Raw genomic sequence first — 54,896 nt, 5'->3', positions numbered from 1 at the left:
AACCTGTGGAGGTCAAATCCGCGGGAGCGAAGCGGCGCGCGGCCGCGCCGGCCATTTCGCTGCCCGCCATCGGCGAGCGCGAGCTCCGGCTCGACCTATTCCGCGGCCTTGCGCTGTGGCTGATCTTCATCGACCATTTGCCGCCGAGCCTTCTGACCTGGTTCACGATCCGCAATTACGGCTTCAGCGACGCCACCGAGATCTTCATCTTCATCTCCGGCTATACCGCCGCCTTCGTCTACGGTCGGGCGATGCTGGAGTCCGGCATCGTCGTCGCCACCGCGCGCATCCTGCGGCGCGTCTGGCAGATCTATGTCGCCCACGTCTTCCTGTTCACGATCTTCCTTGCCGAAATCTCCTACGTCGCGACCAGGTTCGAGAACCCGCTCTACACCGAAGAGATGGGCATCATGGATTTCCTCAAGCAGCCCGACGTCACGATCGTGCAGGCGCTGCTGCTGCGCTTCCGTCCGGTCAACATGGACGTGCTGCCGCTCTACATCGTGCTGATGCTGGCGCTGCCCTTGATCCTGTGGCTGATGAAGTGGCGCCCTGACGTGACGCTCGGCCTCTCGGTCGCGCTCTACGCGGTGACCTGGGAATACGACCTCTATCTGTCGGCCTATCCGAACGGCTTCTGGGCCTTCAATCCCTTCGCCTGGCAATTGCTGTTCGTGTTCGGGGCATGGTGCGCGCTCGGGGGTGCCCGACGCATGTCGCACATTCTGGCTTCGCGGGTGACGATGTGGATCGCGATCGCCTATCTGGTTGCGGCATTCTACGTGACGCTGACCTGGTATGTGCCGCAGCTCTCCCACTTCATGCCGAAGCGGCTCGAGCAGTGGATGTATCCGATCGACAAGGCCGACCTTGACGTGCTGCGCTTCACGCATTTCCTGGCGCTGGCCGCGCTCACCGTGCGCGTCCTGCCCCGGGACTGGCCGGGCCTGAAATCGCCCTGGCTGCGGCCGCTGATCCTGTGCGGCTCGCATTCCCTGGAGATATTCTGTCTCGGCGTCTTCCTCGCCTTTGCCGGCCATTTCATCCTGGCCGAAGTCTCGGGCGGCCCGGTCATGCATGCGCTAATAAGTCTCTCCGGAATCCTGATCATGTGGGCCATGGCCTGGCTGATTTCGTGGTACAAGCGGGTGGCTGACAAGAGCGGTTCGAAAACCAAAAGCGCCGTCGGCAGCGCCGATATGGCGGGAGGGGGCTGATGAAGGCGAAGGTTTTCCTGAGCCTGATCCTGCTGTGCGGTGGTCTCGCCGCGCCTCCGGCGCGCGCGGACGATGCTGCGCCGGCTGCTTCAGCCGCGCCCGCAGCCTGTGAAGTGCCGTCCTATCTGCTCACCAGCGAAAGCCAGCTTCCCAAGGTCGCCGATGCCGTGAAGGCCGGCAAGCCGCTCGAAATCCTGGTCATCGGCAGTCGCTCGACCACGATTCCGGCTTCCGAGGACGCCTCTTATCCGGCGCGGATGCAGGCCATCCTGAAGGACAAGCTGCCGCCGTCCGAGATTGTGCACGTCTCCGTAGAAATACAGAGCAAGAAAACGGCCGAGGAGGCGGCTGCCAGCTTCGTTAAGCTGATGGAAGCAAAAACGCCTACTTTGGTCATCTGGCAGACCGGGACTGTCGATGCTATCCGAGCCATCGATCCCGATGATTTTCGTGGCGCGGTGACCGAAGGGGTTGTTGCGTTGCAAAAGGCAGGGGCTGACGTCGTCTTGATGAATTTGCAATACAGTCCGCGTACCGAAACCATGATCTCGGTGCCGCCATACCTCGACAATATGCGGGTGGTGGCGCAGGAGCACGATATTCCGCTGTTCGATCGGTTCGCGATCATGCGGCAGTGGAATGATCAGGGCCAGTTCGACCTATTCAGCCCGTCGCGCGGCCCCGAGTTGGCGAAGCAGGTCCATGATTGCCTTGGCCGGGCGTTGGCACAGTTCCTGATCGACGCTGCCCATCTGGAGCCGGCCCAGCAGCAAAATTGAGGTCTAGCGTTAATGAGTTCTCTCCGCCCTTTTTGCCTGACGGCATGGCTGGCTGTGCCCGCAGCAGCGGTGCTGCTGTTGCTGAGTCCGGCCTCGCAGTCCCACGCGCAGACGCAGGCCGCGCAGGCAACACCGGCCCCGCAGCAGTCGGCTGATCCGGCTCCCGCTTCACCGTCCCAGACCACCGTCGCAGCGACGTCCCCCGACCAGCGCGGCATCACGGCGCGCGCCATCGACAAGGTGAAGCAGGTCGCGAAATCCGCCGGCGACATCTTTAGCCGCGTGCCCTGCCTGTCGCCGAAGGGCGGCTCGAAGGCGATGGGCTCGCTGCCGCATGTCGCGGGCAAGCTCGTCGCCGGCCAGCCCGTCGTCATCGTCGCGTTCGGCTCGTCGTCGACCGCGGGATTCGGCGCGAGCTCGCCGGAGTTCAACTATCCCAATCGCCTTGCCGCGCAGCTGCACCGGCACTATCCGACCGCCGACATCACCGTCGTCAATGCCGGCGTCGGCGGCGAGGATGCGCCCGAGATGATGAAGCGTCTCCAGAAAGAGGTGATCGACGTGCATCCGGATCTGGTGATCTGGCAGGTCGGCACCAATGCCGTGCTGCGCAATCTCGATCCTGGCGAGACCGCCAAACTGGTCGAGGACGGCATCGCTCGCATCCAGGCCACCGGCGGCACCGACATCGTGCTGGTCGATCCGCAATATTCGCCCGCGGTCAACCAGCGCGCCGAGAGCGCCGGCAAGATGGTGAAGCTGCTCGGCAAGGTCGCCGAGCTCCGTCACGTCGGTATCTTCCCGCGCTTCGAGGTGATGCGCGACTGGCACGAGAAGCAATCCCTTCCGGTCGAGAGTTTCGTGATCGCGGACGGACTGCACATGAACGATTGGGGCTATGCCTGCTTCGCCCAGCTCCTCGGCGACGACATCATCCGCTCCGTCGGCCAGATCAAGCTCGGCGTGAACGTGCCCGCGGACGTGCGGACCTATCGGCCGATGTAGCTGCTGCAGGGTGGGCAAAGGCGCGCTCTTCGCGCCGTGCCCACCATCCAGCGGCACTGTGATCGTGAATGGTGGCACGCTTGCTTTGCCCACCCTACGATGTCGAATGCGTGGCTACGCCTTCTCCAGCGCCGCGGTCAGATCCTCGATCAGATCGTCCGCGTGCTCGAGGCCTGCCGAGAAGCGGATGAATCCTTCGCTGATGCCGAGCGCGGCGCGGTCCTCCGGCTTCAAACGCTGATGCGTCGTGGTCGCGGGATGGGTGACGAGGCTCTTGGCGTCGCCGAGATTGTTCGAGATCTTGGCGAGCTTGAGCTCGTTGAGCACGCGGAACGCCTCCTGCTTGCCGCCCTTGACCTCGAGGCCGACCAGCGTCGAGCCGCCGCGCATCTGCTTCTTCACCAATGCAGCCTGCGGATGATCGGCGCGGCCGGGAAACACCAGCCGCGAAATCTTCGGATGGCTCGCCAGCACGTCCGCGATGCGCGCCGCCGTCTCGGTCTGCGCGCGCACGCGCACGGCGAGCGTCTCCAGCCCCTTGAGCAGGACCCAGGCGTTGAACGGCGAGATCGACGGGCCGGTCTGGCGCATGAAATTGTGGATGTGCTCGGCGATGAACGCTTCCGAGGACAGGATGATGCCGCCGAGACAGCGGCCCTGGCCGTCGATGTGCTTGGTCGCGGAATAGACCACGACGTCGGCGCCGAGCGCGAGCGGGCTCTGCCAGATCGGGGTGGCGAACACGTTGTCGACGACGAGCCGCGCGCCGCCACTATGCGCGATCTCGGCAATGCCGGGAATGTCGAGCACGTCGAGCGTCGGATTGGTCGGGCTCTCCAGGAAGAACGTCTTGGTGTTCGGCTTCATGGCGCGCTGCCACTGGTCGAGATCGAGGCCGTCGACCAGCGTGGTCTCGATGCCGTAGCGCGGCAGTAAATCCTGCACGACGTAGAGACACGAGCCGAACAGCGCGCGCGAGGCCACGACGTGATCGCCGGCCTTGAGCGGCGCCAGGATCGCGGTCGTCACCGCGGCCATGCCGGTCGCGGCCGAACGTGCCGCTTCGGCGCCTTCGAGCTCGATCATGCGGCGCTCGAACATCGAGATGGTCGGATTGGAGTAGCGTGAATAGATGAAGCCGGGGTCCTCGCCCTTGAACCGCGCCTCGCACTCCTCAGCGCTGTTGTAGACGTAGCCCTGGGTCAGGAACAGCGACTCCGACGTCTCGCCATATTGCGAGCGTAAGGTGCCGGAATGAACCAGGCGAGTTTCGGGACGGTAGTGGGCGGTTGGCGCCGGGGACTTCGACATAGGACCTCCTGAAGTGACCATCGAGAATGGTCACAAAAAAACCGGCCTGGAATATCTCCACGGGCCGGGATCACAGAGGTCCCCGGCCTGTTTAGCGACTTATTTAACGTGGCTGCAAGCCGGCCGGCTCAAATCACCACGGGATAAGTCATGCTCATATTCCGCAATGCCCTTTCCGTCAAGACGTCCATCGGATAGCCGTAAAACGCTCATATTTCCCGCATGTCGGGATGTGTTTGATCCCTGATGAGGACCCCGGGTTGACGTTCACGGTCGCCGCCGACGCCAATGGTATCCTGCCCGACCGCATGATCGCGGCGATGGCGGAGGGCGGTCTCATCCTGCCCGCTTACGACTTCGTCGAAAGCCAGATCCAGCCGGCGAGCCTCGATTTGCGTCTTGGCGATATCGCCTATCGCGTTCGCGCCAGCTTCCTGCCCGGTCCCGGCGCCACGGTCGCCGAGCGCATCGACGAGTTGAAGCTGCACGAGTTCAGCCTCGCCGACGGCGCGGTGCTGGAGACCAACTGCGTCTACATCGTGCCGCTGCTTGAAAGCCTCGCGCTGCCGCCGGAAATCGTCGCGGCCGCCAACCCGAAGAGCTCGACCGGCCGGCTCGACGTCTTCACCCGCGTGATCGCCGACGGCACCCGCCGCTTCGACATGATCGGTGCCGGCTATCACGGCCCGCTCTATGCCGAGATCAGCCCGAAGACGTTTCCGGTGCTGGTCAGCGAGGGCTCGCGCCTGAGCCAGGTGCGCTTCCGCACCGGCGATGCCATCCTCAACATCGACGACCTCGAGGCGCTGCACGCGACCGAGCGTCTCGTCGATATCGACGATGCCGACCTCACCGGCGGCGTCGCCGTCTCTGTTGATCTCTCCGGCGAGAAGAGCGGCGGCTTCGTCGGCTACCGCGCCAAGCGCCACACCGGCGTCATCGACGTCGATCGCCGCGCCGGCTATTCCGTCGAGGACTTCTGGGAGCCGATCTCGGCCCGTCCCGACGGCAGCCTGATCCTCGATCCCGGCGAGTTCTATATCCTCGCGTCGAAAGAGGCGGTGCAGGTGCCGCCCGATTACGCCGCGGAGATGGTGCCATTCGATCCGCTGGTCGGTGAGTTCCGCGTGCACTACGCCGGATTCTTCGATCCCGGCTTTGGCTATGCCGGCGCCGGCGGGTTGGGGTCGCGCGCCGTGCTCGAAGTGCGCTCGCGCGAGGTGCCGTTCATCCTCGAGCACGGCCAGATCGTCGGCCGCCTCGTCTACGAGAAGATGCTGGCCCGCCCCGACGCCATGTACGGCCAGCGCATCGGCTCGAACTACCAGGCGCAGGGCCTGAAGCTGAGCAAGCATTTCCGGGTGTAGGGATAGCCTCACCTTCCGCTGTCATGCCTCGGCTTGACCGGGGCATCCAGTACGCCGTAGCCTATTGGTTCGATCACATCCGCCTCTGGAATACTGGATCGCCCGATCAAGTCGGGCGATGACACCGAATCTGTGTCAAGATGGGAAGTGAATCCGGGCTACGTCCGAGGTGGCGAAATGACAGATCAATCCGAACTCGACGCAAGAATCCTCGACGACGTCGCCGACGCGCTGATCTATTCGGATCGCTCCGGCACGATCATGCGCTGGAACCGCGCATCGTCCGCACTGTTCGGCTTCTCGGCGGACGAAGCGCTGGGCCAGAATCTCGACCTGATCATTCCCGAACATCTGCGCGCCGCGCACTGGAAAGGTTTTGAGGCCGCGCTTGCCAGCGGCGCGATGAAGCTTGCGGGCAAGCCGACACTGACCCGCGCGCTGCACAAGGACGGACGCAAGCTCTACATCGAGATGACCTTTGCGCTGGTGCGGGACGCCGCTGGAGTGGTGCAAGGATCGGTGGCGATGGCACGCGACGTCACCGAGCGCGTCGAGCGCGAGCGTGCCGCCAAAGCCTCGCAAACTAAGCCTGCGCAAAATTCGTGATGCGGAATTGGCGCGCCGGCGTGCAGGGCTCCCTGCGTGCGGCTCAACTTGTCCGTCACCGGATGCAGTGACACACTCGATCAGAACAACGATCGGGAGCGAACATGACCGCACCAGACCCCGCGCAGGAAGCTCAATGGAAACGCTGGCGCGCGGTTGCCGATCTCTATCACGCCTACTTCACCGGTCTGATCCTCACCGTGGTCACGCGTCGCGGCACGGCAGATGCTGCGGAGTTCGTCTTTCGCGTGTTCCGCCGCCAGCAGCAGGAGCGCTTCCTGCCGGGGCTGGAGAAGCTCGGGCTGAGCCATCTGCCGCCCGCCGTGGCAGCCGCGCAATATCACTATCTCTCGAACTGGATCGGCGGCGTGCACGTCGAATACATGTATGAGAGCGACCGCAAAGCCTGGATCCGCTATCCGCCGCCGCGCTGGATCTGGAAAGGCACTGCCATCTGCGGCGTGCCGGGCGAAGTCTCGCGCGCGATGCTGCGCGGCTGGCACGCCAACAACGGCGTGGCGCTCGGCGATACCAGATTGGGGTTCGTCTGCACCAAGCAGAGCGTCGACGGCCAGGACGGGCTCGAAGGCTACTATTATCAACATGACCAGCCCCTCGAGCTCGACCAGCGCCTCGTGTTCGCGCGGCACCTCGAAGCCCCGCTGTTCGATGCAGCCGCGGCTCCGGCGTTGCCGGTCGCAAGCTGGCCAAGGCCGAGACTGGAAAAAGCCTATCGCAACTACGCCATGGAATATGTGCGCACCGCCGCGCCCGTGATGGTGCAGCTGTTCGGTCCGGAGGATGCGGGCTATCTTCTGCACCTCACGGGCAAGCTGATCGGGATGCAATATTTCGATGAGGTCGCTGCGGCGCTGTCGATGGGTCGCGGCGGTGCGAGCGAATTCGCGACGTTCCTCAAAGCGCTGTTTGTCGCGCAGGACGATGCGGCTGAGACGACGCAATCCGAGGGCACGTTCGAAATCCGTCAGCAGAGCTGGAGGTTGATGGAAGACGTCGCCGATAACCACCCCGCTTGCGCCAAGGTGCTGGCGGGGTTGTTCGAGGGGCTTGCGGCCGGGTGCGGCCGGCACATCGGCGTGCACCTGTCCGCGACACCGAGCGGCCGTCCGCCATTGCTCTGGCGCATCTGGTAAACGACGGCGTCACCGCGCTGCCGCAGGGCACGCCTGCACCTAGCGCAGGAGGAATCGCTGCGCGTCGTGCTAACAAGCCTCTTGTTGCGCCCTGGGCGCGAACCAATTCATTGGCACACCCAAGCATTGCTGCGCCGGAAATGGCGCTTTGCCCGGAGAGGACATGTCAGACATCGCCGAAATCCCGGTCGATGAACAAGAGCGTCCGCTGCCGCCGCCTCCGCGCCCCGTGAGGAGCGCGCTGATGGACGGGCCGATCCTGCGCACGCTGCTCGGGCTGGCCTGGCCCAACGTGGTCGCGCTCTCAGCCGGCACTTGCACGGTAATTGCGGAGACCTCCTATATCGGACGGCTCGGCGTGGAAGCGCTGGCCGCGATGGCGCTGGTGTTTCCGACAGTGATCCTGACCATGACCATGTCAGGCGGTGCGATGGGCGGCGCGGTGGCCTCCGCCATCGCGCGCGCGCTCGGCGCGGGCGATCGCGAGCGTGCCGGGACGCTCGCCGCGCACGCGCTGCTGATCGGCATCAGCTTCGGCCTCGTCTTCATGCTGGGCATGCTGATCTTCGGGCCCAAGGTGCTTGAGATGCTCGGCGGCCGCGGCGACGTGCTGACGCATGCGATCGCCTACACCCAGGTGTTTTTCGGCGGCGCCGTGCTGCCCTGGCTGCTCAACACCATGGCCGGCGTCCTGCGCGGCACCGGCAACATGAAGCTGCCGTCGCTGTTGATCCTCAATTCCGCGGCCTGGCAGATCGTGCTCGGTGGCACGCTTGGCCTCGGCCTCGGTCCGGTGCCGCAATTCGGCATGCGCGGCGTCGCCGCCGGCGCGCTGATTGCCTATTGCATGAATATCGGCGTGATGGGCTGGTACCTGTTCTCCGGCCGCGCCCGCGTGACGCCGAAGCTGCGCGGACTTCGCATCCAATGGGCGATGTTTTTCGACATCCTCAAAGTGGGCGCCATCGCCTGCTTCTCGCCGCTGCAATCGGTGCTGACGATCTCGATCTTCACTCACATGCTTGCGAAATTCGGCACCGCGATCCTGGCCGGCTACGGCATCGGTGCGCGGCTGGAATTCCTGCTGACCTCGATCGCGTTCTCGTTCGGCATCGCCTCGGTGCCGATGATCGGCATGGCGGTCGGCGCCGGCCGCATCGCCCGCGCCCGGCGCATCGCCTGGATCGCAGCGGCGAGCGCCTTCGTCGCCGTCGGTGCACCGGCGTGCCTGGTTGCGGCCTTCCCCGATCTCTGGGTCAACATCTTCACCGACAGCGCGATCGTGCGCGCTACCAGCCATGAATATTTGTCGACGGTCGCGCCGTTCTACGCCTTCATCGGCCTCGCCTCGACGATGTATTTCTCGTCGCAGGGCGCTGCGAAGGTGATCGGCCCGGTGCTGGCGCAGACCGCGCGGCTGATCTACATCTCGGCTGTCGGCTGGTGGCTGTCGACGCATGATGCCACCGCGCAAAGCTTCTTCTGGCTGGCGGCGAGCTCGATGGTCCTGCTCGGCCTGCTCTCGTGCTCCAGCGTGGTGCTGACACGCTGGGGACCGCGCCAAACCAAACCTGCGATCAGGCCGGCTCTGTCGGCCGCCGCGGACTAGCGGTGCCTGTGGCGGCGATGGCCGCCACCACCGCCGACATTGGCGAGCCGCATGAGTTGCGGAATCATCGCCATCATGTCGCCGCCACCGGCGCCGCCGAGCATGCCCATGATATCGCCGCCGCCGATGCCGCCCATTCCGGCCGGCATGGTGCCGCCTCCACCCATCGGCGCGTAGCCGCCGTAATTGGGCGCGCCGAAACCGCCGCCGAGGTTGCCAGCGCCGAGGCCGCCAATGCCACCGCCGCCCATCATGCCAAGACCACCACCGCCATTCTCCATCATGCGGCTCATCATCGGGCCCATGGTCTGCATCATCATGCCGAAGCGGCGCTTGCCCATCTTGGCCTTCATCATCTCGAGCATCGGAGCCATCTGGGTCATTATGTCCTCGCCGCCGGCACCGCCGCCGCCGAAGAACTGCGCCTTTGCCGGCGCGCTCGAAATCGAAAACATCAGCAGCACGGCGGCCGCCTGGCAGATCATCTTGTCCGCACCTCTCATGGCCTGCTCCTCGCGTGCGTGGCGCCGCCGGGAGAGCGGAGCCAACCGGACGCACGGCGCCATCGTTATTGCGGACGAGGGCTGGGCTCTGTGAGAAAGATCACGCAGCTGCGGCCGGAAACGCGCGGTGTATGGCGGCGACGGCGTCCTTGGTCTGTCCCTGCACATAGGGCGCGAGCTCGTTCGGCAGCATGTCGATGATCCAGACCAGGCGGCATCTCGCCTCGCCCTCGGCGATCACCTGCACCGAGGCGCTGTAATGCTTCAGCCGCTCGTTGTTGATCGCGTAGACCAGCCGCTGCCGCGCATCGTCGCAATCGACCAGCACCTCGCGCGCCACCGATCCGTTGGCGAAGGTGACGATGCGCGTGTCGCCGTCGAGCGTGCAGACCGTGACGAAGCCCGGCGCCAACCGCCGATGCAGCGCGCCGAAATCGCGCACCGCGTCCCAGACGTCGCGCGCTGGGGCGTTGAGGGGAATGTCGTTGTGGATGGAGGCCATGGTTGAGTCCTTTGATGTAGAGAGGCTAGCGATAGCGCCGTCATCTCAGCTGTCATCGCCCGACTCGATCGGGCGATCCAGTATCCCAGAGGCCGCTGTGATAGAATCGAGAAGCTGCGGCGTACTGGATGCCCCGGTCAAGCCGGGGCATGACAGCGTGTGTGTGTGGTGAGGGCTGCCGCGTTCACACACAGACCGCCTCAACATTGTTGCCATCGGGATCGATCAAAAACGACGCGTAGTAAGTCGGGCTGTAATCCTTGCGCGGGCCGGCGCCGCCATTGTCGCGGCCACCGCTCTTCAAGCCCTCGCTGTGGAATGCCTTGACCGCGTCATGATCCCCCGCGCGAAACGCGATGTGCACGCCATCGGCTTTGCGCCCCTTGTTCAGGTGCAGCCACAGCGCCGGCTCGCCCCTCGGCCCGAAGCCGGCATAACCATCGCCACTCGAGCACAGGACATAACCGAGCGGCGCCAGCACCGCGATGTAGAAGCGCGTGGCGGCGTCGAGGTCGGCAACGTGCAATCCGATATGATCGTACATGGTCGTCTCCATTGCCAAAGCGCGCCGCAATCGGCGCGCGCCGGAGACGAACCTAGTCAGTTGAGGGCAAGCTGCTCTTGGAGAATCTTGCGCTCTCCCTTCGAGGCCTGGCGGAACTTGGTCGGCGAGACGCCGGCGGCGCGGTGAAAGGTGCGGACGAAGTTGGAGAGATCGCCGAAGCCGACGTCATAGGCGATGTCGGTGACTGCGATGTCGTCGTCAGTCAGCAGCCGCGCCGCATGCCGCAGCCGCGAGCGCACCAAATATTGATGCGGAGTGACGCCGAGCACGGCGGAGAACAGCCGCAGGAAGTGGAAGGGGCTGAGGCCTGCTTGCCGCGCCGCCTGTTCGAGGTCGACCTCGGCATGCGAGTTGGCGTCGATCCAGAGCGCGGCTTCCACGGCGCGGCGGCGATCACGCGCCGTCGGTGTCGTCGGCTTGCGCGCCTTGCCCGACACGACATCGACGAAACGACCGGCGAGGATCTGCCCGACCTCGTCGAGACCGAGGTCGCTGTTGCCATCTGCCGCCGTCTGGGCGAGCTCGCCCAGCACCATCAGCTCGGGCAGCGGTGGCGTCGCGCCAACCTGCCAGACGTCGCGCCGGCCGCCGAGCGCGTCGACCAGATCCTCGCTGAGGAAAAAGGACAGGCAGACGTCGCCGGCGACGTGCTCATGTGTGCAGGTGTATTCCTCGCCTGGCGCGCCGACCAGCATCGAGCCCGCCACCAGCTCGAAGAAGCCGGCGCGGCAATGACAGCCAAAGCTGCCGGCGCGGACATAGGCGATGGAATGGCCGGTGCGGCACTCCGCAAACGGGCTGTCGTCCGGTCCCGCGTCGCAGCGAAACTCGGAGACGGTCATCGAGGGGGTGGTCAGCAGCGTTGTTGCATCCATCCCGCCTATCTAGGTGGAGGGTCTCGGTGGGGCAACGGGCAGCAGGACGTCGAACAGCGTCTTGCTGGCGATCGGATGGGTGCCCTCCAGCGACAGCAGCCGCCGCTTGGAGATTACGCCGCCATAGGGCGAGAGCCGGTCGGTGTAATTGCCGGCCTCCAGCACCCGGTGACAGGGCACGATCAGCATGTAGGGATTTTTCGCGATCGCCTGGGCCACCGAATGCGCCGCGCCGGAGGCGCTCAGCGCCTTGGCGATCTCGTGATAGGTGCGCGTCTCCCCGCGCGGGATGGCGCAGGCCGCCTCGTAGACCCGCCGGTTGAAGCCGGGCACCCCGCTCGCGTCCAGGCTGACCTCGGAAAAATCAGCATCGCTGCCCTGCAGCAAGCTCACGATGCCCTCGATCGCGAACTCGGCGTTCGCGGAAGGCCGCTGCTCGCGTGCCTCGGGATGGATCTGGAAAATCCGGCGGCGGGTGTCGATCTCCCGCGCCTCCGGCAACTGCACGGCGACGACCCCGGTGCTGCTCCAGATGATGCCGCAGCGCCCTATGGTCGTGTCGAATATCGCGTAGCCATGCCCCACCATACACACGCCCCCACGCAACGTACGCTCTCCCCAGACCGCGACCATAACACCGCCACAATCCGCCGCACCCAAAATCTTACCGGAAACTTAAGAAGGGGCGGGCGGGCTGCGCCAAAGCGCTTGGCGAGATGCGCCGTCTCGGCTAATCAGAGCGGGCGCAAGCTGCGCATCCGCGGGCGTAGTTCAATGGTAGAACGGCAGCTTCCCAAGCTGCATACGAGGGTTCGATTCCCTTCGCCCGCTCCATCCTTTAGTTCGGCAGGCTCCGCAGAAATTCCACGATCGCCGCGTTCACCTCCGCCGGCCGTTCCTGCTGCGTCCAGTGTCCGCACCCCGGTAGCATCTTGATCTCGCGCAATTGCGGCACCCATTGCTTCATGTTGGCAACGTGCTCGGCGGCGCCAGGGAAGGCCATGACCATGTCGTAGTCGCCGGCGATGAAGAGCGAGGGCACGACCACCTTGACGCCCTCGAAGGCGCCCATCAGCTCCCAGTTGCGATCGATGTTGCGATAGTAGTTGAGCGGTCCGCGAAACCCACTATGGGCAAATTCGGCGCCGTAATAGTCGAGGTCCGCGCTGCTCAGCCACGACGGCAGCGGCACCTGCACCTTCGGCAGCATGCCGTCCTTGCGAGAGACCATGCCGACACCGGCGGTCCGCCCTTGACGCTCGGCATTGGCGCGGATCACCGCCGCGCCTTCGCCGGAACCGCCATAGAACATCGCGCCGAGCGTTGCGCGCGTATCCCTTTCGAATTCTGCTTCGGCGACACCCGGCTCCTGGAAATACAGTTGATAGAACTGCGCATCCGCCGTCTGTGGCATTACGCTCGTCGGCCGCACCGGACTGCGTGGTCGATAGGGCACGCTAAGAATGGCGGCGGCGCGGAAGCGGTCGGGCCGCAGGCGCGCCGTGTGCCAGGCGATCGTCGCGCCCCAGTCGTGCCCGACGATGACGGCGTCCTTCGCCTCGAAAGCGTCGAGCACGCCGACGAGGTCGCCGACCATGTGGAGGATCGTGTACTGGTCGATGGCTTCGGGCCGGTCGCTCTTGCCGTAGCCGCGCATGTCAGGGGCGACCGCGCGGAAACCGGCTGCCCCCAGCGCCTCGAGTTGGTGACGCCAGGAGTACCAACCTTCCGGAAAGCCGTGGCAGAGCAGCACCATCGGCCCCTTGCCCTGCTCGGCGACGTTGAGGCTGATGCCGTTGGCCTTGATCGTCCGCTGCGTCGGTTCGCCCATGTCGCCGCCTCCCGGTCATCGTCGTTGGGTCTATCCTAGTCGGCCCTATAGGCTCCGCAAAGTTTCTAATATATTGGCCCCTCGCTTCCGGCACGCACGCATCGCCCAGCTTAAGCTTCTCGCGGCCATGATGGGTGCGGTCCTCGTGTCGGCAATGTTCGGATCAGAGACCAGGACCTGCAAAGAAAATGGACCAGCAGAAACTCGATCGCGCGATCGGTCGTCGCTTGAAGACGCTTCGGACGCAGGCCGGCATGACGCTGAATGAGCTTGCCGCGCGCTCCGGCGTCAGCCGGGCCATGATCGGGCGGGTGGAGCGGGCGCAGAGCAGTGCGACGGCTGCGCTGCTGGGAAAACTCTGCGCCGCGCTCGACGTGTCGCTCAGCGACGTCGTCGCGCTGGCCGAAAAGCCGCCGGAGCGGCTGGTGCGGCTCGCCGACCAGCCGCACTGGCGCGATCCCGACAGCGGCTATCGCCGCCGTCACGCGTCGCCCACGGACGCGGCGAGCGGCATCGAGATCATCGTCGTCGATTTGCCGGCCGGTGCGCGGGTGCCATACAGCCCTTGGGGCCGCAATGCCTTCACCCAGCAGCTGCTGATGCTGGAGGGCGCGATCGCCGTGCACATCGACGCCAAGGCGGTTCGCCTGCGCGAAGGCGACTGTCTCGACTTCGATGTGATGCGCGCGGTGATCTTCGAGAACGAGACCAGACAGGACGCGCGCTACGTCATCATCACGCGCCGCGGCGCGTCCTACGGCAAGATGTGAGACCGTGACGATGCAAATCCGCACCGGCGACACCTTTGATCCGCGCGTCATCGCGCTGCTCGATCATCACGTCACGGCGGCGCGGGCGCAGACCGCGCCGGGCAGCGCCCATGCGCTCGATCTCTCCGGACTGCGCGCGCCCGACATCGCGTTCTGGACCGGCTGGGACGGCGAGACGCTGGTCGCCGTCGGTGCGCTGAAGACGCTGTCAGCCGAGCACGGCGAGGTGAAATCGATGCACACGCTCCAGACCACGCGGCGGCGCGGCTTTGGCGGTGAGATGCTCCGCCACATCGTCACAGAAGCCCGCGCGCGCGGCATGGCGCGGCTCAGCCTCGAGACCGGCTCGTGGGACTATTTCAAGCCGGCGCTCGCGCTCTACCGGGCGCATGGCTTTGTCCTCTGCGGCCCGTTCGAGGGCTATGTCGAGGATCCCAACAGCCTGTTCCTGACCCTCGACCTGTCGGCCAGCCGATAGCTCAGGAGCGCGTCTCCTCGATCCTGTCGAGCACGCGCTCGGGGGCGATGTCGCGGCTTGCCTCCTCCAGATCCCGTTTCGAGTCGGGCTGGACATCGAGCCGCTCGGCGATCTGCGTAAGGAGGCGGGCAACCTTGGTCAATTCGTGCTCGGCGAGAAGGCTGATCTGGAGATCGAGATCGGCGCGCTTGTCCGCTGCTGCACTCATGCGGTTCTGCGAGATCAGCACGAATGTCGACAGGAAGATCGCCTCGACCGAAGCAATCATCGCCAGCACTACGAAGCTCTCGTCCCAGGCCGGGATTCCCGGCAGCCAATGCAGATTGGCGATGATCCAGAAGCCGAACACAGCGACATGGAGATAGACGAACGCCATGCTGCCGGTGAACGCCGTGATCGCATCGGCAAGCTTTTCCTGACCCTTGGCAGCGCGCTGCTCCCGGCGGCGGCGCTCGACCAGGGCCTGGATGTTGCGCTCGAGCGTCGGGCTCAATCCCTCGCCCGGATCATGGGTGATATCGTTATGCACAGGGCGGCAACGGTGGACGGGAAAGGCTGTTCCTGGGCTGAGCTGCGGGAAAATGGCTGCCGCCTCTCAAAATGAGTTGCGTACCTCAAAACACCTCTGCTAGCCTTCAGCCATGGCCGAGACGCTCACCACGACCGCGCTGACGCTGAAGGACATCGCCCGCCAGGCCGGCGTCAGCCTCGCGACGGTGGACCGCGTCCTGCACAATCGGCCGGGCGTGCGGCCGGATACGGTCCGGCGCGTCAAGGAGGCGATCGAGCGCAATTCGTTCCAGCCGCACGTGGCCGCCGCCGAGCTCGCCCGCGGCCGCGCCCGCCGTTTCGCCTTCGTGATGCCGTCGGGGCCGAACCCGTTCATGCAGCAGATCCAGGATTATCTCGGCGAGATGTCGGGCTGGTTGTCGTCCCGCCGCCTTGGCGTCGAGACCGTCGCGACCGACGTGTTCGATCCGTCCATGCTCGCGGCATCCCTGGAAGGGCTCTCGGATGATTACGACGGTGTCGCTGTGGTGGCGCTGGATCATCCCAGGGTCCGCGCCGCGATCGACGATCTCGTCGATGCCGGCGCCAAGGTCGTGACGCTGGTCTCGGACGTGCCGTCGTCGCGCCGGCACCATTATGTCGGCATCGACAACATTGCTGCGGGGCGGACTGCCGGCGCGCTGGTCGGGCGGCTGGTCGGACAAAAGTCCGGCAAGGTCGCGATCGTCGCGGGCTCGCAGGGCCTGCGCGATCATGCCGAGCGCATTTTTGGCTTCAACCAGGTGATGGCGTCGGAATTCCCCGGCCTCACCGTGCTGCCGGTGCTCGAAGGGCGCGACGAGGACGCGCGTTCGGAGCAGGTGTTGACGCGGCTGTTGAGCCGGCATGCCGACATCGTGGGTCTTTATAATGTCGGCGCCGGTACGCAAGGCGTCGCCAACGCGTTGAATGAAAAGGCGTTGAGCGATGCCAGTCGCGACAAGCAGGCGGTGTTCGTCGGACACGACCTCACCGCGTTGACGCGTCGGCTGCTGCTGCAGGGCGTGATGCATGCCGCGATTTCGCAGAACCCCGGACATGAAGCGCGCGCCGCCGTACGTGTGCTGCTCGCGCTCGCCCGTGGTGAGCCGATCTTGCGCGAACAGGAGAAGATCAGGATCGACATCGTGATGCGGGACAATCTGCCTTAGCGGCAGGTGGAATTCAAAACGACCCGTTGCGGGTAAGGCGACTTTGAGTTCGCGCACCGCAACAGGCGAAAGGGAGGACGGCGTGTATCTCGGAATCGACATCGGCACATCGGGTGTGAAAGCGGTGCTCGTCAGCGAAGCCGGCGCTGTTGTCGCGACGGCGGCGCGCGAGCTTGCGCTGTCGCATCCGGCGCTGCTGTGGTCCGAGCAGGATCCCGATGCCTGGGTCGATGCGGCGGTCGGCGCGGTCGACGATCTTGCCGCCCGCCATCCCCGCGAGGTCGCGCGGGTGCGCGGCATCGGACTATCCGGCCAGATGCATGGCGCGACGCTGCTGGACGAGGACGGAGCGCCGCTGCGTCCCGCGATCCTCTGGAACGACGGTCGCTCGCATGCCGAATGCGTCGCGCTGGAGCGGCGCTGCCCGTCGTTGCATACGATCGCCGGCAATCTGGCCATGCCCGGCTTCACCGCGCCGAAGCTGCTCTGGGTCGCCAGGCACGAGCCGAAAATCTTCGCGCGCGTCGCAAAGGTGCTGCTGCCGAAGGCCTATGTCCGCTATCGCCTGACCGGCGAGATGGTCGAGGACATGTCGGACGCGGCCGGCACGCTATGGCTCGACGTCGGTCTGCGCCGCTGGTCGCCCCTGCTGCTGCATGCCACCGGGCTCGATCTCCATCACATGCCACGCCTGGTCGAGGGCAGCGACGTCAGCGCGACGCTCGCGCCGGACTACGCTCAACGCTGGGGCATGACTAGGGATGTCGTGGTCGCCGGCGGCGCCGGCGATAATGCCGCGAGCGCGATCGGGCTCGGCGCCATCGCGCCGGGCGATGCGTTTCTGTCTCTGGGAACCTCAGGCGTGGTGTTCCGCGTCACCGATCGGTTTGCACCGGCGCCGGCCTCGGCGGTCCATGCGTTCTGTCACGCGCTGCCCGGCCGCTGGCATGAGATGGGCGTGATGTTGTCGGCGGCGGCTTCGCTGGCCTGGCTCGCGGGCGTGATGGAGACGCCGGCGCCAGCGCTGCTGGCGCCGCTCGGCGAGCGCGTCGATGGACCGAGTCCGGTCAAATTCCTGCCTTATCTCGACGGCGAGCGCACGCCGCACAACGATGCCGCCGCCAGCGGTGCCTTCGTCGGCCTGCGCGGTGCGACCGGGCGCTCCCAGATCGTTCAGGCCGTCCTCGAAGGCGTCGCCTTCGCTGCGCGCGACAATCTGGCGGCGCTGAGCGCGGCCGGCGGACCGCTTGCCGAGGTTGATCTCGTCGGCGGCGGCTCGCGCTCGCCGCTGTGGGCGCAGATCTGCGCCGATGTGCTCGGCATTCCCGTCCATCGCGTCGAGGAGGGCGAGGTCGGTGCGGCGCTCGGCGCCGCCAGGCTCGGCCGGCTCGCCGCCACCGGCGAAGACGCGGCTGCGGTTTGCACCCGTCCGCGGCGGCTCGCGAGCTTTACGCCTCGCGCATCGACCAGCGCGGCCTATGACGAGGCCTATCGCCGCTGGCGCGAACTTTATCCCGCGTTGAAGGAGTGTGCCTGAGTGACTGCGTCAGTGAAATTCTTCGATACAAGCGTACCTGTCGCCTTCGCCGGCGGAGATGCGGGCAACACGCCTGCCTTCCGCTGGTACGACAAGGACCGCCTCATCCATGGCCGCAGGATGGAAGACCATCTGCGCTTTGCGGTCTGCTACTGGCACTCCTTGTGCTGGCCCGGCGGCGATCCCTTTGGCGGCGAGACGTTCCTGCGGCCCTGGCACCACGGCACCGATGCAATGGCGCAGGCGCACGCCAAGGCTGACGTCGCCTTCGAGTTGTTTCGCCTGCTCGACGTGCCCTTCTTCACCTTCCACGACGTTGATGCGGCGCCGGAAGGCAACTCGCTTGGCGAATCCGTCGCCAACCTCAATGCCATCGCCGATCTGTTCGAAGCGAAGATGGCCGCAAGCAAGGTGCGCCTGCTCTGGGGCACCGCCAATTTGTTCACGCATCGCCGCTACGTGGCGGGTGCGGCCACCAATCCAGACCCGGAGATATTCACCTATGCCGCCGGCCAGGTCCGCGCCGCGCTGGAGGTGACGCACAGGCTCGGCGGCCAGAACTACGTGCTGTGGGGCGGGCGCGAGGGCTACGAGACGCTGCTCAACACCGATCTCAAGCGCGAGCTCGACCAGCTCGGCCGCTTCGTCTCGCTCGTCGTCGAGCACAAGCACAAGATCGGCTTCAAGGGACCGATCCTGATCGAGCCGAAGCCGAAGGAGCCGACCAAGCATCAATATGATTTCGACGTCGCCACCTGCTACGGCTTCCTCGCGCGTTACGACCTGCTGAAGGACGTCAAGCTCAACATCGAGCAGAACCACGCCATCCTCGCCGGCCACTCCTTCCATCACGAGGTCGCGCTGGCGGAGGCGCTGGGTGTGTTCGGCTCGCTCGACATCAACCGCGGCGACGATCTGCTCGGCTGGGACACTGACCAGTTCGCGATGAACGTGCCCGAGCTTGCCCTGGTGTTCCACGAGCTCCTGAGCCGCGGCGGCTTCAGCTCCGGCGGGCTGAATTTCGACGCCAAGATCCGCCGCCAATCGATCGATCCCGACGATCTGATCCATGCCCACGTCGGCTCGATGGACGCCTGCGCGCGGGCGTTGCTCGCCGCTGCGGACATGCTCGACGCCGGCGTGCTCACTGGGCCGCTCGCGAAACGCTACGAGGGATGGGCCGGACCCGAGGGCCGCGCCATTCTCGGCGGCCAGCGCTCGCTTGCCGAACTTGCCGACCGCGCGCACGGCCCGGGCTTTGACCCGCAGCCGCGCTCGGGCCGGCAGGAATATCTGGAATCCCTCGTCAACCGCTACGTCTGAGGAAGGCCGCTGATGACAAATGCACAAGCGACACCGGTCCTCGAGCTGGCCGGCATCGGCAAGGAGTTCGGCGCGATCCGCGCGCTGCATGATGTCGACATGCAGGTCCTTCCCGGCGAGGTCGTCGGCCTGATGGGCGACAACGGCGCGGGCAAGTCGACGCTGGTCAAGATCATCGCCGGCAATTTCCGCCCCAGCCACGGCGAAATCCGCTTCGCGGGCAGCGCGGTTCATTTCAACCGGCCCATCGATGCCCGCGGCGTCGGCATCGAGGTGGTCTATCAGGACCTTGCTCTCGCCGACAATCTCACCGCAGCGGCCAACGTCTTTCTCGGCCGCGAGCTGAAGCGCAGGATCGGGCCGTTCGCGTTGCTCGACCACAAGGCAATGGCGGCGCGTGCGCTGGAGCTGTTCGGCGAGCTGCGCTCGGAGACGCGCCCCGACGATCTCGTCAAGCAGATGTCGGGCGGCCAGCGCCAGGCGGTTGCGATCGCGCGGACGCGGCTCTCCAACGCGAAGCTGGTGATGATGGACGAGCCGACGGCCGCGATCTCGGTCCGCCAGGTCGAGCAGGTGCTCGGCCTGATTCACCGGCTGAAGGAGCAGGGCGTTGCCGTGATGCTGATCTCGCATCGCATGCCCGACGTGTTCGCGGTGTGCGATCGCGTCATCGTCATGCGCCGCGGCGAAAAGCGGGCCGACAAGCCCATCCACCAGACCTCCCCCGAGGAAGTCACCGCCCTGATCACCGGCGCGAAGGAGGCGGCGTGATGGCCATGCCCATGGAATCCTCGATCACCTTCTCGAATGTCGGCAAGATCAGATGGTGGCAGCGCGGCATCTTCGCGTCCCAGACCGGCTATGTCCTGCTCGCGCTGGCAGTGCTGCTGGTAGTCATGCATTTCGCCAGCCCGTACTTCTTCACCGAAGGCAACATGCAGAACGTGGCGAAGAATTTCTCCTTCATCGCTATCGCCACCCTCGGCGTCACCTTCGTGATCATCACCGGCGGCATCGATCTGTCGGTCGGCTCGATGATGTGCTTCTCCGCCATGGTCACCTCGATGGTGATGACCGAGCTGTCGGCGCCCGGCTCGCCGGCGGGATCCCTGTTCGTGCACATGGCGGCCGACGGCAAGACCGTGCTTGCCAATGTCCCTGGCCTGATCCTGGTGGTCTCGCTCCTCGCCGGCCTCGGCGTCGCGCTGCTCGCCGGCCTCGTCAACGGCTTCTGTATCGCGGTGCTCGGCCTGTCGCCGTTCGTCACCACCCTCGGCATGCTCTCGATCGTGCGCGGGCTCGGCTATGTCGTCTCCAACGGACGGGGCAGCTTTCCCGGTGGGCCGGATGCCGATTATTTCTACGCGCTCACCTCCGGCGACGTGCTCGGCGTGCCCGTGCCATTCATTTATCTGATCGTCCTCGCGCTGGCGATGGCCGTGGTGCTGCACCACAGCTCGTTCGGCCGTCACGTGTTCGCGCTCGGCGGCAACGAGAAGGCGGCCGAACTCACCGGCATCCCGGTCGTGCGGGTGAAGATCGAGGTTTATGTGATCTGCGCGCTCGCCGCAGGCCTCCAGGGCATCATCATCTCGGGCTGGCTCGGATCGGCGCCGGCCAACATGGCGACGTCCTACGAGCTCAACGTGATCGCTGCGGCCGTCATCGGCGGTGCCAATCTCGCCGGCGGCATCGGTGGTCCACTCGGCGCCATCGTCGGCTGCGTGCTGCTCGAGGTGATCCGCAACGGCCTCGTGCTCGCCCAGGTCAGCTCCTACTGGCAGCAGACGCTGGTGGGCGTGATCATCATCCTGGCCGTATTGGTCGACCGCATCCGCTCGCGGATGATCTGAAACGACGTCGTTCCGGGACGGCAACGAAAATGCCGCCTGTCCACTTCCCGGACGATCTTGAGAGGACAGGCGCCAAAGAAGGGTGGAGGAGACGATGAGGAAATTTCTACTTGCCGGCATCGCGGTGGCGATGATGGCTACGCCGGCGTTTGCCGCAAACTACCGGTTCGTGATCGTGCCCAAGGCGATGAACAATCCGTTCTTCGACTTCGCGCGCGACGGCTGCCTGAAGCGTGCCAAGGAGCTCGGCAATATCGAGTGCATCTACAAGGGGCCGGTCGAGCACGAGCCGGCGACGCAGGCCCAGATCATCCAGGACTTCGTCACCCAGAAGGTCGACGGCCTCGCCATCTCGGTTGCCGACGTCGCGGCGATGACCAAGTCGATCGACGCGGCGACCGCGGCCGGCATCCCTGTCATCACCTTCGACGCCGATGCGCCCGGCGCCAAGCGCGTCGCTTATATCGGCACCAACAACAAGGAGTTCGGCGTCGCCCTCGGCAAGGAGCTCCTGAAGCTGCGGCCCGACGGCGGCAAATACGCTATGGTCTCGGGTGGTCCCGGCGCCAAGAACCTCGCCGAACGCGTGGACGGCGTCCGCGCGGCGTTGAAGGGCTCGAAATGGACCGAGGTCGCGGGCTCTCCAACCTTCTGCAACGACGATCCCGCGCTGGCGGTTCAGCAGATGACTGACATGCGCACCGCGACGCCCGACCTCGCCGCGATCGTTCCCATTGGCGGCTGGCCGATGTTCGCCCCCGAAGGCTTCAAGGCCTTCGCGTCCAGGTACAAGAAGGATATCGATTCCGGCAAGTTCACGCTTGTCGTGGCCGATACGCTGAAGATGCAGCTCGAGCTGTTGCGCGATGGCTACGCCAATGCGCTGGTCGGCCAGCGTCCGTTCGAGATGGGCGAGAAGGCGATGGACACGCTGCTCGCCATCAAGAAGGGCGAGAAGGTGCCGGAGATCGTTTATACCGGCCTCGATCTCGTGACCAAGGACAACGTTGCGCAGATGTTGAAGTAGGAGCGTCGCCAGCCCCGCGCTCCTGCCTGCCTCTCCCGCTTGCGCTTTTCGCAAGCGGGAGAGATGATTTTGGCTGTTGGGGAGGACTGTTGAGGCAATGGGAATGAAAAGGTCGCGGCTCGGCTCGCTCGATGTCACCTCATTCGGCCTCGGTTCTGCCCCGCTCGGCGGATTGTTCACCCCCGTCAGCGATGCCGATGCGGAAGCGACCATCGCAAGCGCCTGGTCGCTCGGAATCCGCTTCTTCGACACCGCGCCGCTCTACGGCTTTGGCCTCGCGGAGCGACGCCTTGGCGCATTCCTGCGGCAACAACCCCGTGACTCCTACGCGATCTCGACCAAGGTCGGCCGTCTACTGCGTGCGCCGGATGGCGCTGCCGCCGAGGACGAGCATTACAAGGGCACGTCGCGCGAGCGGCCGGTGTTCGATTTCAGTTATGACGGCGTGATGCGGTCGGTGGAGGAAAGCCTGGCGCGGCTTGGGCTCGACCGCGTCGATGTCCTGCTCGTGCATGATCCCGACGATCACTATGACGACGCCGTCGCCGGCGCCTTCCGCGCGCTCCAGCGCCTGCGCGGGGACGGTACCGTCAAGGCGATCGGTGCCGGCATGAACCAGTCGGACATGCTGGTCCGGTTTGCAGAGGCCGTTCCGGTCGACTGCTTCCTGCTCGCCGGCCGCTACACGCTGCTCGACCAGGGCGCGCTGGATGCGCTGTTCCCGGTCTGCGCGGCGAAGAATATCGGCATCCTGCTCGGCGGCATCTACAACAGCGGCATCCTGGCCAATCCGCACACGGGCGCGAAGTTCAATTATCAGGATGCCGATGCGGCACTCGTCGCCCGCGCGCTCACGCTCGACGAGCTCTGCCGCAAGCACGGCATCGAGCTGAAAGCCGCCGCGCTGCAGTTCTGCATGGCCCATCCGGCAGTCACGGTCGCCGTGACGGGCGCGCGCAATGCCGCGGAAATTGCCGACAACATCACGATGTTGGAGATGGCAGTGCCGGCGGCGTTCTGGCAGGAGCTGCGTGGGCGAAAACTCGTCGACGCCCGCGCGCCATTGCCGGGCGGAGCGTAAGGCATGATCATCGACGCTCACCAGCATTTCTGGGATCCGGCGCGCGCCGACTATCCCTGGATGGACGCGCCCGAGCTCACGCCGATCCGGCGTGCCTTCGGTCCGGCCGATCTCGCGCCGCTTTTGAGCGCGAACGGCATCGACGCGAGCATCCTGGTGCAGTGCCGCTCCGCGCTGGCTGAGACCGAGGAATTCCTGCGGATCGCGCATGCGACGCCCTCGGTGATCGGCGTCGTCGGCTGGGCCGATCTGACCGACGCTGCACTTGGCGATACGCTGGAGCAGTTGCGTGCTTCGCCCGGCGGCGACAAGCTGGTCGGCATCCGCCACCAGGTCCATGACGAGGCCGACCCGGATTGGTTGTTGCGCGAGGACGTTCAGCGCGGCCTCACGGCCGTGTTCGCGCACGATCTCGCCTACGATTTCCTGGTCCGCACCCGCGAGCTGCCGGCCGCGATCGCAACCGCACAGGCCTTCCCGCAGGCGCGCTTCGTGCTCGACCACGCAGCCAAGCCGCCGATCGCCGATGGCGGAAGCACTGGATGGTCCAACGGCATCGCGGCACTCGCGGCCTGCGGCAATGTCTGGTGCAAGGTCTCGGGGCTGGCGACGGAAGCGGTGTGGAACGACTGGAATGCGGAACGGCTGTTTCCGTTCGTCGCGCACGCCGCGACATGCTTTGGCGAGGATCGCCTGATCTTCGGCTCGGACTGGCCGGTATGTCTGCTCGCGGGGAGCTATGGTGAGATCAAGGGCGCGCTGGAGGCCTGCCTGATGAAGCTCGGGCCGCAGGTGCGGGAGAAGGCGTTCGGCGTGAATGCCAAGGCTGCGTATCGGTTGGCGGTTGGTTGAAGTCGCCAGCGCGCGTGTCGCTCAGTGTTCGTCCCCAAACACCCAATCCAGCGCTGCATCGTACGTCCTCTGCACCAGCTCCGGATGCAGCTTCGCCAGCATCTCCATCATCACGCCGGAATTGATCTCGAGCACGCGCCAGACGCCGTCAACGTGCACGAGGTCGATCGAGGCGAAGGTGATGCCGATGGCATTGGCGGCGTCGATGGCGAGCTTTGCGCAGGCTGCGCGAAGATCGCCGTCCTGCATCAGCACGGGCTTTGCACCCGCATCGAGATTGTGCCGCCAATCCGAGCCGCGCTGCTTGCTGTAGACGACGAGTGGCACATCATCGAGCAGGACCACGCGAACTTCATCCTCGATCACGACATAGGGCGAGATCACGAGTCCGGCGCTCATCGAAAAGGCTTCGCCAACCGCATGATCGAGCTCTGTTTCCGTCGTGACCCTGAAGACGGATCGTCCCGACGTCCCCTCGTTCGGCTTTACCACCACGCCTTGCGGATTGTCGTGAAGCAGCGCCAGCATTGCCTCTCGCCAGCCAACGCCGACAACCTTCTCGCCCAACTTCGGATTGAGGAAGAGGCGATGGGGAATGCAGGGCACGCCCTCGAGCGCCAGCACCTCGGCGGTGGCCGATTTGTCATTGGCCAGGCGGTGCGCGATGGCGCTGTTGAGGCCGATGTCGTAGCCGAACGCGAAGTGGCGCTGCTCGCCCCGGCGCATCGCGAGCAGCCAGCCATCGGCGCGGACATCGAGCGCGATGCCATGGGTTACGCAATAGCGCTTGATCGCCTGCACGAAGATCCGCTCGCCGCTCGCCATCTGTCTCTGTCGCCGGTCCTAGTCGCCAGTTCCGGCGATCTTGGCGCCAAAAGCCGCAAAAATCGGGGAAACGACGCTAAACGGGGGTGAAATCAGAGCTATTCTTAATGAAATTCTCGCGAGCGCTACGGAAATTAAGTGCTGTATTCGAGCCTGGGAGGGAAAAGAAATTGCCTTCCGAATGCGCCGGACAGCAGATCCATTAATGATGTGACCATTTCCGCCGCAAATGCCGGTTTGACCGGCATCAATTGCATTCGGAACGAGGTTGATTATTGGTCTCAATGGCGTAGATCACACTCGCGAAATCCTCCGCCATGGCAATGGTGTCCGCTCCGCTTTCAGGGGCCGGGCAACGCTTTTGCCCTAAAACCGCAATTATTCGGAATATCGAAAATCATGAGCGCGTTTTACCGAGAGAAGGTTCTTTCCGTCCAGCACTGGACCGACACCCTGTTCAGCTTTCGCGCAACCCGCGATTCCGGCTTCCGCTTCCAGAACGGCCAGTTCGCGATGATCGGCCTCGAGGTTGAGGGCCGCCCGCTGCTCCGCGCCTACAGCATGGCGAGCGCTAATCACGAGGAAGAGCTCGAGTTCTTCTCGATCAAGGTTCAGGACGGCCCGCTGACGTCGCGTCTCCAGAAGATCAAGGAAGGCGACACCATCCTGGTCGGCCGCAAGGCGACCGGCACGCTGATCACCGACAATCTCATTCCCGGCAAGCGGCTGCTGCTGCTCTCGACCGGCACCGGCCTCGCGCCCTTCGCCAGCCTGATCAAGGATCCCGAGGTTTACGACCAGTTCGACAGCATCGTGCTGGTGCACGGCTGCCGCCAGGTCTCCGAGCTCGCCTATGGCGAGAAGCTCGTCGCCGGTCTTCGCGAGGACGAGCTGTTCGGGGAGTTGCTCGCGGACAAGCTCATCTACTACCCGACCGTGACCCGCGAGCCGTTCAAGAACCGCGGCCGCATCACCGACCTCATCAGCTCCGAGCAGATCTTCAACGACATCGGCCAGGGTCCGCTCGACATCGCGACCGACCGCATCATGATGTGCGGCAGCCCGGCGATGCTCGAAGAGCTGAAACTGATGTTCGAAGGCCGCGACTTCGTCGAGGGCTCAGGCAACAAGCCCGGCCATTTCGTGATCGAAAAGGCGTTCGTCGAGCGGTAGGCCCTCTCGGTCTCGTCCTGGCAAAAGCCAGGACGTTTGCCTGGGTAAAGCGCCTTGACCGGTTAATGCCCGTCCCTTCCGAGCCCTGCTGCACCGCAAAAGCCCGCCCATCGGGCTGATTGATTTGTCCCCGCCGAATTCGCTAGCGTGAAACACGGGCCGCGTCATATCCGTATGACAGGCGCGGGCGTATCGTACCGCCTCATGCTGGCGAGAGGATGGGAATCGTGGCCGACGAGAACAAAACGCAGGAATCGCCCAACCCATCGGCCAAACGGCTGCCGCTGGCGGAAGAGGGGATCATCGAAACCCTGCTGCTGCCATTCTCTCCGCGCTTCATCGTCCTGACGATCTGCGCGGTGGTCACTGCGCTGCTGACCGGCATCGGATTTGCCGATGGCAAGATCTTCGACATTCTGCTGATCCCGATCCTGATCTTCGGCGCGCTGACGGCGCTTGGCATCCGCGACCTCATGCAGAAGGGCCACGCCGTTCTGCGCAACTACCCGATCTCGGCCCATATCCGTTTTTTGCTCGAAGAGATACGCCCGGAGATGCGGCAGTATTTCTTCGAGAGCGAGAAGGACGGCATGCCGTTCTCGCGCGACATCCGTGCGGTGGTCTATCAGCGCGCCAAGATGCAGCTCGACAAGCGTCCGTTCGGTACCCAGGAGGACGTCTACCGCCAGGGTTATGAGTGGATGCATCACTCGGTCTCGCCGAAGACGCATGCCGAGGAGAAATTCCGCGTCACCATCGGCGGCCCGGATTGCGCCAAGCCGTATTCGGCTTCGGTATTCAACATTTCCGCCATGAGTTTTGGCGCGCTCAGCCCGAACGCCGTGCGCGCGCTGAATGCCGGCGCCAAGAAGGGCGGCTTCGCGCACGACACCGGCGAGGGCGGCTTCAGCCCCTATCACGCGGAGATGGGCGGCGACATCATCTGGGAGATCGGTTCGGGCTATTTCGGCTGTCGTCATCTCGACGGCGCCTTCGATCCCGAAGCCTTCGCGCGCGTCGCGACCCAGGACCAGATCAAGATGGTCGAGCTCAAGATCAGCCAGGGCGCCAAGCCCGGTCATGGCGGCGTGCTGCCGGCGGCGAAAGTCTCGGAGGAGATTTCCAAGATCCGCGGGGTCGCCATGGGCGAGGATTGCATCTCGCCGGCCTCGCATCGCGCCTTCTCGACCCCTGTCGGCATGATGAAGTTCATCGCCGAGATGCGAAAGCTCTCCGGCGGCAAGCCGACGGGCTTCAAGCTGTGCATCGGTCATCCCTGGGAATTCCTGGCGATCTGCAAGGCGATGATCGAGACCGGCATCTATCCCGACTTCATCGTTGTCGACGGCAACGAGGGTGGCACCGGCGCCGCGCCACTGGAGTTCATGGACCATCTGGGCATGCCGATGCGCGAGGGCGTCAGTTTCGTCCACAACGCGCTGATCGGCATCAACGCGCGCGACCGCATCAAGATCGGCGCCTCCGGCAAGATAGCCACCGCGTTCGACATGGCGCGCGCCATGGCGATCGGCGCGGACTACTGCAATTCGGCGCGCGGCTTCATGTTCTCGCTCGGCTGCATCCAGTCGCTGAGCTGCCACACCGACCGCTGCCCGACCGGCGTCGCGACGCAGGACCCGACGCGGGCCCGCGCGCTCTATGTGCCGCTCAAGATCGACCGCGTGCACAATTATCACCTGGCGACGCTGCACTCGCTGACCGAGCTGATCGCCGCGGCCGGTCTCGAACATCCGCAGCAGCTGCGCCCGGTCCACTTCTCCCAGCGCACCTCGACGACGGACGTGAAATCCTTCGCGCAGCTTTATCCGTCGCTGCGTCCGGGCGAACTGCTCGAAGGCACCGAAGACCCACGCTTCCGCGACGCCTGGCGGATGGCACGGACGGAGACATTCCAGCCGGCGCTGTAGGGCGCCGGTCCACTTGCAGGGCCGCGGCCCCGCGCGCAAAAGCATGGCGAGGGGTGCGTTTAACGTTTGATTCAACTTTGGGTGTAGATTGTTCCCATGGACGAGCGGCGCGACAAGGCAAGGCATCGCGTGCTGAAGGCCGGAACGATCGAGTTCGGCGGCGGCGGCGCGATCGACTGCACTATCCGCAACCTGTCAGATACCGGCGCCGCGCTCGACGTCAGCAGTCCCGTCGGCATCCCCGACCATTTCAGCCTGCTTGTGCAGGCCGACGGAAAACATCTCGCCTGCACCGTGATCTGGCGCAAGGAAAAGCGGATCGGGGTGAGGTTCGGGTGAGGGCTGGGACCACACGTGGAGAGTTCAGCACCACCTCACGTCGCCGCTCGCTCACCCCGTCTCTACTTCGCTCCGCCGGCTCGCGAGAATCTTGTCGATCCTCCGCCCGTCGAGATCGACCACCTCGATGTGCCAGTCGCCGAAGTCGAAGGCGTCGCCGACATCAGGCAGCACGTTGAACTGTTGCAGCACGAGGCCGGCGACGGTGTTGTAGCGGTGCGGCGGCAGTTCGATGCCGAGCAGCTCGCCGAATTCGTCGACCGGCATCCAGCCTGAGACCAGCAGCGAATCGTCCGCGCGCTTGACGTAGGCTGGTTCCGGCGGGCCTTCCTCGGAATGGAAGGCACCCACAATGGATTCCAGAATGTCAGCCGTCGTCACGATGCCTTCGAAGGCGCCGTATTCGTCGTAGACGAGGCCGACATGCACCGGTGCAGCCTTCAGGATCGCCAGCACGTCGCGGGCATCGGCTGAGGCGGGAATGCCGGGCGCCTCGCGGACCAGCACGCGCAAATCCGGCGTGCGCTCGTTCATGAAGGCCACCAGCAGGTCCTTGGCCTGAAGCACGCCAATCGGCTTGTCGCGGTCGCCGTCGGACACCGGAAAGCGTGAATGCGGACTCTTGGCGATGGTCGCTTGAATGCTTTCCGGCGTATCGTTCAGGTCGATCTCGTTGACCTCCGTGCGCGGCGTCATAATCGCGCCGACCGGCCGGTCGCCGAGCCGCATCACGCCCGCGATCATCTCCTTTTCACCTGACTCGAGCACGCCTGCGTTTTCGGCTTCGCTGACGAGATGATGGATCTCATCTTCTGACACTTTTTCTTCAGACTTGCCGCCATGGCCGAGCAGCGTGAGGATCAGCTTGCCGGAGAGATCGAGCAGGAAGACCAGCGGCAGCGAGACCTTCGCAAGCACGTGCATCGCGGGTGCAACCCTGACCGCGATGCTCTCGGGGTCGCGCAGCGCCACCTGCTTCGGCACCAGCTCGCCGACGATCAGGGTGGCGTAGGTGATGAGCGTGACGACCAGGCCCACTCCGACGATGTCGGCAATTCCAGCGGACAGGCCGAGCTCGAGCAGCCATTGCGTCAGCCGCTGTCCGAGCGTCGCGCCCGAGAACGCGCCGGAGAGCACGCCGACCAGCGTGATCCCGATCTGCACCGTCGAGAGGAATTTGCCGGGATCGGCCGCGAGCGTCAGCGCCCGCTCGGCGCCGCGGACGCCCTTGGCGGCGAGCATCGACAGCCGGGCCGGGCGCGACGAGACCACGGCCAGCTCGGACATGGACAGCAAGCCGTTGATGACGATCAGGACGACGACGATGGCGAGTTCGGCGGAGAGCATTGATGTTCCGAGGTAAGGGAGTGTGGCGCGGATGGCCGCACAGGTCTTGATATAGGTATTCGAGGAAGAAATGCCGATGATTCTGTCCCATCGGGCATCGCGAAGGAACTTCGGCGACCCCGTCCCCGAAGGCACTCCCCAATACCCCGCGGAACTACGGGCATGCCGTTGCTTAACGGGCTCTTAGCGGCCACCAGCTAGGTTCTCGGCATTTGCAGGAATGTATTCGGGGATCAGAATGCGGATCGGGAAGCTCTTTGCGCTGTCGATGCTGACGGTGACGGTGTTTGCAGTCATCCTTGGCGCCGAGGTGCTGATACCCCAGGCGCGCATCTTCACGAACCGCTCCGATGCGATCAAGACGGTCGAGGCCTTCGGTGCGACCCTGATGGTCAGTCAGCACGTTGCCGGCCTTCGTGCTCCCTACATTTCCCCGATCTTCCAGGAGAATTCTGCGACGCAGGTCCAGATCGAAGCCGCCGCAAAGGCGGCGAAAGCGGTCGATGGCGCGTTCGAGGGGGCAAGGCGCGCCATCATGGTGCTGGATGATTCCGGAGCGATGATCGAAAACCTGGACCGTACTGCGCGGCGGCTCAAGGATATCATCACGGCGGCAGATCGCGCGATGAGCGTGCCCCTGGCGACGCGCGACGGCGCTGTAATCAAGGGCTTCCTTCCAGGCGTTGCCGAGGTCATCGGCAATATCGAGCCGATCATGAACCGGCTTGAAGCCAAGGTCATCAATGCCGATTCCTCGCTTGCGGCGCTGTTGAGCCTGGCGCGAACGGCGCAGGATCTGCGCGTCTCGGCCGGCAGCCGCGCCGCCACGCTGTCGCCGGCGCTGAGCGCTCGCCGACCGCTCACGGCGGCCGAATTGTCGCTGATGGATCGGATGCAGGGACGTGTCGAGGCCGACCGCGAGCGCATCGAGGCCGGCATCGACCAGCTCGGAAGCCCGCCCCGGATCGCCGCCGCGCTGAAGGCGGCGACGGATTCCTATTTCGGGAAAGCAGCCGCTGCCGTGGACAAGGAGATGCCCGCGGCACGTGGCGACGGCAAGTACGGCATCAATGCCGAAGAGCTGGCCAACATTATCGTCCCCGCCATCCAGATGTTCTACGGCGTCCGCGATGCCGCGCTGGCGGAAGCTGCCGAGCGCGCCTCGGCCGCGCGCGACGGCGCGCTGGCGATGCTCGCGCTCGCGGGCGTGGCGGTGCTGGCGCTGCTGGGGACACTCGGTGGCGTGACGATGATGTTGCGCAGGCGCGTGGTGACGCCGCTCAGCCGGCTCGCGGACGTGATCGCAACTCTTGCCGCCGGGCAGCACGAGGTCGAGATTCCCGTGACCGGCCGCAATGACGAGATCAGCCAGGTGGCGGGCTCGCTCCAGCACTTCAAGGATTCGCTCTCCGCCAAGAAGGCCGCCGATGAGGCCGCCGCGGTGGAAGCCGAGGCGAAGCTCCGGCGCAGCCAGCGCATGGACCAGATCGCACGCGATTTCGAAGCGTTGATCGGCGACGTCATCAACACCGTGTCGTCGGCATCGTCGGAGCTGGAAGTGTCGGCGGGAACGCTGACGAGCACCGCCGATCAATCGGAAAAGGTCACCGCGACCGTTGCGGCCGCCTCCGAGCAGGCCTCCAGCAACGTGCAGACCGTCGCCGCGGCCGCGGAGGAAATGGCGTCCTCGGTCGACGAGATCAGCCGGCAGGTCCAGGACTCCGCGCGGGTGGCCGGCGAAGCGGTGCAGCAGGCTGCGCGGACCAACGACTATGTCGGCGAACTCGCCAAGGCGGCCGGCCGGATCGGCGACGTGGTCGAGCTCATCAGCCAGATCGCGGGCCAGACCAATCTTCTGGCGCTCAATGCAACGATCGAGGCGGCGCGCGCCGGCGAGGCCGGGCGCGGCTTCGCCGTGGTCGCCTCCGAGGTCAAGGCGCTCGCCGAGCAGACCGCCAAGGCCACCGGCGAGATCAGCCAGCAGATCACGGGAATCCAGAGCGCGACGCAGGATTCCGTCGGCGCCATCAAGTCGATCGGCGACACCATCACCCGCATGTCCGAGATCGCATCGGCGATCGCCTCCGCGGTCGAGCAGCAAGGCGCGGCGACGCGGGAGATTTCCCGCAACGTGCAGCAGGCGGCACGCGGCACCCAACAGGTCTCCGCCAGCATCGTCGACGTGCAGCGCGGCGCGAGCCAGACCGGATCGGCCTCCTCCACCGTGCTCGCGTCAGCGAAGTCGCTGTCCGGCGAGAGCGGCCGCCTCAAGGTCGAGGTCGGGAAATTCCTGGACGCGATCCGGGCTGCGTAAGTCACGTAGCCGGAAGCGCTCAGAACTCGCCGTGTAGCCGCCCGGAAAATACCGACACCGGGCCGCGATCGGCGTTGTAGGCGGGGTTGACGATCAGCTGGTAGTCGGCAGTGAGGGTGAGACTCTTGTTCAGCGCATAGGCGTAATAGGTTTCGAGGATGCGCTCGCGGCGGTAGTTGAGGGCGCCGTCGCCGATGAGAACACCGAGGCCGCCGGCGGCCAGGAAGTCGCGATAGTCCTGCGAGATGGCATTGATGGCGCCGCCGACGCCGATCACGTCATCGGGCCGGCCCCATTTCGTGCCCTTGATCGAAAGACCGCCAGACAGGCTGCGGTGAATGTCGGTGAAGGCCAGCGTCTCGGTCTTGCCGTCGTTCCAGCTCCAACGGCCGAACAGACCGACATCCTCGGTGATCGCCTGCTCGAGGTTGAGCACGTAGCCATACTTCAGACGGCCGCGCCGGGTCTGCGCGATGTCGAGGTTGAGCGCGGGATTGTCCAGCGTCTCGCGGAAGCTGCCCATGTTGGCGCTGTCGAGCCAGCCTATGGTCCTGAGCTTGCCGGGTTGGCCAAGCAGGGAGAAGCGCGTTTCGAGCTCGAGCACGTACTGGCCGCGCTCGCCGACCCTGGTGTCGAAATGATTCGAATTGGACTCGGCGACCATCAGGAAGTAGCCGCCGCGCAACGCCCACTGCTTCTGATTCAGCTCGGCGGTGACGCCGTAGGTGAGGCCGACCTTGTCGGCGGAATAGTCGAAGGCGCCTGGCGCCCACAGCGACCAGTTCATGAAGTCCTTGCGGGTGTCCTTGGCGTAGGCGTTGCCGTCGAACACGTCGATCACCGGGAATTTGCCGGCCTGCACCGTGAGCCTGGATACGTCGACCTTCTGTCCGAGCTGCAACTGGCCGCTCGCGAGCTCTTCCTGCTCGCCGCCAAAGCCGAATGTCTGGCGCACGAACAGGCGCGACGTGTTGTAGTGCGGATAGGGGAAGTTCGACTTCTGCGCCTCGCCGTTGGGGAAACCGGCCGCGCCGACCGTGTCGTTCAATCCAAATCCCTGCAGCAGTTCGGGATTGTAGTAGACCTCGCCGCCGTCCCACAGCTTTGCGTTCAGGAACAGGCTGTTGCTCCAGGTCGCCTTGGCCTGCCTTGATGGCGAGAGCGAATTCGGCCCGGTGTAGAGGGCGGGGAACGACGGGTAGCCTTGCGGCAGATAAGTGCTCTGGCCGTGGATCTCCCAGCGATCCGATTCGGTGTCGATTAGCGAGGCGATCCCCAAGCTCTTGGGATTGTAGCCCGGCATGCCCGGCCAATCGACCTTGCGGTTGAGGCCGAGCCGGATCGTTTGGAAGTCGAGCGACGACGAATTGTATTGGGCACCTGTGGAGAAGGCGACATTGGCGCCGTCGAAGCGGCTATAGAGATATTCGAGCCGTGCGCTCCAATGCGGCGCAAAGCCGTATTCGATGCCGGCACCCGCGATCCAGCCGGGCCGCGTGTTCAGGATTTTCGGGACTGCTTCGCCTGCGGCCGGCGTGTCGAAATAGCGCTCGCCCATCCATGCAAAGCCGCCGGTGGCGTAGACCAGCCAGGGACCGCTGGTGTAGCCGACGCGGCCGCGCAGGCTCGCAGTGTAGTCCCATTGCTGCGTGACGGTGTTGGCGGGTGTCGCCAGGAAGGACACGATCGAGTTGGAAGTGATGTAGTTCGGAAACGAAAAATCGCCTTCGACGCCGAGGAGCCAGCCGGAATTGAGCCGGTAATTGTAGCCGGCCTGCACGCCGCCGATCATGCCGCTGAAGACGCCGCTGTCGCTAATGCCTGTGCCGTCGTTCAGCGCGAAGCGCGACGAGCCGAGGCTGTAGCCGGCATGCGCACCGATGTAGAGGCCGGTCCAGTCATAGACGGCCTTCAGCGCCGGTGCCTTCAGCGGCAGATCAGCCGCGCGGCTGCTGGCGGGCAAAGTCAAGACGCCCGTGGCAATCGCCGCGGCCGTTCGCAAATACCTGTAACGGTGACCCCTCAACGTCAAAACGCACGCCCCCAAACGCGAATGTGTCCACTCGCCGCACTATCCCTGCCGATTCGCGGCGACCCTGTCATCAGGCTTAGGTGCTCCCGCGATCGGTCGAGATGATCTCGATCCGGCGCGATTTCTTCCCAAGCCCCTGAGCCTCTGGAAACCTTATTGCGATTAATTCGCAGTAGCAACTAGTGCGGATTGTCGCAGGAGATGGTTCGCACCGCGATGTGACGGGACTGCAACAAATTCCAAGGTCCAAAACGGTTGACCCCGCCCGGGGGGACATCCGGGCGGGGTCGGGGGCCCGACACGGGGTGGATGAGGCGCCCGTGTCGGACGCGGGATCCACGTGAGATCGGCCTCAGGGACTCAAATCAGAAGCAGGTACGCACGCGGCCAACGTACTGACCAAAGGCGTTGTACTGGGCGGCCCAGCCGCAGCGGTGATAGCCGTTGTAATAGGGGTCGTTGCTGGCGGCGATCGCGGAGCCGACGACGGCGGCGGTGGCGATGCCCAGGCCGACGCCGACGCCCCAGCCGAGCGGCTTGGCTTGCGCCTGCGAGGTGGTGGCCACGACGCTGCCGGTCAGGGTGAGCGCGGTGAGGGCAACTGCGAAAACCTTGGTCTTAATCGACATGTGAAACTCCATCCGGGTTGAGGCGGTCCCTTGTGGCCCGCGTACCGAGTTGGACGGAGGCTCCGCGCGTCCGGTTCGAACTCGGCAAAGGCGGAGCTCGAGTCTGGCTCTTTCCTGAATGATTCCAGAAGGATGAGCGCTAGCCGAGCGGGCCTTTTGCGAGCCTGTTCACGTCGAAGTTATCAACCTCGGCAAGCAGCTCGCAAAAAGCGCGGGCGCCCTGGTCGATCAGCTGCTCGCCCTTCGCGGCCACGGCTAGCGTCGCGTTGCCGGCGGCGCCGCTCGCGTGGAGATCCTGCGCCTGCCAGGCGAACGGCGCGGGTCGCTGCGTCGACAGCCAGCGATATTGCTGCTCCATCGCGATGCTGCTCGCGGGAAAATTCGCGATCGCATCCATGCGCACCCGATCGGGATAGCGCGCCAGCATGATCGAGGTTTCAATGGCGCCGCCGTGGATGCCGTGGCGCACTTCGTCGGCCGGGAACAGCTTGTCCGCGCCCGACAGCCGCGACCACGACGTCGTCACCACGAACAGTTTCCGATGCGCGCGAAGATCCTGCGCGACCAGCATCATGGCCGCGCTGTTGCCGCCATGGCTGGTGACGATGACGAGCTTCTTCACTCCGCGGCGCGCGACGTCCTCGCCAATCGCGGTCCATTTTTTCAACGCGATGTCAGTCGGCAGCGTCTGCGTGCCCGGATAGTCGATATGCTCGGTGGAAATCCCGATCGGTTCAACGGGCAGGAAAGTGGCCGGAGCGCGCTCGGGCAGGAGCTCGCGCACGCGCGCGAGATAGGCGTCCGCGATCAGCACGTCGGTCTCGAGCGGCAGATGCGGGCCGTGCTGCTCGGTCGCGGCCAGCGGCAGCACCGCGATCCAGCGCGAAACCTCCGCGAGGCTGGCATCGGCCCAGCGAATCTCGGTCCAATCGCGGGAAGGCGTCATCAAGGTTTCTTTGCCCGAATTTGTCGCGTAATTTAGGGTATCAGGGGACGCGGGCCAGGCCGGCTCGCGTCCCCGAATGTCTTGCGGTTTTATCGCGTTGCTTGGACATCGGCTAGAAGCGATCGACGGAGTCCCATCATGAGCCCCTCTCATCTGCGGCGAGCCTTAACGGCGGGCCTGATGGCCGCTTTCGTCTCGGTCGTCCCGGCCCGCGCCGAAACCCTGGACAAGGTCATCTTCGGCACCAATTGGGTCGCCGAGGCCGAGCATGGCGGCTTTTTCCAGGCCGTCGCCGATGGCACTTACAAGAAATACGGGCTGGACGTCACCATCGTGCCCGGCGGGCCCAACGAGAACAACCGGATGCTGCTGATCGCCGGCAAGATCGATTTCTTCATGGCGGCGAACACGCTGATGTCGTTCGACGCAGTCGCCAACAACGTCCCGGTCGTCACGATCGCCGCGGTCTTCCAGAAGGATCCGCAGGTGATGCTGACGCAGCCTGATGCCAAGGTCGCCAAGATCGAGGACCTCAAGCCGCTGACGCTGTTCGTCTCCAAGGAGGGCATGACCAGCTATTTCCAGTGGCTGAAGTCCGAATACGGCTTCAGCGAGAAGAACGTTCGCCCCTACAATTTCAATCCGCAGCCCTTCATCGCCAATCCCAAGAGCGCGATGCAGGGTTACGTCACCTCGGAGCCCTTCGCGGTCGAGAAGGCCGCGGGCTTCAAGCCCAACGTGTTGCTGCTCGCCGATTACGGCTTCAACACCTATTCGACCCTGATCGAGAGCCGCCGCGACGTCGTCGAGAAGAAGCCCGACCTGGTGCAGCGCTTCGTCGATGCCTCCATGGTCGGCTGGTACAATTACATCTACCGCGACAATTCAGCGGGCAACGCCATGATCAAGAAGCTCAATCCGGAGATGACGGATGAGCTGCTCGCCTATTCCGTCGCCAAGATGAAGGAATACGGCATCGTCGATTCCGGCGATTCGCTGAAGAACGGCATCGGCGCGATGAGCGACGAGCGCTACACCTCCTTCTTCAACAAGATGGTGAAGGCGGGCGTGGTGAAGGCGGACCTCGATTTCCGCAAATCCTATACGCTGCGCTTCGTCAACAAGGGCGTCGGCGCCGAGCTGCGCCCGAGCAAGCCGTAGCGCAGGGCCGATGTCATCAGTCCAAACGTCGGCGGGGGTCGAGACCGGCCTGACGGCTCTGGCTGTCAGCCTGCGCGGCGTGACGAAGGCCTATGACAACGGCCTGATGGCGCTCGGCCCGCTCGATCTTGCGGTGCGCAAGGGCGAGTTCATCTCGCTGCTGGGGCCGTCAGGTTGCGGCAAGTCGACGGCGCTGCGGCTGATCGCCGAACTCAGCGCGCCGTCGTCAGGAATCGTCCGGCTGGCGCGTCGTGAGGGCACACCGCAGCCAGGTCATGTTCACCCAGGTCATGGCATCGGCTTCGTGTTTCAGGAACCGACCCTGATGCCCTGGACCAGCGTGCGCGAGAATGTGCGGTTGCCGCTGAAGCTCTCAGGCGTTCCGAAGGCGGAATCGCGCGCGCGCGCCGATGAGGCGCTCGCAAGCGTCGGGCTTGCCGATTTTGCCGACGCCTTTCCGCGCGAGCTCTCCGGCGGCATGAAGATGCGGGTGTCGCTGGCGCGCGCGCTCGTCACAGACCCTGATATCCTCCTGATGGATGAGCCGTTCGCGGCGCTCGACGAAATCACGCGCTTCCGCCTCAACGACGATTTGCTCGCGCTGTGGCGCAGGCTCGGCAAGACCGTCATCTTCGTCACGCATTCGGTGTTCGAATCCGTCTATCTGTCGCAGCGCGTGGTGGTCATGACCGCGCGGCCGGGCCGCATCCAGGCCGACTTCCGCATCGAGACGGTCGAGCCGCGTGGCGAGGAGTTTCGCACTTCAGTCGCCTATTCCGATTATTGCCGGAAAGTGTCGGCGGCGCTGGCGCCGTCCTATGCAGGGCAGTCGACGCTATGAACGCGCAAGCTTCCGTCACTGCGAAGCCGTCCGGCGCGCAACGCGCGGTGCGCTTCGCGCTACCGGTCATCGTGTTCGCGGCGGGACTGCTCGCCTGGGAGCTCGTGGTCCGGATCAAGGACATCCCGCCTTACGTGCTGCCGGCGCCCTCGGTCATATTCGCGACACTGATCAAGGATTGGGCGGTGCTGTCGCAATCGCTTGCCGCGACGCTGCTGACCACGCTTGAAGGTTTTGTCGCGGCCAGCGTCGGCGGCATCGCGCTGGCGCTGCTGTTCAACCAGTCCAAATGGGTGGAAGCATCGCTATTCCCCTATGCCGTGGTGCTTCAGGTCACGCCGGTCATCGCGATCGCGCCGCTGCTGCTGATCTATCTGGAGCAGCAGACCGCGGTCGTGGTCTGCGCCTTCATCGTCGCCTTCTTCCCGGTGCTGTCCAATACCACGCTCGGGCTCAATTCGGTCGATCGCAACCTCGCGGGCCTGTTCCAGCTCTATGGCGCCTCGCCACAGCAGACCCTGCGCTATCTCAAGCTGCCGGCGGCGCTGCCTTATATTCTCGGCGGCCTGCGCATTGCCGGCGGCCTGTCGCTGATCGGCGCGGTCGTGGCCGAGATCGCGGCGGGAACGGCCGGCGCCGGCTCCGGGCTCGCCTACAGGATCGCAGAATCCGGCTACCGCTTGAACATACCCCGCATGTTCGCAGCGCTGCTGCTGTTGTCGCTGGCCGGGATTGTCATCTATGGGGTGCTGGCGCTAGTTTCCCACCTCGTCTTACGGCGCTGGCACGAGAGCGCGCTTGGAAAGGACAACTGATGACCACCGGTTCGATTTCGTCCGAAAAGATCGACCTTCTGATTTATGGGCCGGTCCGGCCGATCCTCGAGAACGGGTTTTCCGATCATTTCGTCGTGCACAAGGCGGAGACGCGGGGCGATCTCGAGCGGCTGACGCCGGCGATCCGCGAAAAGATCCGCGGCGTGGCGGTGACCTATCACACCGTGCGCGCCGACCGGGATTCGCTGTCGCAATTGCCCAAGATCGAGATGGTGGCGAGCTTCGGCGTCGGCTACGACCACGTCGATGCCAAATACGCCGCCGAGCATAACATCATCGTCACCAATACGCCCGACGTGCTGACCGAGGAGGTCGCCGACGTCGCGATGGGGCTTCTGATCTCCACGGTGCGCGAGTTCATCAAGGCCGACCGTTATGTGCGCTCCGGTCTCTGGCAGACCCAGAACTATCCGCTCAGCGTCGGCTCGCTGCGCGACCGCAAGGTCGGCATCGTCGGCATGGGCCGGATCGGACAGGCGATCGCGCGCCGGCTCGATGCCTCGCTGGTGCCGGTGGTCTATCACACCCGCAACCCGTCCAAGGACGTCTCCTACAAGCACTACCCCGACCTGATCGAGATGGCGAAGGCGGTGGACACGCTGATGGTGATCGTGCCCGGTGGCGCCTCGACCAACAAGATGATCAACGCCGAGGTGCTGAAGGCGCTCGGCCCGCGCGGGGTGCTGGTCAACGTTGCGCGCGGCTCGGTGATCGACGAACCGGCGCTGGTCCAGGCGCTCAAGTCCGGCACCATCCTCGCGGCCGGCCTCGACGTGTTCGCGGCCGAACCGAACGTGCCGGACGAGCTCAAGGCCATGCAGAATGTGGTGCTGCTGCCGCATATCGGCTCGGCCTCGGTGGTGACGCGCAACGCGATGGATCAGCTCGTGGTCGACAATCTCAAGTCCTGGTTCTCAGGCAAGGCGCCGTTGACGCCGGTTGCCGAAACGCCGTTCAAGGGACGCTGATGGGAGTTCTTCGCGTCGTTACATTCGCCGTCGTGGCCTGCTTGGCCGCGATCGGCATCGCGCAGGCGCAGGATACGACGACCCTGAAGAAGGAGATGCCCGGGCAGTGGGAGCTCTCGACCACCGAGCGCAGCAAGACCTGCGTCGTCACGCTCAAGGCCGACGCCGCGGCGCAGGGCTTTAAGCTCGAGCTGGAGCCGGCCTGCAAGGCCGCGCTGCCTTTCACCAAGGACATCGTCGCCTGGAGCGTCAGGGGTCTCGACATCGTCCGCTTGCAGGATGCGAGCGGTGAGGCCGTGATCGACTTCACCGAGGTCGAGGCCGGCATCTTCGAGGGCCTGCGGCAGGGCGAGGGCGTCTACATCCTGCAAGACCTCGCCGCCGCCCGCTCGATGGCGAAGTCGATGGACCAGATGATCGGCGACTGGTCGATCGTGCGCGGCAACGGCCAGCCTGTCTGCGGGCTAACGCTGACCAACACGGAAGCCGGGCCGGACAATTTCCAGGTCTTCCTCAAGCCGAAATGCGATGCGGCCATCGCGCAGTTCAACCCGACGCAATGGCGGCTAGACCGCGGCCAGATCATCCTGCTGTCGAAGGCCGGCGAGGCCTGGCAGTTCGAGGCCGACGACAACGCGCAATGGCGGCGCGTCCCCGATACCGCCGATCCCCTGATCATGCTGCGGCAGTAGCGCCGCGAAACGCAATCTCGTCCTGAGGGCCCCGCCATAGGCGGGCGTCTCGAAGGATGGTGGCAGGCTACGTCGTCGGCTTGGGCGGCGGCGCTGTGCCTTGGGCCCACTTCTCCATCTTGCCGAGCACGCCCCAGGCTGTGAGCGCCAGCGAGATCGGCATCGCGAACTGGCCGAGGCCCGGCACCGCCGACACGAGCGTCCCGAGCAACCCGGCAAGGCCTCCCGCATTGGGGCTCGCCGTCACCGACGACAGCAGCGCCGTGATCAGCGAGCCGCCGATGCCGAGCGCAGTCTTCTTGCCGTCGAGCATCTTGCCGATGGTCTCGCCGAGCGCGCCATTGACCTGGCCGAGGACGGGCTTGCCGTCCCGGTTGAGCAAGGTGCCGAGCAGGTCGACGACCTGCTTCAACTGGTCGACGGGAGCGGGGCTGGTTGGGGTGAGGGTGACTGGTCCTGGCATGGGGGCTGACTTGTTGACGAGGGAAAAGAGCCGTTCGAACAGGCTGATCGGATCATTGGTGGCGGGCAGCGTATTGCCCGATGTCGTCGTTGCCGGCGTCGCACCGCCGACCGGCGGCCGCAGCAATTGCGCGAGGTCCTCCAGCCGCTTCATGATCCGGGAGACATCGCCGGTCGGTCCGGTGGGGCCCGACTGCGCCGCGCGCGTGAGGGCGCCGACGGTGGCGCCGTCGAGAAGTCCGGTATCTCTCAGGCCGTTCTGCTGCTGAAACTGCGAGACCGCGGCCCTGGTCTTCGGCCCGCTGATGCCGTCCTCCGCGAGCGGCGGATTGGCGCCGAGCTTGTTGAGCGCCTGCTGCATGAGAACGATCGTCGACGCCGCGTCGTCCTCCGGCTCGGCGCGGCTTGCGAATTGCGGGCTGCCGTCGAGGGTGATCGAGGAATCCAGCGACATCATCGCATGCAGGATCACCGCGGTGCCGAGCTGGGAATCGACGTGGTTCGAATCGAACACATGATCGCGGACGAATTTTCCGGCCCTTGCCTCGGGCGGGCCATACAGCGTCGAACCGCCATAGAGATAGGGCGAGTTGCAGCCCTTGGCGTGATAGCCGAAGCCGTTGAACGCTTCGAGCCGGAACAGAATCCGCGCGATCCCCCAGTCGTGAGCGCCGACAAAATTCTCGATTCTGAAGGCGTCCACGGCGCCGTCCACGAACGTGGCAAACGGACCGCGTCCTTTCGGAACGAGCGTCGTCGCGCGATGGAGCGTTTCCCCGTTGCCGAGATAGGTGTCGAAATCGAAATTGGATTCGCGGTAGTGGCAGAGGGCAGCGAAATACCAGGGCACGCCGGTCAACCGCTCGATCTGCTGATAGGTCGCCTTGCCGTTGATGGCTTTGCGCGCGATCGCGTTCGCGTCGGAGAGGCGCGAAGGCCGGATCTCGAGATTGGCCCAATTGCCCTCGTATTCGCTTTTCAGACTCTCGAATGAAATCATTTTCCGCTCCCGCAATGAATGAGTTTTCGCAACTGCGCGTCAGTCGAAATGAACCAGGTGCCGTGATCAGGGCGTGAGGCCAGCGTGATCTCCCGCAAGTCTGGCAGGCCGCCGGGGCGCCGCGTGTGAAGTGGGTTACAACCTCGCCGGGAAAATGAGCGGCAGGACCGGGATCAGGGCGGCCGCCGGCGAAGGAACCGGCAGGGCCGCTGCCCCGTTAGCGACGCGAGGCAGTCTGGCGAGGGAGTCCAGCATGACCACGCGCGTCCTCGCGATCGGCATCGAACCCGGCAACGCGGACTACAGCGCATTCCCGCAGCTCACGCCGGAGCTCGTGCGCAACTATATCGATGCGCAGCTGCTGCGCCTGCGCGATCTCGGTTACGAGGTCACGAGTTGCCTGATCGATCTCGATGCCGCGGCGGAAGCCGCCGTCACGGCAGCGTTGCGCGAGGAGAATTTCGACTGCATCGTGATCGGCGCGGGGCTGCGCGAGCCTCGGGAGCGCCTGCTGCTGTTCGAGAAGGTGCTCAACCTCGTCCACCGCCTGGCGCCCGACGCCGCGATCTGCTTCAACACCACGCCAGCCGACACCGCCGAGGCCGTGCAGCGCTGGGTCGATGCATGAGATGAAGCGGCCGGCCCGTGCTGCGCATGCGCCATGGTCTGAGCCGCCTTCGATCCGAGCCTCCGACGCCATAGCGTGACGCGCCGGGTCCCGAAATGGTGATTTTTCTGGTCCGAATCCGGCTGCGGCGCTATGACTCGTCTGACCACAGGGGAGGGCGAGCATGCTTCGAAGTCTTCGCATTGGAAGTTTCGCTATCGCGGCATGTCTGGCGGTCGTGATCGCGATGCCGGCTCATGAGGCGGCGGCGCAGGACGCCATTGGCGGTGCCATCCTCGGTGGCGTCGGTGGAGCGATCGTGGGTGGCGCCATCGGCGGAGGCCGCGGCGCCGCCATCGGCGCCGTCGTCGGTGCCGGCACGGGCGCTGCGATCGCCTCCGAGGGCGAACGCCGCCGCTCCGGCTATTACGCCTATCAGCGCGGCTGCTACGCGCAGCGCCGGGACGGCTCCTATGTCCCGGTCGATCCGCGATATTGCTACTAGATCAACCGCATCCCGCGCAAACTCGCATGCCCGCTCTTGCCGACGATGATGTGGTCGTGCACGGCGATGCCGAGCGGCTTTGCGATGTCGATGATCGCCTTGGTCATCTGGATGTCGGCCTGCGAGGGCGAGGGATCGCCTGAGGGGTGGTTGTGCACCAGGATCAGCGCGGTCGCGGACAATTCCAGCGCGCGCTTGATCACCTCGCGCGGATAGACCGGGGTGTGATCGACGGTGCCGGTCTGCTGCACCTCGTCGGCGATCAGCTGGTTGCGCTTGTCGAGGAACAGCAGGCGAAACTGCTCCTTGTCGGCGAATGCCATGCTGGTGCGGCAATAGTCGATCACCTCGTTCCAGGACGACAGCGCGTTGCGGCTGTTGACCCCGCCCTTGGCGACGCGATGCGCCGCCGCCGCGAGCAGCTTGAGCTGGTGGATCGCGGACTCGCCGACACCGTCCACCTCGCGCAGGCGCGCCACCGGCGCATGCACGACCTCGGCGAACGAGCCAAAAATTTTGATCAGCGACTTCGCCAGCGGCTTGGTGTCACGCCGCGGCAGCGCCGGAAACAGCGCCATCTCCAGCAGCTCGTAGTCGCTGAGCGCGTCCGCACCCGCGCTGTAGAAGCGCTCGCGCAGCCGTTCGCGATGGCCGAGATAGTGCGGCGCTTCTTCGGGCTTGCTCTTGTCGTGGTCGGGCTTGGCGGGCATCGGCCGCCAGCATTGCCGCGGCCAATCGTTTTTGCAACCGTCAATTGCGGCGGCAAATCCGCTTCACGCCATCCGGCGAATGCGAACGTCAGCCGCCGGGATCACCCGATCTGCTTCTCGCCGTGCCGCTCCGACAGCGTGAAGATCTCGACACCTGTCGCGGTGACGCCGACGGAGTGCTCGAACTGCGCCGATAGCGAGCGGTCGCGGGTCACGGCGGTCCAGCCGTCGGAGAGGATCTTCACATGCGGCTTGCCGAGATTGATCATCGGCTCGATTGTGAAGAACATGCCGGGCTTGAGCTGCACGCCCTCGCCGGGCCGGCCGATATGGATGATGTTCGGCTCGTCGTGGAACATGCGCCCGAGGCCATGGCCGCAGAAATCGCGCACCACGCTCATGGCTTGCGGCTCGACGAAACTCTGGATGGCGTGGCCGATGTCGCCGGTGGTGGCGCCGGGCTTCACCGCGGCGATGCCGCGCATCATGGCCTCATAGGTCACCTCGATCAGCCGCTCCGCCTTGCGTGCGATCGGGCCGACTGCATACATCCGGCTGGAATCACCGTACCAGCCGTCGACGATGAAGGTGACGTCGATGTTGACGATGTCGCCCTCTTTCAGCGGACGGTCGCCGGGCATGCCGTGGCAGACCACGTGGTTGAGCGAGGTGCAGGTTGAATAGCGGTAGCCGCGATACATCAGCGTCGCCGGATAGGCATTGTTGCTGAACGCGAAGTCGCGGACGAACTGGTCGATGCGGTCGGTCGGAACGCCGGGCCCGACGATGTCGGTGAGCTCGTCGAGGCACTTCGCCACCAGCGCTCCCGCCTTGCGCATGCCGGCAAAGGCGCTTGGTCCATGCAGCTTGATCTGCCCGGTCTTGCGGAGCGAGGTATCGGTAGCTTCGACGTAGCTCATGCGGGCGCAATCTTCTGGGGTGGGCTCGATATCGGCGGAAAGGCTTGATTTCGCGCCCAATTTAATGATTGCGCGCCTTCATGCAAGTCAGGCCTGCCCTGCCTTGCGCCTGAAAGCGGGCCTAATTCGGGACTTCCATGATGGTTTCCACCGGCAGGGCGCCGCCGCGGACGCGGATTTCGCGGACCGGGTAGGGAACCCGGATGCCTTCACGCTTGAAGGCGTCCCACAGCGCCAGCATCACGTCGCTCTTGACGTTGTCCATGCCGTCGGGGTCGGCAATCCAGAAGGTCAGCGAGAACTTCATCCCGGCTTCGGCGAACTCGGTCAGGATGGAATTCGGCGGCTTGCCCTTCTGCGCGCGCGGGTGAGCGGCCGCGGTCTCGGCGGCGAGCTTGCAGACCAGCCGCGGGTCGGCGTCGTAATTGGTGCCGAAGGCGATCTTCACCAGCGTGTTCTTGTCGGTGTAGGTCCAGTTGACGACCTTCTGCGTCACCAGATCCTCGTTCGGCACCAGGAACTCGCGGCCATCGCCGGCGGCGACGGAAATATAGCGCGTCTTCATCGCGCTGATCCGCCCGGTGTTGTCGCCGATGGTGACGAGATCACCAGGCTTCACCGATTTGTCGGCGAGCAGGATGATCCCCGAGATGAAATTGGCGACGATCTTCTGCAGGCCGATACCGATGCCAACGCCGACCGCGCCGGAGAACACCGCGAGCGCCGAGAGATCGATGCCGACCGTGCCGAGCGCGATCACGATCGCGACCGCAAGCAGGCCGATGCGGATGATCTTGACCAGCAGCACCTGCACCGATGGCGTCAGATCTGTGGTCGAGTTGATCCGGCTCTCGGCGAAATTGCTGGCGATGTTGGTGAGCCAGAGCGCGATGAGCAGCAGCGCACCCGCCTTGATCACGAGCAACGGCGTCAGCCGCAGGCCGCCGAGCACGATGGCGAAAGAGTCGAGCAGGTCGACCGTCGCATCGAGCTGGCCTAGGATCGAGAGCGCCGCGACGAACCAGGCCGTGATCGACACCAGCTTGACGATGAAGGCGTTGCGCAGCACCGAGGTCAAGAGCCGGATCGCGAGCCAGGCCAGCCCCAGCTTGGCGGCGACCATCAGGAGATAGCTGCGGCTCGGCCAGGTCGCGTGGTACATGACCACGCGGGAGACGATCACGAGCAGGGTGAAAACTGCCGTCGAGGCGCTGGAGACCATCACCCGGACGAAGTGCCGGAGCGGCAGCGGCCAGCGCATCGCCAGCGAGGTCATGTCGACGCGGCTGCGAACGGCGGCTTCCGCGGCATAGGCGATGCCGGCCGCGGCCAGAATGAGCCCGAATTGCAGGTAGAACCAGGGCGAGGAGATTTCCGCCCCGACGCTGCGCGCGGTGGTCTGCACGAACTCCATGAAGTCTTTGAGGTCCATGTCTATCGGTCTCGTCGGGGAGCGGGCGGGAGGCGTTGATTCGAGCGCGCCGGAGAATCCCACAAAGGGCGCGGCCGGACCACCGATACACCGCCAAGTGAAGTGCGTTAAGGCCGCAAAATGCGGGCAGATTGCCGCGAGCGGGAGAAAATGGGTTGGCGTGGGAGTCCGCCGACGATAAGGATGCAATTCCAGCGATTTCGTACCCGGAAGGTGGATGGCTTCCCTCGACAGTGTCAGCCTCGCCATATTGCTCGGTGCCGTCCTGGTGTTGGCCGGGATCCTGTCAAGCCTGCTTGCGCTGCGCTTCGGCGCGCCCCTTCTGCTCGTCTTCCTCGCGATCGGCATGCTCGCGGGCGATTCCGGTCCCGGACAGCTGCAGTTCGACGACGTCCGAACCACCTATCTGGTCGGCTCGGTCGCGCTCGCCCTGATTCTGTTCGACGGCGGCTTGCGGACCCGCTTTGCCAGCATCCGCACCGTGCTCGCGCCTTCCATGGTGCTCGCGACCGTCGGCGTGCTGCTGACCTCGCTGATCACGGCGCCGTTCGCGAAATATGCGCTCGACCTCAACTGGACGGAGTCGCTGCTGGTCGGCGCCGTGGTGGCCTCGACTGACGCGGCCGCAGTGTTTCTGCTGGTGCATACCCAGGGCCTGCGCCTGCGCCCGCGCGTCGGGGCGACGCTGGAGGTGGAATCCGGCACCAACGATCCCTTCGCGATCTTCCTGACCCTGATGCTGGTCGAGTACATCTCGCTGGGAACAGGCACGGCCGCGCATGTGCTGATGGAGTTCGCCCAGGAGGCCGTGCTGGGCGCCGTCGTCGGGGTGATCGGCGGGCGTCTGGTCGTCATCGCGCTCAATAAGGTCGCGCTGCCGCAGGGCCTCCATGCGCCGTTTGTCACCACCGCCGCGCTCGTCATCTTCGGCGGCTCGCAGATCATGCATGCCTCAGGCTTCCTCGCGGTCTATCTCGCCGGGATCATCATCGGCAACCGCCCGACCCGCGCGCATAATTCGGTGGTGGCCTTCCTGGACGCCGCGACCTGGCTGGCGCAGATCGTGATGTTCGTCCTGCTCGGCCTGCTGGTCTCGCCGAGCCGGCTCGGCGGCAGCGTGCTGCCGGCGGTCGGGATCGCATTCGTCCTGATGCTGCTGGCGCGGCCGATCGCCGTGTTCGTCTGCCTCGCGCCGTTCCGCTTCAACTGGCGCGAAAAGATCTTCATCGCCTGGACCGGCCTGCGCGGCGCGGTCGCGATCTTCCTGGCCTCGATCCCGATGCTGGTCGGGCTGTCGAAGGCCTATCTCTATTTCGACGTCGCCTTCGTCGTCGTCATCATCTCGCTCCTCCTGCAAGGCTGGACCCTGGGGCCGGCCGCGCGCAAGCTGCACGTGGCGCTGCCGCGCGCCGAACGCGGCCCGCGCCGTGTCGAATTGGACTTGCCCGGCCAACTCGAGCAGCAGCTCGTCGGCTATCCGGTGCGGTCCAAGAGCCTGTATTTTCGCCGCGGCCTGATCCCGTCCTGGTCGAAGCCGACGCTGGTGATCCGCAAGGAGAACATTTTGACGCCGGCGGAAGCCGAGCCGATCGCGCCCGGCGATTACATCTATCTGCTGGCGCCGCCGGAAAAGGCCGAATCGCTTGACCGCTTCTTCGTCGACATGCAGCCGAGCTCAGCGCCGGACCCGCATCTGCTGGGCGACTTCATGGTCTCCGGCGAGCACACGCTCGCCGAGCTCGCGGAGATCTACGGCGTGGAGGTCGGCGAGGACGAGCGCGGGCACACGCTCGCTGATTATTTCGACGTCCATCTCGACCGCGCGCCGAAAGAGGGCGCGGAGCTCGTGCTGGATCCGATCGTGCTCGTGGCGCGCTCCATCTCCGGTGGCCGAGTCAACGTCGTCGGCCTGCGCCTGCCGGAAGACGAGGAAACGGCTGCGCCGCTGACGCGCAGGCAGGTCCTGCGGCGCAAGCTGGCGGATCTGTGGAGCTCGGTGGCTGGGGTTTAACGCCACATCCGCGTTGGCGGTCATTGATGAAGCGCACGTCTGCTTCTTCGTCGTCCTGGCCTAGTGCGCAATTGCGCACGGGGGCCAGGATCCATACCCACCGTCAGCTGTTTTGCGAAGGCTGGTGGTGACGATCTGGCCCACCCACTCTCCTCCCTGGGGTAATGGGTCCTGGCTTTCGCCGGACGACGGCGGAGAGCGATGGGGACAACGCTGGAACCGCCACCAAATCGCCGCAACCGCCGAAGATTTGCGCGGCTTCGTGACCGCTGCTCCCGGAACGCTCCGCGATGCCGCTCGTTCTTAGCGGCGTAAACGCATCCGACAGGAGTAATCCATGCGAAAGCTCATCTTGCCGGCCATCGTCGCGATCGGGCTCGGATCGGCCGCGCCCGCGATGGCCTATGACACCGGCGATCAGATCTCGATGCAGGTCGCGCTCGACGTCGCCACCGACATCGGCGTCATGACCGTCTCGCACACCGAGTTCCTCGGCGACGAATGGCAGATCGAAGGCCGTGATCGCGCCGGCCGCTGGATGGAGGTCGATGTGGACGCGCGATCGGGTGAGGTGCGCAACGTCGATCGCGGCTGGTAGTGGCGGGTCTCGGTAGCGGTGTCGGCGAGGATCACTCGGCCGGCACCGCCACCATCCAATGCCGCGCGATCGCCGCTCGCGGTACGATCCATTACCCCGGGGAGTAGTTTTGCGAACACCGGCAGTTACGTTTTCTTCGCTGGTACGCACACCACCTGCCGCTGATAGATCACGCGATATGGGTCCTGGCTTTCGCCAGGACGACGGCGGGGTGGGCCGGCGGCTTGCCTCATCCGTTGCCTGCTCAACGGACCCCTCACGTCAGCACCTTCACCCCGCCGAACGACGTCACGCGGCCCTGCTTCAGCATCACGATCTGCGTCGCGAGCTGGCGCAGCTCGGCGACGTCGTGGCTGACATAGACCATGGGGACGTTGGCCTCATCGCGCAGCCGCACCAGATAGGGCAGGATCTCCAGCTTGCGGCCCTCGTCGAGCGCGCCGAGCGGCTCGTCGAGCAGCAGCAGGCGCGGCCGCGACAGCAGCGCGCGACCGAGCGCGACGCGCTGGCGCTCGCCGCCGGAGAGCTTTCCGGGGCGGCGACCCTGCAGCGCGCCGATGTCGAGCAGCTCGATGACGCGCTTGTGCTGCGCCGGATCGGGCGCGAGGCGGTTCATCCGCCTGCCATAGTCGAGATTTTGCGCGACGTTGAGATGCGGAAACAGCCGCGCATCCTGGAACACATAGCCGATGCGGCGGCGCCAGGTCGGCACATGAATGCCGGCCGCGCTGTCGTCGACCGTCTCGCCGTCGATCACGATGGTGCCGCGGTCGGGCCGCAGCAGCCCCGCGATCATGTTGACCAGCGAGGTCTTGCCGGCGCCCGACGCTCCGAACAGTCCGATGACGCGGCCTTCGCTCGCGAAGGACGCGGACAGCGAGAACTCGCCGAGCTGCTTTTCGATGTCGACGCGCAGCATGGTCAATTCCCGTGCAGGCGCGCGGTGGCGCGGCGGGCGAACCATTCGGCCGCGATCAGCGCGCCGAGCGCCAGCACGATCGAGACGATCACGAGCCGTCCCGCGGCGGCGTCGCCGTCCGGGGTCTGGATCAGCGAATAGATCGCGGACGAAATCGTCTGGGTCTCTCCGGGAATGTTGGAGACGAAGGTGATGGTCGCGCCGAACTCGCCGATCGCCTTGGCAAAGCCAAGCACCATGCCGGCGAGCACCCCGGGCAGCGCCAAGGGCAGCGTCACCGTGAAGAACACTTTGAAAGGAGTGGCGCCGAGGGTCTCGGCGGCCTGCTCGAGCCGGCGGTCGATCGCCTCGATCGACAACCGCATCGGGCGCACCAGCAGCGGAAACGCCATCAGGCCGCAGGCAAGCGCGGCACCGGTCCAGCGGAAGGCGAATACGATGCCGAGATGGTCCGCCAGGAAAGCGCCGACGAGTCCGCGGCGGCCGAAAGTGAGCAGCAGCAGATAACCCGTGACGACCGGTGGCAGCACCAGCGGCAGATGCACCAGCGCATCGAGCACCGACTTGCCCCAGAAATCACGCCGCGCGAGCAGCCATGCCAGCGCAATGCCGAACGGCGTTGCCACCAGCGTCGCGATCACGGCAACCCTGAGCGAGAGCAGGATCGCCGTCCATTCGGCGGGAGAGATGTCGAGCATCAAAATCGCGGAAGCTAGGTGGCAGAGGTTAAGTTGTCGGGCTGATCAGGAACTTGAAACCGTATTTTTCGAGAATGGTCTTGGCGGCGGTCGAGCGCAGGAAGGCGAGATAGTCGCTTGTGTCGCCCTTTGCCGTCGCGGTCGCAGCGACGGGATAGATGATCGGCGGATGCGAATCCGCCGGGAAGGTGCCGACGATCTTCACGCCGGGCTCGACCTTGGCATCGGTGGAATAGACGATGCCGAGGTTGGCCTCGCCACGCGCGACCAGCGTCAGCGCGGCACGCACGCTCTCGGCCATCGCGAATTTCGGCTCCGCCGCCTGCCAGGCGCCCAGGCTCGTCAGCGCCGCCTTGGCATATTTCCCAACCGGCACGGACTTGACGTCGCCGGTCGCGATCCTGCCGTCGCCGGCGAGTTTTGCGAGGTCGAACCCCTGCCCGATGGGGACGTTGTCGAGCCTGGAATCCTTCGGCGCAATCAGCACGATGCTGTTGCCGAGCAGATTGACCCGGGTCGGCTCGTTGATAGTCTTCTTGGAGATCGCGTAATCCATCCAGTCGGTGTCGGCGGAGACGAACACATCGGCCGGCGCGCCCTGCTCGATCTGCCTGGCGAGCACGGAGCTTGCGGCATAGCTGACGCTGAACTTGACGCCGGTCCTGGCGGTGTAGGCCGCGTCGACCTCATCGAGCGCGTTCTTCATCGAGGCTGCCGCGAACACGGTGATGGTCTTGTCCTCGGCGGCGACAGGCGAAAGGCTCGCGACCAGAACGAACAAGGCCGAAAAAATCACGGAAAGGCGGAACATCGGAAGCGCTCCATGCGCGCGCTCAGGGCACGCAAGGCGGCGCGCGCAAGACGGCGTTGGTTGAATGAGGCTGCGACCGGCGGAAGCGCTGTTCCGGCAAGCCCGACGGACTTACGGTCCGGCAAGCGATCGCTGGGTCATCATAACAGGGTGGCGGAACAGGTCAAAGGCGACGGTTCGCATAGCGCCAACCAGGAATTCGTCATCCTGGCGGAGAGTTTTACGGCTTCGCATTGCCCGCGTGCAGCACGGCCTTGCACGCCGCCGGCATCTGCGCCAGCGTCATTGGCGGTTTCGGCTTCGGCGGCTCCGGCGGGGGTTTGGGGTGCAGCACGCCGTCGCTGAACCAATAGGCGAGATCGGAGGGCTTGCAGCCTTCGTCCTCGGATTGCGACGGCTGGCCCTCGCAGTCGCTCGCGCCCGCCGGGCAGTGCATGCGGATGTGGAAGTGATAGTCGTGGCCCCACCACGGCCGGATCTTCGACAGCCAGGAACGGTCGCCCTTGGCCTCGCGGCACAGCGCCTTCTTGATCGCGGCATTGACGAAGATGCGCTGCACCGCCGGCTCCTGCGCCGCGTCGCGCAGCACCAGCACATGGCCCGGCGTGAACACCTTCGGATCGATGTCGAGCCGGTCCGGGCGCACCATCATCACCGCCGACATGTCCTCGCGCTCCTCGCGCGATAAGCGATGGTCAGGCATCGGCGTCAGCCAGATGTCGGCATCGAGGCCGATCTGGTGGCTGGCATGGCCGGACAGCGCCGGCCCGCCGCGCGGCTGGGCGATGTCGCCGACCAGGATGCCCGGCCATCCCGCGTCCTTGTGCGCTCTTGCCGCAAGCCGCTTGATCAGCGTGATCATCGCGGGGTGACCATAGCTGCGGTTGCGCGACAGCCGCATCACCTGCCAATTGTCGCCGTTGAGCGGCATCTGCTCGGCGCCGCCGATGCAGCCCTTCACATAGGAGCCGATGACGTGCGCCGGTCCCTTCGACGGCAGCAGCTTGCGCGCGAACAGCTCCTTGGCGCCGATACTGGGATCGTTCGGATTGGCGAGCGGCGGCAGCGGCTTTGGGTTGACGCTGCCCTTGTCCTGGGCCAGCGCGTCGCCGGCGGCCAGGAGCGTCATGACGAGCAGGAGAGGGGCGAGGTGGCGGGGACTCATGTTGACATTCTTATAGCCCAACACCGCGCCAGGGTTAAGAAACAGTCCTTCCGCTGAAATTTCGTTCAAAAGTCGCAGTTCCGCGGCGTCGGCCGGCCGTTTTTAACGACGCGATAACCCTCTCATGCATTGATCAAAATTCGTGCGCGGCACGCGTGCTCACGCCCTTCTACATGCAATCGCGCGCGATCCCGGAAATGATTCAAGGCAGCGCGCAATTTTGCGCCATCTCGTTCTCCGATGACGACAATGCGATGCGCTTGGAGCGCCCATCGGCACGGCCGCGCCTTGCAAACGGGCAATGAGGGCTGTTTTGTCGAGACTGCCAGACCGTGCGTCCCATCGCCATGCCACCCAGGATTACCTTTTTTTCAGACACTTGCCCCAAGAGTTGCGGCGCTGGGTGCGACTGGGACGAGTGAAGTTGAGTTTGGGGTTTCGAAAGCCGAAAAAGCGAATGGGCAGCGTGCTCGGCGGCCTGCACCCGCGCAAGCCGCGCTTTGCGCGCCCCCCTCATCTTCCGTCCGAACGCGACGAAGTTCTGCGCAGCCGTGCCGAGGCTGAGGCCGCGATCGCGGAAGCGCGCAAATCCCATGAGCGCCTGCGCCAGGCCATCGAGATCCTGCCGCAAGGCATCGTGTTTCTCGACGCCGAGGGCCGCTACGTCCTCTGGAACAAGCAATACGCGGAAATCTACAGCAAGACCGCCGATCTGTTCGAGGAAGGCGCGCGCCTCGAGGACACGCTGCGCATCGGCGTCGCCCGGGGCGACTATCCAGAGGCTGCCGGCCATGAGGAAGAATGGATCGCCGAACGGCTGCAAAAGCTCTATCAGCCCGGCACGCGCCACGAGCAGAAGCTGGCGGACGGCCGCGTCATCCTGATCGACGAGCGGCTGACCGAGGAGGGCGGCGTCGTCGGCCTGCGCGTCGACATCACCGAGTTGAAGCAGCGCGAGGCCTCGTTCCGCCTGCTGTTCGACGGCAATCCCGTCCCCATGATCGTTTGCGCACTCGACGACGAGCGCATCCTCGGCGTCAACGATGCCGCGATCGCCCATTACGGCTACAGCCGCGCCGAGTTCGAGCGGCTCACGATCCGTTCCCTTCAGGCTTTCGACAGTGAGCCGCCCTGGACCGCCGATGCGGCCGGCGAGGAGCAGGCCGGACGCACCTGGAAGCACGTCAGGGCCGACGGCGCCCTGATCGACCTTGCGATCTATTCGCGCGAACTGATCTATGCCGAGCGGCCCGCGGTGCTGCTCGCGCTGATGGACATCACCGAGCGCAAGCGCGCCGAGGCGCGGCTCGCCTTCATGGCCCAGCATGACGGGCTGACCGGTCTGCCAAACCGCAATCTGCTGCGCCAGCAGGTCGACGAGATGCTGCTGCATACGAGGCGCAGCACCGACAAGGTCGCCCTGCTGATGCTGGGGCTCGACAATTTCAAGGCGGTCAACGACACGCTGGGACACGCGGTCGGCGACAAGCTGCTGCGTGGCGTCGCCAAGCGGCTGCGTTCGACCTTGCGCGAGAACGACGCGCTGGCGCGGCTGAACTCGGACGAGTTCGCCATCGTGCAGAGCGGCCTGACGCGTCCCGAGGATGCGGTGCTGCTGGCCAAGCGCCTGCTCGAAGCCATCGCCGATCCCTATCTGCTCGACGGCCATTCCGTGGTGGTCGGTGCCTCCATCGGCATCGCGATGGCACCGGGCGACGGCGACGATTCCGAAAAGCTGCTCAAGAGCGCCGACATGGCGCTGTCGCGCGCCAAGCTGGATGCGCGCGGATCGTTCGCGTTCTTCGAGGCGGCGCTCGATGCGAAAGCGCAGACCCGCCGCAAGATCGAGGTCGAGCTGCGCGACGCCATTCAGAACGACGTGCTGCGGCCGTACTATCAGCCGCTGATCGACCTCCAGAGCGGCCGCATCACCGGCTTCGAGGCGCTGGTGCGCTGGCCGAATGCGGAGCGCGGCATGGTCTCGCCGGCCGAGTTCATTCCGGTCGCGGAAGAAACCGGGTTGATCAACCCGCTCGGCGGCCTGATGCTGCGCCGGGCCTGTCACGATGCCGCAACCTGGCCGGACGACGTCCGCGTCGCCGTCAACCTGTCGCCGCTCCAGTTCCGCAGCGGCAATCTGCTTTCGGTGGTGACGGATGCGCTGAAGCATTCCGGCCTGCCGCCGCGGCGGCTCGAACTCGAGATCACGGAGACGCTGCTGCTGGAGAAAAGCGCCCAGGTGCTGGCGACGCTGCACGCGCTGCGCGCGCTCGGCGTGCGCATCTCAATGGACGATTTCGGCACCGGCTATTCCAGCCTGAGCTATCTGCGCAGCTTCCCGTTCGACAAGATCAAGATCGACCAGTCCTTCGTGCGCGATCTCGGCGCCAATCGCGAGGCACAGGCGATCATTCGCTCGATCGTCAGCCTCGGCAAAGGCCTCGGCGTCACCATCACCGCCGAAGGCGTCGAGACCGAAGCCGAGCTGAGCTGCCTCCGCACTGAGGGCTGCGACGAAGGCCAGGGCTTTCTGTTCAGCAAGGCCCGGCCGAATGCGCAGATCATCAGCCTGCTCGCCGCGCAGCGCGGCATCGACGGCGTAGGCGAGGACGCCGCGCTGGTGGCCTAGGGTTAAGGTGCTGACCTGTTGTCTTGCGTCTCGAGATGCACAAACCCGGAAATTCAGTGGCCGACAAGTGTTACGGCCTCGGCAGGAGCGGTTTCATGGGACCGCACGAATACAAAACGGGATGCCGCGGGGATCTGTGCGTCGGCGCTGCCATCCTGGCCGATGAGGATAAGTCCCGCGCCGCCATTGGCTACATTCAAGATGACGGGGGCGCCCTGCCAGGTCCTGATTGGCTCCATTCCGATGATGAGAAACTCACCGATCGGCTGGTCGAAATATTGAAGCCTCAGTTGTGGTCCGACTTCTGCAGCCGCCAGGCCGAAACCCAATTGTTTGGCGCGCGCGTAGATGTCTGCCAGCAACGCAGTGTCGGTCCGAAAGCCCAGTTCGGCTGCCGACGCCGTGAAAAGCTCTACGCTCGTTGTCGTGGCGCTCACGGTAAACGTCGGCCGC

Annotated in this window: 53 protein-coding genes, 1 tRNA gene and 1 riboswitch (2 of these 55 running past the window's edge); of the genes, 32 read left to right on the top strand and 22 right to left on the bottom strand. The window is 65.2% G+C overall.

Going from position 1 to position 54,896, the window contains the following annotated elements:
• The 3 genes in view from ACIPUD_RS22275 to ACIPUD_RS22265 are tightly spaced (at most 12 nt apart) and all read left to right on the top strand, a layout consistent with a single transcriptional unit that may run on beyond the window.
• Positions 1 to 1,217, top strand: the 3' portion of a protein-coding gene (locus ACIPUD_RS22275; RefSeq protein ID WP_085349686.1) for an OpgC domain-containing protein. 49 nt of this gene lie to the left of the window's left edge; only the last 1,217 of its 1,266 coding nucleotides appear in the window; the start codon falls outside the window, past its left edge; the stop codon is at positions 1,215 to 1,217.
• The gene (locus tag ACIPUD_RS22270) at positions 1,217 to 1,996 is read left to right on the top strand and encodes an SGNH/GDSL hydrolase family protein (protein ID WP_085358309.1); all 780 of its coding nucleotides are present in this window, start codon (positions 1,217 to 1,219) and stop codon (positions 1,994 to 1,996) included. The genes ACIPUD_RS22275 and ACIPUD_RS22270 overlap by 1 nt, the downstream gene beginning before the upstream one ends.
• Before the next feature lie 12 nt (positions 1,997 to 2,008).
• Positions 2,009 to 3,001, top strand: a complete 993-nt coding sequence (locus ACIPUD_RS22265; protein ID WP_026233081.1) for an SGNH/GDSL hydrolase family protein — start codon at positions 2,009 to 2,011, stop codon at positions 2,999 to 3,001.
• A 114-nt stretch (positions 3,002 to 3,115) separates the two neighbouring features.
• On the opposite strand, the gene ACIPUD_RS22260 is transcribed toward ACIPUD_RS22265, so the two are convergent.
• Entirely contained in the window at positions 3,116 to 4,312 is a 1,197-nt protein-coding gene (locus ACIPUD_RS22260; RefSeq protein WP_446481548.1) for an O-succinylhomoserine sulfhydrylase, read from the bottom strand.
• A 70-nt stretch (positions 4,313 to 4,382) separates the two neighbouring features.
• A riboswitch (SAM riboswitch) is annotated at positions 4,383 to 4,462 on the bottom strand.
• A gap of 80 nt (positions 4,463 to 4,542) precedes the next feature.
• Here ACIPUD_RS22260 and ACIPUD_RS22255 point away from each other — a divergent pair.
• The 4 genes from ACIPUD_RS22255 (at position 4,543) to ACIPUD_RS22240 (ending at position 9,048) form a co-directional block, all read left to right on the top strand.
• A complete protein-coding gene (locus tag ACIPUD_RS22255; RefSeq protein ID WP_371827082.1) occupies positions 4,543 to 5,679 on the top strand; it encodes a 2'-deoxycytidine 5'-triphosphate deaminase in 1,137 nt (378 codons plus the stop codon).
• A gap of 177 nt (positions 5,680 to 5,856) precedes the next feature.
• Positions 5,857 to 6,285 (top strand): PAS domain-containing protein, encoded by a 429-nt coding sequence (locus ACIPUD_RS22250; protein ID WP_018456077.1) that lies wholly within the window; start codon positions 5,857 to 5,859, stop codon positions 6,283 to 6,285.
• Between the two features lie 104 nt (positions 6,286 to 6,389).
• Positions 6,390 to 7,439 carry a hypothetical protein gene (locus ACIPUD_RS22245; protein WP_377828483.1) on the top strand — a complete coding sequence of 350 codons (1,050 nt, stop codon included), beginning with the start codon at positions 6,390 to 6,392 and terminating at the stop codon, positions 7,437 to 7,439.
• A gap of 163 nt (positions 7,440 to 7,602) precedes the next feature.
• Entirely contained in the window at positions 7,603 to 9,048 is a 1,446-nt protein-coding gene (locus ACIPUD_RS22240) for an MATE family efflux transporter (protein ID WP_247475101.1), read from the top strand.
• Here ACIPUD_RS22240 and ACIPUD_RS22235 read toward each other — a convergent pair.
• The 5 genes from ACIPUD_RS22235 to ACIPUD_RS22215 form a co-directional block, all read right to left on the bottom strand.
• Complete coding sequence (locus ACIPUD_RS22235; protein WP_446481547.1) at positions 9,045 to 9,551, bottom strand: hypothetical protein; 507 nt, start codon at positions 9,549 to 9,551, stop codon at positions 9,045 to 9,047. The two genes, ACIPUD_RS22240 and ACIPUD_RS22235, sit on opposite strands and share 4 nt — an antisense overlap.
• A 100-nt stretch (positions 9,552 to 9,651) precedes the next feature.
• Positions 9,652 to 10,053: an SRPBCC family protein gene (locus ACIPUD_RS22230; RefSeq protein ID WP_446481546.1), complete on the bottom strand. Its 402-nt coding sequence runs from the start codon at positions 10,051 to 10,053 to the stop codon at positions 9,652 to 9,654.
• 184 nt (positions 10,054 to 10,237) lie between these two features.
• A complete protein-coding gene (locus tag ACIPUD_RS22225) occupies positions 10,238 to 10,597 on the bottom strand; it encodes a VOC family protein (protein ID WP_446481545.1) in 360 nt (119 codons plus the stop codon).
• Between the two features lie 56 nt (positions 10,598 to 10,653).
• Entirely contained in the window at positions 10,654 to 11,493 is an 840-nt protein-coding gene (locus tag ACIPUD_RS22220) for a helix-turn-helix transcriptional regulator (RefSeq protein ID WP_247475103.1), read from the bottom strand.
• Positions 11,494 to 11,502: 9 nt separating this feature from the next.
• A complete protein-coding gene (locus ACIPUD_RS22215; protein WP_085349694.1) occupies positions 11,503 to 12,081 on the bottom strand; it encodes a methylated-DNA--[protein]-cysteine S-methyltransferase in 579 nt (192 codons plus the stop codon).
• 172 nt (positions 12,082 to 12,253) lie between these two features.
• Here ACIPUD_RS22215 and ACIPUD_RS22210 point away from each other — a divergent pair.
• Positions 12,254 to 12,327, top strand: a tRNA-Gly gene (locus ACIPUD_RS22210).
• 4 nt (positions 12,328 to 12,331) lie between these two features.
• On the opposite strand, the gene ACIPUD_RS22205 is transcribed toward ACIPUD_RS22210, so the two are convergent.
• Positions 12,332 to 13,324, bottom strand: coding sequence for an alpha/beta fold hydrolase (locus ACIPUD_RS22205; protein ID WP_446481544.1), 993 nt, complete (start codon positions 13,322 to 13,324; stop codon positions 12,332 to 12,334).
• 188 nt (positions 13,325 to 13,512) lie between these two features.
• Here ACIPUD_RS22205 and ACIPUD_RS22200 point away from each other — a divergent pair, with 188 nt between their 5' ends.
• Together ACIPUD_RS22200 and ACIPUD_RS22195 are read left to right on the top strand one after the other, a co-directional pair.
• Complete coding sequence (locus ACIPUD_RS22200; RefSeq protein WP_085349696.1) at positions 13,513 to 14,094, top strand: helix-turn-helix domain-containing protein; 582 nt, start codon at positions 13,513 to 13,515, stop codon at positions 14,092 to 14,094.
• Positions 14,095 to 14,104: 10 nt separating this feature from the next.
• The gene (locus ACIPUD_RS22195; RefSeq protein WP_085384941.1) at positions 14,105 to 14,572 is read left to right on the top strand and encodes a GNAT family N-acetyltransferase; all 468 of its coding nucleotides are present in this window, start codon (positions 14,105 to 14,107) and stop codon (positions 14,570 to 14,572) included.
• Between the two features lies 1 nt (position 14,573).
• Here the strand turns inward: ACIPUD_RS22195 and ACIPUD_RS22190 are convergent, their stop codons facing one another.
• The gene (locus tag ACIPUD_RS22190) at positions 14,574 to 15,101 is read right to left on the bottom strand and encodes a DUF1003 domain-containing protein (protein WP_018460104.1); all 528 of its coding nucleotides are present in this window, start codon (positions 15,099 to 15,101) and stop codon (positions 14,574 to 14,576) included.
• Positions 15,102 to 15,213: 112 nt separating this feature from the next.
• Here ACIPUD_RS22190 and ACIPUD_RS22185 point away from each other — a divergent pair, with 112 nt between their 5' ends.
• The 8 genes from ACIPUD_RS22185 to ACIPUD_RS22150 all read left to right on the top strand — a co-directional run bounded on the left by ACIPUD_RS22185 (position 15,214) and on the right by ACIPUD_RS22150 (position 23,945).
• Entirely contained in the window at positions 15,214 to 16,272 is a 1,059-nt protein-coding gene (locus ACIPUD_RS22185) for a LacI family DNA-binding transcriptional regulator (protein ID WP_018460103.1), read from the top strand.
• Between the two features lie 82 nt (positions 16,273 to 16,354).
• The gene (xylB, locus tag ACIPUD_RS22180) at positions 16,355 to 17,809 is read left to right on the top strand and encodes a xylulokinase (RefSeq protein WP_446481543.1); all 1,455 of its coding nucleotides are present in this window, start codon (positions 16,355 to 16,357) and stop codon (positions 17,807 to 17,809) included.
• Positions 17,810 to 19,132 carry a xylose isomerase gene (xylA, locus tag ACIPUD_RS22175; protein ID WP_446481542.1) on the top strand — a complete coding sequence of 441 codons (1,323 nt, stop codon included), beginning with the start codon at positions 17,810 to 17,812 and terminating at the stop codon, positions 19,130 to 19,132.
• A gap of 12 nt (positions 19,133 to 19,144) precedes the next feature.
• Positions 19,145 to 19,903: an ATP-binding cassette domain-containing protein gene (locus ACIPUD_RS22170; protein WP_247368716.1), complete on the top strand. Its 759-nt coding sequence runs from the start codon at positions 19,145 to 19,147 to the stop codon at positions 19,901 to 19,903.
• Complete coding sequence (locus tag ACIPUD_RS22165; RefSeq protein ID WP_446481541.1) at positions 19,903 to 20,985, top strand: ABC transporter permease; 1,083 nt, start codon at positions 19,903 to 19,905, stop codon at positions 20,983 to 20,985. The genes ACIPUD_RS22170 and ACIPUD_RS22165 overlap by 1 nt, the downstream gene beginning before the upstream one ends.
• Before the next feature lie 94 nt (positions 20,986 to 21,079).
• Positions 21,080 to 22,012, top strand: a complete 933-nt coding sequence (locus tag ACIPUD_RS22160) for a sugar-binding protein (RefSeq protein WP_446481540.1) — start codon at positions 21,080 to 21,082, stop codon at positions 22,010 to 22,012.
• 103 nt (positions 22,013 to 22,115) lie between these two features.
• Entirely contained in the window at positions 22,116 to 23,093 is a 978-nt protein-coding gene (locus tag ACIPUD_RS22155; RefSeq protein ID WP_446481539.1) for an aldo/keto reductase, read from the top strand.
• Between the two features lie 3 nt (positions 23,094 to 23,096).
• Positions 23,097 to 23,945, top strand: coding sequence for an amidohydrolase family protein (locus ACIPUD_RS22150; protein WP_446481538.1), 849 nt, complete (start codon positions 23,097 to 23,099; stop codon positions 23,943 to 23,945).
• A 21-nt stretch (positions 23,946 to 23,966) separates the two neighbouring features.
• Here ACIPUD_RS22150 and ACIPUD_RS22145 read toward each other — a convergent pair whose 3' ends face one another.
• The gene (locus ACIPUD_RS22145) at positions 23,967 to 24,770 is read right to left on the bottom strand and encodes an ATP-grasp domain-containing protein (protein WP_446481537.1); all 804 of its coding nucleotides are present in this window, start codon (positions 24,768 to 24,770) and stop codon (positions 23,967 to 23,969) included.
• Positions 24,771 to 25,169: 399 nt separating this feature from the next.
• On the opposite strand from ACIPUD_RS22145, the gene ACIPUD_RS22140 reads away from it, so the two are divergent.
• The 3 genes from ACIPUD_RS22140 (at position 25,170) to ACIPUD_RS22130 (ending at position 28,210) form a co-directional block, all read left to right on the top strand.
• Complete coding sequence (locus ACIPUD_RS22140) at positions 25,170 to 25,943, top strand: ferredoxin--NADP reductase (protein ID WP_018460095.1); 774 nt, start codon at positions 25,170 to 25,172, stop codon at positions 25,941 to 25,943.
• 218 nt (positions 25,944 to 26,161) lie between these two features.
• On the top strand, positions 26,162 to 27,871 hold the full coding sequence (locus tag ACIPUD_RS22135; RefSeq protein ID WP_446481536.1) for an FMN-binding glutamate synthase family protein: 1,710 nt from the start codon (positions 26,162 to 26,164) through the stop codon (positions 27,869 to 27,871).
• A gap of 96 nt (positions 27,872 to 27,967) precedes the next feature.
• Positions 27,968 to 28,210: a PilZ domain-containing protein gene (locus ACIPUD_RS22130; RefSeq protein ID WP_085357437.1), complete on the top strand. Its 243-nt coding sequence runs from the start codon at positions 27,968 to 27,970 to the stop codon at positions 28,208 to 28,210.
• Between the two features lie 51 nt (positions 28,211 to 28,261).
• Here ACIPUD_RS22130 and ACIPUD_RS22125 read toward each other — a convergent pair whose 3' ends face one another.
• On the bottom strand, positions 28,262 to 29,557 hold the full coding sequence (locus ACIPUD_RS22125) for a hemolysin family protein (RefSeq protein ID WP_085349708.1): 1,296 nt from the start codon (positions 29,555 to 29,557) through the stop codon (positions 28,262 to 28,264).
• 238 nt (positions 29,558 to 29,795) lie between these two features.
• Between ACIPUD_RS22125 and ACIPUD_RS22120 the strand changes: the two genes are divergently transcribed.
• On the top strand, positions 29,796 to 31,871 hold the full coding sequence (locus tag ACIPUD_RS22120; protein WP_446481535.1) for a methyl-accepting chemotaxis protein: 2,076 nt from the start codon (positions 29,796 to 29,798) through the stop codon (positions 31,869 to 31,871).
• A 19-nt stretch (positions 31,872 to 31,890) separates the two neighbouring features.
• Here ACIPUD_RS22120 and ACIPUD_RS22115 read toward each other — a convergent pair whose 3' ends face one another.
• From ACIPUD_RS22115 to ACIPUD_RS22105, 3 genes are all read right to left on the bottom strand, one after another.
• Complete coding sequence (locus ACIPUD_RS22115) at positions 31,891 to 33,873, bottom strand: carbohydrate porin (protein ID WP_446481582.1); 1,983 nt, start codon at positions 33,871 to 33,873, stop codon at positions 31,891 to 31,893.
• A gap of 395 nt (positions 33,874 to 34,268) precedes the next feature.
• The gene (locus ACIPUD_RS22110; protein WP_247474484.1) at positions 34,269 to 34,532 is read right to left on the bottom strand and encodes a hypothetical protein; all 264 of its coding nucleotides are present in this window, start codon (positions 34,530 to 34,532) and stop codon (positions 34,269 to 34,271) included.
• Between the two features lie 139 nt (positions 34,533 to 34,671).
• Positions 34,672 to 35,478 (bottom strand): creatininase family protein, encoded by an 807-nt coding sequence (locus ACIPUD_RS22105; protein WP_085358543.1) that lies wholly within the window; start codon positions 35,476 to 35,478, stop codon positions 34,672 to 34,674.
• 138 nt (positions 35,479 to 35,616) lie between these two features.
• Between ACIPUD_RS22105 and ACIPUD_RS22100 the strand changes: the two genes are divergently transcribed.
• From ACIPUD_RS22100 to ACIPUD_RS22080, 5 genes are read left to right on the top strand one after another with little or no spacing between them, the layout of a single operon-like run.
• Positions 35,617 to 36,639: an ABC transporter substrate-binding protein gene (locus ACIPUD_RS22100; protein ID WP_085352017.1), complete on the top strand. Its 1,023-nt coding sequence runs from the start codon at positions 35,617 to 35,619 to the stop codon at positions 36,637 to 36,639.
• Positions 36,640 to 36,649: 10 nt separating this feature from the next.
• Positions 36,650 to 37,480, top strand: coding sequence for an ABC transporter ATP-binding protein (locus ACIPUD_RS22095; RefSeq protein ID WP_377791543.1), 831 nt, complete (start codon positions 36,650 to 36,652; stop codon positions 37,478 to 37,480).
• Positions 37,477 to 38,295, top strand: a complete 819-nt coding sequence (locus ACIPUD_RS22090) for an ABC transporter permease (protein ID WP_018460086.1) — start codon at positions 37,477 to 37,479, stop codon at positions 38,293 to 38,295. Before ACIPUD_RS22095 ends, ACIPUD_RS22090 begins: the two co-directional genes overlap by 4 nt.
• Positions 38,295 to 39,284: a 2-hydroxyacid dehydrogenase gene (locus ACIPUD_RS22085; protein WP_018460085.1), complete on the top strand. Its 990-nt coding sequence runs from the start codon at positions 38,295 to 38,297 to the stop codon at positions 39,282 to 39,284. The genes ACIPUD_RS22090 and ACIPUD_RS22085 overlap by 1 nt, the downstream gene beginning before the upstream one ends.
• Positions 39,284 to 39,976 carry an AprI/Inh family metalloprotease inhibitor gene (locus ACIPUD_RS22080; protein WP_026233941.1) on the top strand — a complete coding sequence of 231 codons (693 nt, stop codon included), beginning with the start codon at positions 39,284 to 39,286 and terminating at the stop codon, positions 39,974 to 39,976. Before ACIPUD_RS22085 ends, ACIPUD_RS22080 begins: the two co-directional genes overlap by 1 nt.
• Before the next feature lie 67 nt (positions 39,977 to 40,043).
• Here the strand turns inward: ACIPUD_RS22080 and ACIPUD_RS22075 are convergent, their stop codons facing one another.
• The gene (locus ACIPUD_RS22075) at positions 40,044 to 41,438 is read right to left on the bottom strand and encodes a peptidoglycan-binding protein (RefSeq protein ID WP_446481534.1); all 1,395 of its coding nucleotides are present in this window, start codon (positions 41,436 to 41,438) and stop codon (positions 40,044 to 40,046) included.
• Positions 41,439 to 41,691: 253 nt separating this feature from the next.
• On the opposite strand from ACIPUD_RS22075, the gene ACIPUD_RS22070 reads away from it, so the two are divergent.
• Together ACIPUD_RS22070 and ACIPUD_RS22065 are read left to right on the top strand one after the other, a co-directional pair.
• Positions 41,692 to 42,066: a hypothetical protein gene (locus ACIPUD_RS22070; RefSeq protein WP_204513176.1), complete on the top strand. Its 375-nt coding sequence runs from the start codon at positions 41,692 to 41,694 to the stop codon at positions 42,064 to 42,066.
• Between the two features lie 163 nt (positions 42,067 to 42,229).
• Entirely contained in the window at positions 42,230 to 42,550 is a 321-nt protein-coding gene (locus tag ACIPUD_RS22065; protein WP_446481533.1) for a glycine zipper domain-containing protein, read from the top strand.
• Here ACIPUD_RS22065 and radC read toward each other — a convergent pair.
• From radC to ACIPUD_RS22050, 3 genes are all read right to left on the bottom strand, one after another.
• Positions 42,547 to 43,260, bottom strand: a complete 714-nt coding sequence (gene radC / locus ACIPUD_RS22060; protein ID WP_085352015.1) for a RadC family protein — start codon at positions 43,258 to 43,260, stop codon at positions 42,547 to 42,549. The genes ACIPUD_RS22065 and radC overlap by 4 nt on opposite strands.
• A 101-nt stretch (positions 43,261 to 43,361) precedes the next feature.
• A complete protein-coding gene (gene map / locus ACIPUD_RS22055) occupies positions 43,362 to 44,180 on the bottom strand; it encodes a type I methionyl aminopeptidase (protein ID WP_018460078.1) in 819 nt (272 codons plus the stop codon).
• Positions 44,181 to 44,301: 121 nt separating this feature from the next.
• Complete coding sequence (locus ACIPUD_RS22050; RefSeq protein WP_026233939.1) at positions 44,302 to 45,618, bottom strand: mechanosensitive ion channel family protein; 1,317 nt, start codon at positions 45,616 to 45,618, stop codon at positions 44,302 to 44,304.
• A 211-nt stretch (positions 45,619 to 45,829) separates the two neighbouring features.
• On the opposite strand from ACIPUD_RS22050, the gene ACIPUD_RS22045 reads away from it, so the two are divergent.
• Positions 45,830 to 47,623, top strand: coding sequence for a potassium/proton antiporter (locus ACIPUD_RS22045; protein WP_446481532.1), 1,794 nt, complete (start codon positions 45,830 to 45,832; stop codon positions 47,621 to 47,623).
• Between the two features lie 337 nt (positions 47,624 to 47,960).
• Entirely contained in the window at positions 47,961 to 48,221 is a 261-nt protein-coding gene (locus ACIPUD_RS22040) for a PepSY domain-containing protein (RefSeq protein WP_085352012.1), read from the top strand.
• Between the two features lie 256 nt (positions 48,222 to 48,477).
• Here the strand turns inward: ACIPUD_RS22040 and modC are convergent, their stop codons facing one another.
• The 4 genes from modC to mepA all read right to left on the bottom strand — a co-directional run bounded on the left by modC (position 48,478) and on the right by mepA (position 51,814).
• On the bottom strand, positions 48,478 to 49,140 hold the full coding sequence (gene modC, locus ACIPUD_RS22035; protein WP_085352011.1) for a molybdenum ABC transporter ATP-binding protein: 663 nt from the start codon (positions 49,138 to 49,140) through the stop codon (positions 48,478 to 48,480).
• A gap of 2 nt (positions 49,141 to 49,142) precedes the next feature.
• Positions 49,143 to 49,838 carry a molybdate ABC transporter permease subunit gene (gene modB / locus ACIPUD_RS22030; RefSeq protein ID WP_354064030.1) on the bottom strand — a complete coding sequence of 232 codons (696 nt, stop codon included), beginning with the start codon at positions 49,836 to 49,838 and terminating at the stop codon, positions 49,143 to 49,145.
• Positions 49,839 to 49,866: 28 nt separating this feature from the next.
• Positions 49,867 to 50,649: a molybdate ABC transporter substrate-binding protein gene (modA, locus tag ACIPUD_RS22025; RefSeq protein ID WP_085352009.1), complete on the bottom strand. Its 783-nt coding sequence runs from the start codon at positions 50,647 to 50,649 to the stop codon at positions 49,867 to 49,869.
• Between the two features lie 220 nt (positions 50,650 to 50,869).
• On the bottom strand, positions 50,870 to 51,814 hold the full coding sequence (gene mepA / locus ACIPUD_RS22020; RefSeq protein WP_085354361.1) for a penicillin-insensitive murein endopeptidase: 945 nt from the start codon (positions 51,812 to 51,814) through the stop codon (positions 50,870 to 50,872).
• A gap of 457 nt (positions 51,815 to 52,271) precedes the next feature.
• Between mepA and ACIPUD_RS22015 the strand changes: the two genes are divergently transcribed.
• Positions 52,272 to 54,443: a putative bifunctional diguanylate cyclase/phosphodiesterase gene (locus tag ACIPUD_RS22015; RefSeq protein WP_446481531.1), complete on the top strand. Its 2,172-nt coding sequence runs from the start codon at positions 52,272 to 52,274 to the stop codon at positions 54,441 to 54,443.
• 53 nt (positions 54,444 to 54,496) lie between these two features.
• Here the strand turns inward: ACIPUD_RS22015 and ACIPUD_RS22010 are convergent, their stop codons facing one another.
• A protein-coding gene (locus tag ACIPUD_RS22010) for a hypothetical protein (protein WP_446481530.1) crosses the window boundary here: on the bottom strand, positions 54,497 to 54,896 show its 3' portion. It continues 341 nt past the right edge of the window; only the last 400 of its 741 coding nucleotides appear in the window; the start codon falls outside the window, past its right edge — the gene reads right to left on this strand; its stop codon occupies positions 54,497 to 54,499.

It is taken from the genome of Bradyrhizobium sp. CAR08 (genome assembly GCF_052871955.1).
This window is presented reverse-complemented; position numbering and strand designations above follow the sequence as displayed.

What these genes read in the sequence shown, in the direction of transcription:
- ACIPUD_RS22270 (WP_085358309.1), top strand. Translation starts at nt 1,217, where the DNA reads ATGAAGGCGAAGGTTTTCCTGAGCCTGATCCTGCTGTGCGGTGGTCTC.
- ACIPUD_RS22265 (WP_026233081.1), top strand. Translation starts at nt 2,009, where the DNA reads ATGAGTTCTCTCCGCCCTTTTTGCCTGACGGCATGGCTGGCTGTGCCC.
- ACIPUD_RS22260 (WP_446481548.1), bottom strand. Translation starts at nt 4,312, where the DNA reads ATGTCGAAGTCCCCGGCGCCAACCGCCCACTACCGTCCCGAAACTCGC.
- ACIPUD_RS22255 (WP_371827082.1), top strand. Translation starts at nt 4,543, where the DNA reads ATGTGTTTGATCCCTGATGAGGACCCCGGGTTGACGTTCACGGTCGCC.
- ACIPUD_RS22250 (WP_018456077.1), top strand. Translation starts at nt 5,857, where the DNA reads ATGACAGATCAATCCGAACTCGACGCAAGAATCCTCGACGACGTCGCC.
- ACIPUD_RS22245 (WP_377828483.1), top strand. Translation starts at nt 6,390, where the DNA reads ATGACCGCACCAGACCCCGCGCAGGAAGCTCAATGGAAACGCTGGCGC.
- ACIPUD_RS22240 (WP_247475101.1), top strand. Translation starts at nt 7,603, where the DNA reads ATGTCAGACATCGCCGAAATCCCGGTCGATGAACAAGAGCGTCCGCTG.
- ACIPUD_RS22235 (WP_446481547.1), bottom strand. Translation starts at nt 9,551, where the DNA reads ATGAGAGGTGCGGACAAGATGATCTGCCAGGCGGCCGCCGTGCTGCTG.
- ACIPUD_RS22230 (WP_446481546.1), bottom strand. Translation starts at nt 10,053, where the DNA reads ATGGCCTCCATCCACAACGACATTCCCCTCAACGCCCCAGCGCGCGAC.
- ACIPUD_RS22225 (WP_446481545.1), bottom strand. Translation starts at nt 10,597, where the DNA reads ATGTACGATCATATCGGATTGCACGTTGCCGACCTCGACGCCGCCACG.
- ACIPUD_RS22220 (WP_247475103.1), bottom strand. Translation starts at nt 11,493, where the DNA reads ATGGATGCAACAACGCTGCTGACCACCCCCTCGATGACCGTCTCCGAG.
- ACIPUD_RS22215 (WP_085349694.1), bottom strand. Translation starts at nt 12,081, where the DNA reads ATGGTGGGGCATGGCTACGCGATATTCGACACGACCATAGGGCGCTGC.
- ACIPUD_RS22205 (WP_446481544.1), bottom strand. Translation starts at nt 13,324, where the DNA reads ATGGGCGAACCGACGCAGCGGACGATCAAGGCCAACGGCATCAGCCTC.
- ACIPUD_RS22200 (WP_085349696.1), top strand. Translation starts at nt 13,513, where the DNA reads ATGGACCAGCAGAAACTCGATCGCGCGATCGGTCGTCGCTTGAAGACG.
- ACIPUD_RS22195 (WP_085384941.1), top strand. Translation starts at nt 14,105, where the DNA reads ATGCAAATCCGCACCGGCGACACCTTTGATCCGCGCGTCATCGCGCTG.
- ACIPUD_RS22185 (WP_018460103.1), top strand. Translation starts at nt 15,214, where the DNA reads ATGGCCGAGACGCTCACCACGACCGCGCTGACGCTGAAGGACATCGCC.
- ACIPUD_RS22170 (WP_247368716.1), top strand. Translation starts at nt 19,145, where the DNA reads ATGACAAATGCACAAGCGACACCGGTCCTCGAGCTGGCCGGCATCGGC.
- ACIPUD_RS22165 (WP_446481541.1), top strand. Translation starts at nt 19,903, where the DNA reads ATGGCCATGCCCATGGAATCCTCGATCACCTTCTCGAATGTCGGCAAG.
- ACIPUD_RS22160 (WP_446481540.1), top strand. Translation starts at nt 21,080, where the DNA reads ATGAGGAAATTTCTACTTGCCGGCATCGCGGTGGCGATGATGGCTACG.
- ACIPUD_RS22155 (WP_446481539.1), top strand. Translation starts at nt 22,116, where the DNA reads ATGAAAAGGTCGCGGCTCGGCTCGCTCGATGTCACCTCATTCGGCCTC.
- ACIPUD_RS22150 (WP_446481538.1), top strand. Translation starts at nt 23,097, where the DNA reads ATGATCATCGACGCTCACCAGCATTTCTGGGATCCGGCGCGCGCCGAC.
- ACIPUD_RS22145 (WP_446481537.1), bottom strand. Translation starts at nt 24,770, where the DNA reads ATGGCGAGCGGCGAGCGGATCTTCGTGCAGGCGATCAAGCGCTATTGC.
- ACIPUD_RS22140 (WP_018460095.1), top strand. Translation starts at nt 25,170, where the DNA reads ATGAGCGCGTTTTACCGAGAGAAGGTTCTTTCCGTCCAGCACTGGACC.
- ACIPUD_RS22135 (WP_446481536.1), top strand. Translation starts at nt 26,162, where the DNA reads ATGGGAATCGTGGCCGACGAGAACAAAACGCAGGAATCGCCCAACCCA.
- ACIPUD_RS22130 (WP_085357437.1), top strand. Translation starts at nt 27,968, where the DNA reads ATGGACGAGCGGCGCGACAAGGCAAGGCATCGCGTGCTGAAGGCCGGA.
- ACIPUD_RS22125 (WP_085349708.1), bottom strand. Translation starts at nt 29,557, where the DNA reads ATGCTCTCCGCCGAACTCGCCATCGTCGTCGTCCTGATCGTCATCAAC.
- ACIPUD_RS22120 (WP_446481535.1), top strand. Translation starts at nt 29,796, where the DNA reads ATGCGGATCGGGAAGCTCTTTGCGCTGTCGATGCTGACGGTGACGGTG.
- ACIPUD_RS22110 (WP_247474484.1), bottom strand. Translation starts at nt 34,532, where the DNA reads ATGTCGATTAAGACCAAGGTTTTCGCAGTTGCCCTCACCGCGCTCACC.
- ACIPUD_RS22105 (WP_085358543.1), bottom strand. Translation starts at nt 35,478, where the DNA reads ATGACGCCTTCCCGCGATTGGACCGAGATTCGCTGGGCCGATGCCAGC.
- ACIPUD_RS22100 (WP_085352017.1), top strand. Translation starts at nt 35,617, where the DNA reads ATGAGCCCCTCTCATCTGCGGCGAGCCTTAACGGCGGGCCTGATGGCC.
- ACIPUD_RS22095 (WP_377791543.1), top strand. Translation starts at nt 36,650, where the DNA reads ATGTCATCAGTCCAAACGTCGGCGGGGGTCGAGACCGGCCTGACGGCT.
- ACIPUD_RS22090 (WP_018460086.1), top strand. Translation starts at nt 37,477, where the DNA reads ATGAACGCGCAAGCTTCCGTCACTGCGAAGCCGTCCGGCGCGCAACGC.
- ACIPUD_RS22085 (WP_018460085.1), top strand. Translation starts at nt 38,295, where the DNA reads ATGACCACCGGTTCGATTTCGTCCGAAAAGATCGACCTTCTGATTTAT.
- ACIPUD_RS22080 (WP_026233941.1), top strand. Translation starts at nt 39,284, where the DNA reads ATGGGAGTTCTTCGCGTCGTTACATTCGCCGTCGTGGCCTGCTTGGCC.
- ACIPUD_RS22075 (WP_446481534.1), bottom strand. Translation starts at nt 41,438, where the DNA reads ATGATTTCATTCGAGAGTCTGAAAAGCGAATACGAGGGCAATTGGGCC.
- ACIPUD_RS22070 (WP_204513176.1), top strand. Translation starts at nt 41,692, where the DNA reads ATGACCACGCGCGTCCTCGCGATCGGCATCGAACCCGGCAACGCGGAC.
- ACIPUD_RS22065 (WP_446481533.1), top strand. Translation starts at nt 42,230, where the DNA reads ATGCTTCGAAGTCTTCGCATTGGAAGTTTCGCTATCGCGGCATGTCTG.
- radC (WP_085352015.1), bottom strand. Translation starts at nt 43,260, where the DNA reads ATGCCCGCCAAGCCCGACCACGACAAGAGCAAGCCCGAAGAAGCGCCG.
- map (WP_018460078.1), bottom strand. Translation starts at nt 44,180, where the DNA reads ATGAGCTACGTCGAAGCTACCGATACCTCGCTCCGCAAGACCGGGCAG.
- ACIPUD_RS22045 (WP_446481532.1), top strand. Translation starts at nt 45,830, where the DNA reads ATGGCTTCCCTCGACAGTGTCAGCCTCGCCATATTGCTCGGTGCCGTC.
- ACIPUD_RS22040 (WP_085352012.1), top strand. Translation starts at nt 47,961, where the DNA reads ATGCGAAAGCTCATCTTGCCGGCCATCGTCGCGATCGGGCTCGGATCG.
- modC (WP_085352011.1), bottom strand. Translation starts at nt 49,140, where the DNA reads ATGCTGCGCGTCGACATCGAAAAGCAGCTCGGCGAGTTCTCGCTGTCC.
- modB (WP_354064030.1), bottom strand. Translation starts at nt 49,838, where the DNA reads ATGCTCGACATCTCTCCCGCCGAATGGACGGCGATCCTGCTCTCGCTC.
- modA (WP_085352009.1), bottom strand. Translation starts at nt 50,649, where the DNA reads ATGTTCCGCCTTTCCGTGATTTTTTCGGCCTTGTTCGTTCTGGTCGCG.
- mepA (WP_085354361.1), bottom strand. Translation starts at nt 51,814, where the DNA reads ATGAGTCCCCGCCACCTCGCCCCTCTCCTGCTCGTCATGACGCTCCTG.
- ACIPUD_RS22015 (WP_446481531.1), top strand. Translation starts at nt 52,272, where the DNA reads ATGGGCAGCGTGCTCGGCGGCCTGCACCCGCGCAAGCCGCGCTTTGCG.